At 72.3% G+C, this 57671-nt stretch carries 41 protein-coding genes and 1 pseudogene (1 of these 42 cut by a window edge); 20 read left to right on the top strand and 22 right to left on the bottom strand.

All coding sequences use genetic code 11. From position 1 onward, the window contains the following. The 4 genes from ACFVGY_RS13280 to ACFVGY_RS13265 form a co-directional block, all read left to right on the top strand. Positions 1-1029 carry the 3' portion of an AMP-binding protein gene (locus ACFVGY_RS13280; protein WP_385675520.1) on the top strand. It extends 1344 nt beyond the left edge of the window, so only the last 1029 of its 2373 coding nucleotides appear in the window; its start codon lies beyond the left edge, outside the window; the stop codon is at positions 1027-1029. Beyond that, on the top strand, positions 1026-2285 hold the full coding sequence (locus ACFVGY_RS13275) for an NAD-dependent epimerase/dehydratase family protein (RefSeq protein WP_385675517.1): 1260 nt from the start codon (positions 1026-1028) through the stop codon (positions 2283-2285). The genes ACFVGY_RS13280 and ACFVGY_RS13275 overlap by 4 nt, the downstream gene beginning before the upstream one ends. A 283-nt stretch (positions 2286-2568) precedes the next feature. Further along, the gene (locus ACFVGY_RS13270; RefSeq protein WP_385675515.1) at positions 2569-5988 is read left to right on the top strand and encodes an amino acid adenylation domain-containing protein; all 3420 of its coding nucleotides are present in this window, start codon (positions 2569-2571) and stop codon (positions 5986-5988) included. Continuing rightward, positions 5985-6701 (top strand): formyltransferase family protein, encoded by a 717-nt coding sequence (locus tag ACFVGY_RS13265; RefSeq protein WP_385675512.1) that lies wholly within the window; start codon positions 5985-5987, stop codon positions 6699-6701. Before ACFVGY_RS13270 ends, ACFVGY_RS13265 begins: the two co-directional genes overlap by 4 nt. Before the next feature lie 168 nt (positions 6702-6869). Here the strand turns inward: ACFVGY_RS13265 and ACFVGY_RS13260 are convergent, their stop codons facing one another. Further along, on the bottom strand, positions 6870-7076 hold the full coding sequence (locus ACFVGY_RS13260; RefSeq protein WP_385675509.1) for a hypothetical protein: 207 nt from the start codon (positions 7074-7076) through the stop codon (positions 6870-6872). 283 nt (positions 7077-7359) lie between these two features. Between ACFVGY_RS13260 and ACFVGY_RS13255 the strand changes: the two genes are divergently transcribed. Continuing rightward, complete coding sequence (locus ACFVGY_RS13255) at positions 7360-11808, top strand: hypothetical protein (protein ID WP_385675506.1); 4449 nt, start codon at positions 7360-7362, stop codon at positions 11806-11808. Between the two features lie 30 nt (positions 11809-11838). On the opposite strand, the gene ACFVGY_RS13250 is transcribed toward ACFVGY_RS13255, so the two are convergent. From ACFVGY_RS13250 to ACFVGY_RS13240, 3 genes are all read right to left on the bottom strand, one after another. Continuing rightward, the gene (locus ACFVGY_RS13250; RefSeq protein WP_385675503.1) at positions 11839-13227 is read right to left on the bottom strand and encodes a serine hydrolase domain-containing protein; all 1389 of its coding nucleotides are present in this window, start codon (positions 13225-13227) and stop codon (positions 11839-11841) included. A 244-nt stretch (positions 13228-13471) separates the two neighbouring features. Next, positions 13472-14050: a suppressor of fused domain protein gene (locus ACFVGY_RS13245; RefSeq protein WP_385675500.1), complete on the bottom strand. Its 579-nt coding sequence runs from the start codon at positions 14048-14050 to the stop codon at positions 13472-13474. A gap of 84 nt (positions 14051-14134) precedes the next feature. Further along, entirely contained in the window at positions 14135-14638 is a 504-nt protein-coding gene (locus ACFVGY_RS13240; protein WP_385675498.1) for a carboxymuconolactone decarboxylase family protein, read from the bottom strand. A 780-nt stretch (positions 14639-15418) separates the two neighbouring features. On the opposite strand from ACFVGY_RS13240, the gene ACFVGY_RS13235 reads away from it, so the two are divergent. The 7 genes from ACFVGY_RS13235 (at position 15419) to ACFVGY_RS13205 (ending at position 20736) form a co-directional block, all read left to right on the top strand. Then, positions 15419-16129: a twin-arginine translocation signal domain-containing protein gene (locus tag ACFVGY_RS13235; RefSeq protein ID WP_385675495.1), complete on the top strand. Its 711-nt coding sequence runs from the start codon at positions 15419-15421 to the stop codon at positions 16127-16129. Between the two features lie 180 nt (positions 16130-16309). After that, the gene (locus ACFVGY_RS13230) at positions 16310-16990 is read left to right on the top strand and encodes a DUF2975 domain-containing protein (protein WP_385675493.1); all 681 of its coding nucleotides are present in this window, start codon (positions 16310-16312) and stop codon (positions 16988-16990) included. Beyond that, positions 16990-17355: a helix-turn-helix domain-containing protein gene (locus ACFVGY_RS13225; RefSeq protein ID WP_385675490.1), complete on the top strand. Its 366-nt coding sequence runs from the start codon at positions 16990-16992 to the stop codon at positions 17353-17355. The genes ACFVGY_RS13230 and ACFVGY_RS13225 overlap by 1 nt, the downstream gene beginning before the upstream one ends. A gap of 198 nt (positions 17356-17553) precedes the next feature. After that, positions 17554-18150 (top strand): TetR/AcrR family transcriptional regulator, encoded by a 597-nt coding sequence (locus ACFVGY_RS13220; protein ID WP_385675487.1) that lies wholly within the window; start codon positions 17554-17556, stop codon positions 18148-18150. 9 nt (positions 18151-18159) lie between these two features. Continuing rightward, a complete protein-coding gene (locus tag ACFVGY_RS13215) occupies positions 18160-19116 on the top strand; it encodes an SDR family oxidoreductase (protein ID WP_385675667.1) in 957 nt (318 codons plus the stop codon). Positions 19117-19525: 409 nt separating this feature from the next. Further along, positions 19526-19900, top strand: a complete 375-nt coding sequence (locus tag ACFVGY_RS13210) for a VOC family protein (protein WP_385675484.1) — start codon at positions 19526-19528, stop codon at positions 19898-19900. Continuing rightward, entirely contained in the window at positions 19897-20736 is an 840-nt protein-coding gene (locus tag ACFVGY_RS13205; protein ID WP_385675481.1) for a thioesterase II family protein, read from the top strand. Before ACFVGY_RS13210 ends, ACFVGY_RS13205 begins: the two co-directional genes overlap by 4 nt. Positions 20737-20852: 116 nt before the next feature. Here the strand turns inward: ACFVGY_RS13205 and ACFVGY_RS13200 are convergent, their stop codons facing one another. The 5 genes from ACFVGY_RS13200 to ACFVGY_RS13180 form a co-directional block, all read right to left on the bottom strand. Further along, positions 20853-21098, bottom strand: coding sequence for a hypothetical protein (locus tag ACFVGY_RS13200; protein WP_385675478.1), 246 nt, complete (start codon positions 21096-21098; stop codon positions 20853-20855). Continuing rightward, the gene (locus tag ACFVGY_RS13195) at positions 21095-21751 is read right to left on the bottom strand and encodes a TNT domain-containing protein (RefSeq protein WP_385675665.1); all 657 of its coding nucleotides are present in this window, start codon (positions 21749-21751) and stop codon (positions 21095-21097) included. The genes ACFVGY_RS13200 and ACFVGY_RS13195 overlap by 4 nt, the downstream gene beginning before the upstream one ends. A gap of 163 nt (positions 21752-21914) precedes the next feature. Then, positions 21915-22883, bottom strand: coding sequence for a CPBP family intramembrane glutamic endopeptidase (locus ACFVGY_RS13190; RefSeq protein ID WP_385675476.1), 969 nt, complete (start codon positions 22881-22883; stop codon positions 21915-21917). Between the two features lie 357 nt (positions 22884-23240). Beyond that, the gene (locus ACFVGY_RS13185) at positions 23241-23858 is read right to left on the bottom strand and encodes a hypothetical protein (protein WP_385675473.1); all 618 of its coding nucleotides are present in this window, start codon (positions 23856-23858) and stop codon (positions 23241-23243) included. A gap of 174 nt (positions 23859-24032) precedes the next feature. Further along, a complete protein-coding gene (locus ACFVGY_RS13180; protein ID WP_385675470.1) occupies positions 24033-28130 on the bottom strand; it encodes a ricin-type beta-trefoil lectin domain protein in 4098 nt (1365 codons plus the stop codon). A 1004-nt stretch (positions 28131-29134) separates the two neighbouring features. Here ACFVGY_RS13180 and ACFVGY_RS13175 point away from each other — a divergent pair. Together ACFVGY_RS13175 and ACFVGY_RS13170 are read left to right on the top strand one after the other, a co-directional pair. Further along, positions 29135-36004, top strand: a complete 6870-nt coding sequence (locus ACFVGY_RS13175) for a polymorphic toxin-type HINT domain-containing protein (protein ID WP_385675468.1) — start codon at positions 29135-29137, stop codon at positions 36002-36004. A 928-nt stretch (positions 36005-36932) separates the two neighbouring features. Then, positions 36933-37178, top strand: a complete 246-nt coding sequence (locus ACFVGY_RS13170) for a hypothetical protein (RefSeq protein ID WP_385675466.1) — start codon at positions 36933-36935, stop codon at positions 37176-37178. A gap of 116 nt (positions 37179-37294) precedes the next feature. On the opposite strand, the pseudogene ACFVGY_RS13165 reads toward ACFVGY_RS13170, so the two are convergent. Beyond that, positions 37295-37603: pseudogene (locus ACFVGY_RS13165) on the bottom strand (tyrosine-type recombinase/integrase); the annotation flags it as partial. Between the two features lie 1400 nt (positions 37604-39003). Between ACFVGY_RS13165 and ACFVGY_RS13160 the strand changes: the two are divergent. The 3 genes from ACFVGY_RS13160 (at position 39004) to ACFVGY_RS13150 (ending at position 41886) form a co-directional block, all read left to right on the top strand. After that, entirely contained in the window at positions 39004-40197 is a 1194-nt protein-coding gene (locus ACFVGY_RS13160) for a serine hydrolase domain-containing protein (protein ID WP_385675463.1), read from the top strand. 86 nt (positions 40198-40283) lie between these two features. Beyond that, positions 40284-41069 (top strand): SDR family NAD(P)-dependent oxidoreductase, encoded by a 786-nt coding sequence (locus ACFVGY_RS13155; protein ID WP_385675460.1) that lies wholly within the window; start codon positions 40284-40286, stop codon positions 41067-41069. Between the two features lie 52 nt (positions 41070-41121). Next, on the top strand, positions 41122-41886 hold the full coding sequence (locus ACFVGY_RS13150) for a TylF/MycF family methyltransferase (protein ID WP_385675457.1): 765 nt from the start codon (positions 41122-41124) through the stop codon (positions 41884-41886). Positions 41887-42077: 191 nt separating this feature from the next. On the opposite strand, the gene ACFVGY_RS13145 is transcribed toward ACFVGY_RS13150, so the two are convergent. From ACFVGY_RS13145 to ACFVGY_RS13130, 4 genes are read right to left on the bottom strand one after another with little or no spacing between them, the layout of a single operon-like run. Beyond that, positions 42078-43019, bottom strand: coding sequence for an aromatase/cyclase (locus ACFVGY_RS13145; protein ID WP_385675454.1), 942 nt, complete (start codon positions 43017-43019; stop codon positions 42078-42080). 3 nt (positions 43020-43022) lie between these two features. Next, positions 43023-43277, bottom strand: a complete 255-nt coding sequence (locus ACFVGY_RS13140; RefSeq protein WP_385675451.1) for an acyl carrier protein — start codon at positions 43275-43277, stop codon at positions 43023-43025. Positions 43278-43300: 23 nt separating this feature from the next. Further along, positions 43301-44509 (bottom strand): ketosynthase chain-length factor, encoded by a 1209-nt coding sequence (locus tag ACFVGY_RS13135; protein WP_385675448.1) that lies wholly within the window; start codon positions 44507-44509, stop codon positions 43301-43303. Then, positions 44506-45771 (bottom strand): beta-ketoacyl-[acyl-carrier-protein] synthase family protein, encoded by a 1266-nt coding sequence (locus ACFVGY_RS13130; RefSeq protein ID WP_385675445.1) that lies wholly within the window; start codon positions 45769-45771, stop codon positions 44506-44508. The genes ACFVGY_RS13135 and ACFVGY_RS13130 overlap by 4 nt, the downstream gene beginning before the upstream one ends. Positions 45772-45964: 193 nt before the next feature. Between ACFVGY_RS13130 and ACFVGY_RS13125 the strand changes: the two genes are divergently transcribed. Then, positions 45965-47134: a nucleotide disphospho-sugar-binding domain-containing protein gene (locus ACFVGY_RS13125; RefSeq protein ID WP_385675443.1), complete on the top strand. Its 1170-nt coding sequence runs from the start codon at positions 45965-45967 to the stop codon at positions 47132-47134. A 124-nt stretch (positions 47135-47258) separates the two neighbouring features. Here ACFVGY_RS13125 and ACFVGY_RS13120 read toward each other — a convergent pair whose 3' ends face one another. Genes ACFVGY_RS13120 through ACFVGY_RS13100 form a run of 5 tightly spaced genes read right to left on the bottom strand, consistent with a single transcriptional unit; the run spans position 47259 to position 52250 of the window. Beyond that, entirely contained in the window at positions 47259-48281 is a 1023-nt protein-coding gene (locus ACFVGY_RS13120; protein WP_385675440.1) for an NAD-dependent epimerase/dehydratase, read from the bottom strand. Next, entirely contained in the window at positions 48278-48955 is a 678-nt protein-coding gene (locus ACFVGY_RS13115; RefSeq protein WP_385675438.1) for a dTDP-4-dehydrorhamnose 3,5-epimerase family protein, read from the bottom strand. Before ACFVGY_RS13115 ends, ACFVGY_RS13120 begins: the two co-directional genes overlap by 4 nt. Continuing rightward, positions 48952-49725 (bottom strand): class I SAM-dependent methyltransferase, encoded by a 774-nt coding sequence (locus ACFVGY_RS13110; RefSeq protein ID WP_385675435.1) that lies wholly within the window; start codon positions 49723-49725, stop codon positions 48952-48954. Before ACFVGY_RS13110 ends, ACFVGY_RS13115 begins: the two co-directional genes overlap by 4 nt. 24 nt (positions 49726-49749) lie before the next feature. Then, on the bottom strand, positions 49750-50889 hold the full coding sequence (locus tag ACFVGY_RS13105) for a DegT/DnrJ/EryC1/StrS family aminotransferase (protein WP_385675432.1): 1140 nt from the start codon (positions 50887-50889) through the stop codon (positions 49750-49752). After that, positions 50886-52250: an NDP-hexose 2,3-dehydratase family protein gene (locus tag ACFVGY_RS13100; protein WP_385675429.1), complete on the bottom strand. Its 1365-nt coding sequence runs from the start codon at positions 52248-52250 to the stop codon at positions 50886-50888. Before ACFVGY_RS13100 ends, ACFVGY_RS13105 begins: the two co-directional genes overlap by 4 nt. Before the next feature lie 279 nt (positions 52251-52529). Here ACFVGY_RS13100 and ACFVGY_RS13095 point away from each other — a divergent pair, with 279 nt between their 5' ends. Both ACFVGY_RS13095 and ACFVGY_RS13090 read left to right on the top strand, forming a co-directional pair. Then, on the top strand, positions 52530-53735 hold the full coding sequence (locus tag ACFVGY_RS13095; protein WP_385675427.1) for a serine hydrolase domain-containing protein: 1206 nt from the start codon (positions 52530-52532) through the stop codon (positions 53733-53735). Between the two features lie 35 nt (positions 53736-53770). Further along, positions 53771-55015 (top strand): nucleotide disphospho-sugar-binding domain-containing protein, encoded by a 1245-nt coding sequence (locus ACFVGY_RS13090; RefSeq protein ID WP_385675424.1) that lies wholly within the window; start codon positions 53771-53773, stop codon positions 55013-55015. A gap of 165 nt (positions 55016-55180) precedes the next feature. Here the strand turns inward: ACFVGY_RS13090 and ACFVGY_RS13085 are convergent, their stop codons facing one another. The 3 genes from ACFVGY_RS13085 to ACFVGY_RS13075 all read right to left on the bottom strand — a co-directional run bounded on the left by ACFVGY_RS13085 (position 55181) and on the right by ACFVGY_RS13075 (position 57550). Continuing rightward, on the bottom strand, positions 55181-56245 hold the full coding sequence (locus tag ACFVGY_RS13085; protein ID WP_385675421.1) for an LLM class flavin-dependent oxidoreductase: 1065 nt from the start codon (positions 56243-56245) through the stop codon (positions 55181-55183). An 83-nt stretch (positions 56246-56328) separates the two neighbouring features. Beyond that, positions 56329-57060 (bottom strand): SDR family NAD(P)-dependent oxidoreductase, encoded by a 732-nt coding sequence (locus tag ACFVGY_RS13080; protein WP_385675418.1) that lies wholly within the window; start codon positions 57058-57060, stop codon positions 56329-56331. 46 nt (positions 57061-57106) lie between these two features. Then, complete coding sequence (locus ACFVGY_RS13075) at positions 57107-57550, bottom strand: nuclear transport factor 2 family protein (RefSeq protein WP_385675415.1); 444 nt, start codon at positions 57548-57550, stop codon at positions 57107-57109. Positions 57551-57671: the final 121 nt, after the last annotated feature.

Genomic DNA, 57671 nt, shown 5'->3' with positions numbered 1-57671 from the left:
GCGACCGGCGCACGCCTGCCGGCGGGGCGGGTCGGCGAGATCGCGGTCCACGGCGAATCCGTCAGCCCCCGCTACCACCGCTCGCCGGACGCGGACCGCCGGCACAAGGTCCTCGACGCCACGGCCGACGTCGCCGACGTCGCCCACATCGCCGATGCCGCCGGCGCCGCAGGCACCGCGGCGGACGCTGCCGACGCGGCGGCGACGGAGGGCAGCAGCACACCGCAGCGCACCTGGCACCGCACCGGCGACCTCGGCTACCTCGACGAGGAGGGGCGGCTGTGGTTCTGCGGCCGCGCGGCCCAGCGGGTCCGCGCCGAGCACCGCGACCTGCACACCGTGCGCTGCGAAGGCGTGTTCAACGCCCACCCCCTCGTACGCCGCACCGCCCTCGTCGGCATCACGGACACCACCCCGTCCGGCACGGACACCAGGACCACCGCCGGCACCACCGCCGGCACCACCACCGGCACCACCGCCGACAGCGGCTGGGGCCGCGGTCGCGGGGGCGACGGCGTACGCCAGCGACCCCAACGCCCCGTCGTCTGCGTGGAGACCGAGGGGGACCTCGACCCGGAGACCTGGCACCGCCTCGTCGCCGAACTCCGCGCCCTCGCCTGCGCACACGCGCCCACCACGGGCCTGGAGCTGGCGGAGTTCCTCCGCCACCCCGGCTTCCCGGTCGACATCCGGCACAACGCCAAGATCGGCCGCGAGGAGCTCGCCCACTGGGCCGAGCGCCGACTCGCCCCGCCCGCCCCCCTGCTCTCCCGGGACCGCGCCGCACAGCTCGTGCCGCTCGCCGGCTGGGCGTACCTCGTCGGCGGGGCCGTGTGGGCCGCGACCGCCGGGGTCCCCGCGGCCCGCCTCCCCCGCGTGCTGTGGTGGACGGACGCCGTCCTGAGCATCGCCGGGCACGCCGCCCAGATCCCGCTCGCCCTGCCCCGCGCCCGCGCCGCCGGCATCGGCCGCCCCGCCGCGACCGGCCTCACCCTCCTCTACGGCGCGACATGGTGGCGGAAGCTGTGACCACCAGCCGCATCCTCATCACCGGCGCCACCGGCTTCCTCGGCGGCCACCTGGTCGACGCCTGCATCGCATCCGGCCACCGCGTGCGGGCCCTCGTACGGCCCGGCAGCGACACGGCCCGGCTGCGCGCCCTGCCCGGCGTCGAACTCGCCACCGGCGACCTGACGCAGCCCGCCACGCTGGAACGGGCGGCCGAGGGCTGCGAGGCCGTCGTGCACAGCGCGGCGCGCGTCGTCGACCACGGCAGCCGGGAGCAGTTCAGGGCCGCCAACATCACCGGCACGCTCCGGCTGATGGCGGCGGCCCGGGCGGCCGGGGCCCGACGGTTCGTGTTCGTGTCGAGCCCGAGCGCCCTGATGCACCTGCGCGAGGGCGACCGGCTCGGCATCGACGAGAGCACCCCGTACCCCACCCGCTGGTTCAACCACTACTGCGCGACGAAGGCCATCGCCGAGCAGCACGTCCTGGCCGCCACCGCACCGGAGTTCACCACCTGCGCGATCCGCCCGCGAGGCATCTGGGGGACGCGTGACCACGCCGGGTTCCTGCCGAAGCTGGTCGGCGCCATGCACGCCGGGCGGCTGCCCGACCTGTCGGGCGGGAAGCGCGTCCTGGTGTCGCTGTGCCACGTCGACAACGCGGTGGACGCCTGCCTGCGGGCCGCCGTCACCGCCCCGGCCGAACGCATCGGCGGCCGCGCGTACTTCGTCGCGGACCGCGAGGTGACCGACCTGTGGCCGTTCCTCGCGGAGGTCGCCGGCCTGCTCGGCTGTGCCCCGCCGGGCCCGCGCGTCCCCCTCCCGGTGGGCCGCGCCCTGGCGGCCACGGTGGAGTCCCTCTGGCGGCTCCGGCCCGACGCGGGCACGAACAGCCCGCCGCTGAGCCGCTACATGATGGCCCTGCTGACCCGCTCGACGACGTACGACACCGGCGCCGCCCGCCGCGACCTCGGCTACGACGCCCCCCGCACCCGCGCCGAAGGCCTCCGCGACCTGGCCGACTGGGTCACGACCCGGGGCGGCATCCCCGCCTGGACCGAACCGCAGGACCGTGCGGTTGCGTCGGACGCCGCCCGTGCGGCCGGACCCGCAGCCGCGCCGGATACCGCTGGGTTGGCCGCGCCGGATACCGCTGGTGCGGATGCCGCAGACCCGGCCGCGGCCGGGCCGGCTGCCACCCGGTCGGCCGCCGATCGCCCGGCGCCGGGCACCACGGATCCGGCCGGCTCGGCCGCCCGGGGGGACGCCGCGCGATGAGCACGCACCCGACGGCGCCGGCCACCGTCCCGGCCACCGCCCCGGTCAACGTTCCGGGCACCGGGTCGGCTGTCGCCGTGTCGGGTGCCCGTCGCGCAGCCGCTCCACGGCCCGGGGACCACGGACGGGGCCGGTTCGGCCGCCCGAGGGGACACGCCGCGATGAGCATGCGGTCGACCACTCCCGCCGCCGCCCGGGCGCCGGGCCGGCCGGTGCCGGCGCCGGCCCACTTCCGCGCACCACAGATCCGGCCCGGTTCGGCCGCCCGAGGGGATACTCCGCGATGACCACGCACCCGACCACACCCGCGACAGCCGGCACACCCGCCGCCACCGCGGCCGCCGCCGGTACCACCCCGGCCGCCGCCTACCGGCGCCCCGTGTCGCCCACCGAGCGGCTCTACCTCGGCGCCGGCCACGCCCGCGGGGCCATGGCCCTGCGGGTCGTCGTCGAGGGCGACGGGCTGCCCGGCCGCGAGCAGCTCCAGGCCGCCGTGGCCCGGGCCGCCGACGCCTGCCCCGGCTCCCGCCTAGTGCGCCGCGGCCCCCTGTGGGTGGCCGACGGGCCGCCGCCGCGGGTCACGTACGCCGACCCGACCGCCGCGGCCTTCGACGCCTCCGCCCCCGCCACCGCTGAGCTGCTCACCGGCCGCTCCGGCCCCGCCGACCCGCCCGGCTGCGAGGTGCTCGCCGTCCCCGGCCGGGGCGGCACGCCGACCGCGCTCGTCTTCAGCGCCTCGCACGCCCTGATGGACGGTCACGGCGCCCTGACCTGGGTCCGGGAGGTCTTCCGCGCCCTGCGCGGCGAGCCCGCGCAGCCCGCCACCGACCCGGCGACCGACCACGGCCTGCTGCGCTCACTGCCCGCCGACCGGCGACGCCGCCGTCCGGCCCCGCTGCCCGGCCTGCCCTCACCGCTCGGCCCCGCCGCGCCCGGAACCCCGCCCCGCACGCTGTGGCTCCGCCGCACCCTGCCCGGCCGGCACCCCGCGCTGACCGCGCGGCTCGCCCAGGCCGTCGCCGACGCGGCAGGGCGCGAGACCCGTGTCATGGTCCCGGTGGACCTGCGCCGTCACCGCCCGCACCTCGCGGCGGCCACCGGCAACCTCACGTTGCCGCTGTTCCTGGACCTGCGCCCCGGCGAGGACTGGGCCCGCGCCCAGTCCCGGCTGCTGGCCGCCCTCGCCGACGGCGCCGAGCTCGCCGCCGGCTTCGAGGCGGGCCTCGTCGCCCGGCTGCCCTCGGCCGCCGTCGCCGCGCTGCTGCGCGCCGCCCAGGCCGCATCCGTACGGGCCGACCGCCACCTGGCCTCGGCCGTGGTCTCCCACCTCGGCGTGCTGGACCCGGCCGAACTGTCCGGCGGCGGTTTCACCGCCACCACCGCGTACGCGCTTCCCGTGCACGCACCGCTGGTCCCGCTGTCGTTCGCCGTGGCCGAGACCGCCGCCGCGAGCGAGATCACCCTCGGTGTCCGCGCCAGTGACCCGTTCCTCCGGGAGCACGCATCGGCCTTCCTGGACACGGTCCTCGCCACCGCCGCGACGGCCACCGCCACGGCCGCCACGGCCACCGCCACCGCCGCGACGGCCACCGCCGCGACGGCCACCGCCGCGACGGCCAGCGCCACGAGCGCGCCCGCGCCGGCCGCGTCCGCCCCCGTGACCGCGGTGTCGTCCGGGCGGCCGCACGCCGCCGCCGACGGCGCCGGCGGCCCGAACCCCTCCGCCACCGTCGTGGACCTCTTCCGCGCCCAGGCCGCCCGTACGCCCGCAGCCGTCGCGCTCGACGGGCCCGACGGCGCCGTCACCTACGCCGAACTGGACCGGCGCTCCGACGCGGTCGCCGCCGACCTGGTGCGGCGCGGGGCCGGACGCGGGAGCCTGGTGGGCCTGGTCGTCGACCGGACCCCGGACGGGGTCTGCGCGCTGTGGGGGATCCTCAAGGCCGGGGCTGCCTACGTCCCGCTCGACCCGGGCCACCCCGGCCCGCGGATCCGCGAGGTCCTGGAGGCCGGCGGCGTACGTCTGACCCTGACCCGACGCCACCTCGCCGCGGACCTGGTCGACTCCGTGCCCGGGACCCTGCTCCCGGTCGAAAACGTGCTGGCGGAAGCGGAAGCGGAAGCAAACGCGGACGCGGACCCGGACCCGGACCGGGCCGGGGTGCTGCCCGTCGGTCCCGCGCCCGGGGACCTGGCGTACGTCATGCACACCTCCGGTTCGACGGGCCGCCCCAAGGGCGTGCTGATCGAACACCGAGGACTCGTCGCCTTCGTCCACTGGATGACCGCGACGTGCCGCGTCGACGCCGACACGCGCTTCGGATTCGCAGCCTCCTACGCCTTCGACATCTCCTGCTTCCCGCTCTTCCTGCCGCTCCTCGCCGGCGGCACCGCCGTCCTCGCACCCGGCGCGCCCTCCCCGGCCGTACTGCGCGCCCTCGTCGGCGAACACCGCGCCGACACCCTCGCCCTGACCCCCTCCCACCTCGCCCTCCTCGACGGCGACGGCGGCGGCCGGCTCCGCACCCTGCTGCTCGGCGGGGAGGAGCTCACCCCGGCGTCCGTGCGCTCCGCATACGCCGCCTTCGGCTCCCACTGCCGGGTGATCAACGGGTACGGGCCCACCGAGGCCACCGTCGCCTGCCTCGCCCACGTCGTCGACGGCACCGAGACGGGCCCCTCCGTACCGCTCGGCACCGCCGGCCCCGGCGCCCACGTCGACCTGGTCGGCGAGGACGGCGAGGTCATCGGTACCGGCCCGGCGGACACGGGCCGCGTGGGCGAGATCGTGGTACGCGGCCCCCAGGTGGCCCGCGGCTACCTGGGCGCGGGCGACCTCGACACCGCCGCCGACGGGAAGCCCCGTACGGCCGGTCCCGTCGCGGCGGACGGCGCTCCGAGCAGCCTTCCGGCGACGCCGTTCTCGGCAGGCCCCGACCGGGTGCGCTCGTACCGTACGGGCGACCTCGGCCGCCGGCTGCCCGGGGGCGCGATCGCGTTCGCCGGGCGGGCGGACGGCCAGTTGAAGATCTCCGGGTACCGGATCGAGCCGGCCGAGGTCATCGCGGCCCTGGAGGCCCACCCGACCGTGGCCCGCGCCGCGGTGACGGCCCGCCGCCGCCCCGGCGCCCGTTCGGCGGTCCTGTGCGCGTACGTGATCCTGACCGGGACACCGGACGATCCCGCCGACCCCGGGGCAGCGAAAGCGAAAGCGGAAGCGGGGACGGGAGTCGGGACGGCCGCCGACCTACGGGCGGAGCTCACCCGGACCCTGCCCCGGCACCTGGTCCCCGCGCACGTGATCGCCGTGCCCGCCCTGCCCACCACGATCAGCGGCAAGACCGACTTCGACGCCCTCCCCGACCCCTTCGCCCGCACCCCCCGACCGGACACCCCGGATGCGGACGCCACCGACGCCACCGACGCCAGCGACGACAGCGGCAACCTCCGGGCCCGCGTCGCCGGCCACTGGGCGGCGATCCTCGGCGTCGACGCCTCCGACCTGACACCCGACTCCGACTTCCAGGCGCTGGGCGGCGACTCCCTCGCCCTCGTCGAGATGATCACCGCGGTCAGCGCCGACCTGCTCACCCCCGACCAGGCACGCCGGTTCACCGAGGACCTGGCCTGCCTGGTCCGCGACCTGACGCTCGGACAGGTCTGCGCCCGCCTCACCACCGTTCGCGAGGAGACCCCCGCATGATCTTCGTCGGAGACGGCGCCCTGCTGCGCCGTGCCGTCGCCCACGCCGCCGCCCGGGGCCACCGCGTCGACCTGGTCTGCTCCGCCGACCCGCGCGACGCCGCGGCCGCCGGCCCGGCCACCCCGCACCTCGTCCCCGCCCCGGACATCAACGCGCACGCCGCCGCCCTCGGTGCCGCCTGCACCGACGGCATCGTCTGGTCCGTCAACAACCGGCAGATCTTCCGCACTCCGCTGCTCTCCCTCGGGCTGCGGATCGTCAACGTCCACAACGGCCTACTGCCACAGCACCGCGGACTGCCGTCCGCTGCCATCGCGTTCGCCCTGCTGCACGGAGACACCGAGTACGGTGCCACCGTCCACGAGGTCGACGCCGGCATCGACACCGGCCCGGTCCTCGCCGAACACCGCTTCCCCGTCGGCCGGGACGATCACTTCCACCAGGTGATGCTGCGCGGCGTCCGCGCCTGCCAGACCCTGTTCGAGCAGACGCTGCCCGCCGTCGCCGACGGCACCTCGTCGGCCCGTCCCCCGTCCACCCCGTCCACCCCGTCCGCCGCGCCGTCCGCGTACTACGGCAGCCGCACCCTGGCCCGCCTCGCGGACTACCGGCACGACCCGGCGTTCGCCCGCGCCACCGACCTCGGCCCGTTCGCCGCCCACGCCCCGGAGCTCGCCCGAGCCCTGGACCTCGTACACGGGACGCGGCCGTAGGCCGACCGCGGCAGTGGCCGGGGCGAGGACGCGGTGGTCCCCCGCCCGCGCCCCCCCCCCCGGGGCGGGCGGGGGCGGGGCGCGGGCGGGGGGGGGGCGCCCGCCCCCCCCCGCCCCCCCCCCCGCGGGGGCGCCCCCCCCCCCCCGGGGGCGGGGGATTTCGTGCTGTCAGCGGTTGCGGATGCGGTCCGCGAGGGCGGTGAGCCGTGTCCAGTGGAGCCGGGCGGCGGTGCTGACCCACAGGCGGGGAGCCTCGCTGCCGGCCAGGTCGCGGACCACCTGGGACAGGAACTGTGCCGTCGGGCCGGGGTGCCAGGACAGGAGCTCGCCGGTGGCGCGGAGAGCGTGGTCGAAGAGGGCAGGGACGTGACGCATCGTGGTGACCTCACCGTTTCTCGAGACGGGTGAGGTGCGGGCCCGCACCCCGGGGATGCCGGCGTGCGGGTCAAAGCTGGCCCCAGGCGGCGCGGACCCCGAACTGGTCCCGGGTTCTCCGCGCTGCATCTTCTTGCGCCGCAGGTCAGGGCCGGTGCGCGCGTAACTCCCGCGAGGTCTCGGCCGTGCGGAAGGGTGGTGGTGGGGTGAACCGGGCGCGGCCGTCGCGGTGTTGTCCTAGGCTGATGCGCCGGTCGGGCCGGGGCGGGGTGCGGGAGGTGGCATGGCGGCCGAGGACATCGTGGGGGCGGCGGCCCGGACGCCTCTGGACCGGGCGCTGTCGTTCTTGTACGACCTCGCGGAGGAGAGGGCCGTGCGCCGGCCCCGCCCCCGCCCCGGCGAGGAGCGTTCGCGGCCGGACGAGGCCCTGTGGCGGCAGGTGCACGCCCGGATCGCCGATCAGATGGAACGGGTGGGACGGGACCGGCGCGGCCGGTTCACGGCGTTCCGCTGGGAGACGTTCCAGCAGCTGCGGGCCGACATCGAGCGGCGCCGGCCGATCACGAAGGACCGGCAGCCGATCCTGGAGGCGCTCGTCAGCCTCGGCGGCCCCGACCACCGCGTCCTGCCGCTTCCCCTCGCCCTCGCCCTGGACGAGGCCGCGCGGGAACTGCACCGCGTGCCCGGCCGGCGGGTCGGCGACGGGGGCAGCCGGCACCGGAAGCTGGTCGACGAGGTCAGCGAGCGGGCCCGCCGGGACCTGCTCCTCCTGGGCCGCGGCGGCTCGGCGGACGCCCCGCCGGTGTCGCTGCGCGACGTGTACGTGCGGCGCGGGACCGAGGAGCGCCTGGCGCGCATCGTGCACCAGCAGGTGCTGGCCGGAGGGCCGGACCAGCCGGTCCAACTGGTCCTGGGCGAAGCGGGTACCGGCAAGTCGAGCCTGCTGTGGTGCCTGGCGGAGCTCGTCGAGGGCCGCAGGGCCGCCCCTGCCCGTGAGGCCGTCCGCACCCGGCCCCCGTCGGGTGAGCTCCGCGCGGGCACCGAGATCCGGCCGGTCCTCCTGCGTGCCGAGCAGCTGCTCACGCCGGGGGAGGGCGATCGGCTCCTCGATTCCGTCGAGCTCGGCCTGGCCTCCGGCCGCGTCGTGCTGCTCGACACGGCGGACCTGCTCCTGCACGCCGCGGACGGCCGCGCGAGGCTGCTCCGGGCGGTCGCCGCCTGCCAGCGGCGGGGCGTGCCGCTCGTCCTGACGTGCCGGACGCGCGACAGTGCGCCCCTCCAGCAACTGTTGGGCCGCACCCCCGCCGAGGTGGCCTGCCACGTGGGCGACTTCCAGGGCAGGGAGGAGCTGGAGCGGGCCCTGTCCACGTACTGCCTCCACTACCTCCCCGACAGGTCCCCGGCCGCCCGGGCGGAGGCGGTGGCGGCCCTGAGGGACGCCGCGGTGCGCGGTCTGCCGATCCGTGAGGTCGTCGCCAGGCCCCTGACGCTGCGGATGCTCTTCGAGGTGTACGCGCCCCAGTCGCCCACCCCCGAGATCGACGCCGCTGGTCTTTACGACCGTTACTGGGAGCGGCGGGTCCGCGAGGACGCCCGCCACGGATCCGCCGGCTACGGATCCGCCGGCTACGGATCCGCCGGTCGCGGATCCGCCGGCCCCGCCGTACCGGCGTCGGCGGACCTGTCCTGGCCGGCCCAGGGCCTCGCCCGCCTCATGCTGCACGACGGCGTGGTGGCCCTGCCCGTCGCGGACGCGGCCGGGCGGATGGCCGATGCGGACCCCGAGGCCGGCGCCGCGGATCCCCTCGACCAGCTGGCGCAGCTCGACCGGCGCAGTGTGGTCGCGGGGACGGACGGCGACCAGCGGACGGCAGCCGTCCACTTCTTCCACCAGACGCTCTTCGAGTACGCCGCCGGCCGCTGCCTGGTGCGGCTCGTCGTGGAGAAGAAGCAGTCGTACTACCGCGCCCTGGGCCGGCACCTCGCAGCCCACCCGGACGACTTCCTGCGCGCGGTGGTCGCCGAGCAGGCCCTCGTCCAGGGCATGCGCGCGCGGGGCAGGGTGCGCGAGCACGCCGCGGCGCTGCTGGGTGAACTCCTGCGCAGCGAGGACATCGACCTCCAGGTGATCGCCGTACGGTCCTGCGCCCTGCTCCCGGACGACCTGTACGGCGGCGTCCGCGAGGAGTTCCACCGGTACCTGCAGGAGTCGGCGCCCGCGGCCATGGTGCGGGAGGTGCTGGCCCTCCTGCCGACCCGCGAGCACACCAACCCCGAACGCGTGGCCGTGGACCTGGGACTCGTCCTGAAGCACCACCCGCGCATGGAGTGGCGCGTACTGGACCTGCTGTGCCGGTTCGGCCGGATCGACCGCGCCACCTCTGACGCCGTCCGCTCGCTGCTGCACGACCTCTGCACGGATCCGGAGCGCTGCGTGGAGCGCGCTCCGGACCCGCAGGACGCCGCCTTCGCCGCTTCCGCGCCGACCGGCTGCGGCGGGGCGCACTGCCTGTGGTCGTGGCTGGTGAACCGGAACGCGAACAGCGCGGGGAGCCACGGCAACCAGGCGGTGCGGCTGGTCGATGCCCTGGCCGAGCACTGGAGCGAGTGGGCGGCCGACCGCATGCGGGAGCTGCTCACCCTGGCCGAGCGGCACCGCTCGGCCCTCCAGGCCCTGCAGTGCGTGGCCGTGATCCACCGCCGTCGCCGTGCCCGCTCCGGAGACCCGGACCCGGACTGGGACGCGGACTGGGACGCGCTGTTCGCGGTCGCTGCCGGGATCGCCCAGCGCCTCGGCACCGACAGGGTGGTTCTCCCGAAGAACGCCGCCGAGGAGGAGGGCGCGCCGGGCGGAAGCGAAGCCTGGGCCGCCCGGACGCAGGCGGAGGAGTGGCAGGAGGCCCAGGCGGCGCTGGACGCACACTGGTTCGCCGCCACGCCGGGCAGGACGCCGCAGGAGGTGGTCCGGGCACTGGCCGCCGAGGGGAGGATCCCGTTCGACGTCGCGAGGCCCCGGCTGAGGGCGGTCCTGGAACAGGTCGGCACCCGGCTGCGCGAGGTCGAAGCCGGGGTGCCCGAGCTCCTGGCCGAGACGGTCGAGCTCTGCGGGGGCAGGGACACCGTCGACGACGTCGCCGCCTTCCTCCTGCCGCCCCTGCTCCGCGAGCCGGCCGACGCCCCCGGGACGCGGGCCGCCGCCGAGTGGTGTGCCGACCGGCTCGACGTCCTCGCCCCCGGCAAGAGCGGCCGCGGCCGCCCCGACGGCGGCGGTACCCGCGGGCGCGCCGGTCACGGCGCCGACCACGGCGCCGGCGGGCGTACCGGCAGTGGGCATACCGGCGGTGTGCGCACCGGCAGTGGGCGTACCGGTTCTTCGGCCGCCCTGCGGTTCGCGGTCAGCGGCCTCGCCCGACTGGAGCCGGCCCGGCTGGCCGCGATCGTGCGCTGGCCGTCCGAGGGCCGCTCGTGGGCCGCAGCCAGGACGGACGACACGTTCCTCGCGCTCGACGGCGCCACCCGCCTCCTCGTCCCGCTGGCGGCGGCCGGACACGCGAGAGCGGTCCTGGCACTGGAGCGCTGGCGGACCCTGGAGGGGCTCCGGCACGCCCAGCTGGCCCAGGGCCGCAACGCCTGGCCCGAGTTCAGGGACGGCAGGCCGTACCACGGCCCCCGGGTCCGCGACCAGATGAGCGGGCTGGTCCAGGCGGCCCTCGCCGACCACGCCCCCCACGCGCACGCCCTCCTCCCGGAGGCGCTGCGCTTCCGCGTGCCGACGGCCGACGTGCCGTGGCTCGCCGCCCTGGCCAAGCGGACGGTGGAACAGCCCGGGCCGGCCGCCGAGCCGGCCCGCGCGCTGTTCGCCCGGTACGGGCCCGAACTGGCCGAGTGGTGCGCCGAGTTGTGGTTCGAGGGCCCGTGCCCGGACGGGAACGCCAAGGCCGCGGCGCTACGCCTGTGGGGCGACCTCGCCAGGCTGGGCGCCGCCGACCGGCCGCCGCTCGCCCGGCAGGCCGGGCTGGCCGCGAAGGTCCGCAAGGGGCAGTGGACCACCGCCGCCGGAGTCCTGCGGCACTGGAACGGCCACGACGTCTCCCCGATCGCCGCCGCCGGCGGGGAGCCGGGCTGGGAGGAACTGGACGCCGCCTTGGCCACGGCCGACGTTCCGGAGGGCTCCGGCGGCGAGATCGCCCGTCTGCGCTCGTTCCTGCGATGCCGCTTCGCCCCGCTGTCGACCCCGCAGGAAGCCGCGGCGGCCGTTACGACGGCCGCGGAGCAGGTCGGGCTCTGCGCCGACACGGCCGCGATCCACGACACGGGGGCCGGTTTCCTCGCCGAGCGGCTCTGCTCGATCGATCCGGGACGGGCCGTCGGCGTGACGCTGGGCGTGGCGCGGCGCACGGCCGGATCCGGGGTGACCGACCCGCACCACGTCACCCGACTGGGCTGGAAGTGGCAGAAGCCGCTGACCCGGATGGCCGACACTGCCGCCCGTGCCGACTGGCTGAGGCTGATCGCGGGCTTGGGCGACGGCCCGCAGTCGATGCTGCAGAAGGCGCTGGACACGGCGGCCGCCCGCCGCCGCGACGAGGACGTACGCGCCGACGCCGCCCGCGAACTGGCAGCCAGCCCCTACCGGGACGCGGCCATGGCGGGCCTGCGCGATGCCGCCGTCCGGCACCGCAGGGCGCCGCTGGAAGAGCGGCTGTGGCCGGCGGTCATGAAACCGGCCTGAGCGGGCACGACTTGTGCGCACCGGCCGGGATCACGGGGCCGCAGGCGCGGCCTGCGTCCGCGTGAACAGCCGGCCGGCCAGGTCGATGCCGACCACTGCGCCGTTCTCGTCCCGGCTGAAGAAGCCGCGCTCTCCCTGGAGGCCGCCCCCGGTGATGACGTACTCGTCCCCGCCGCCGGCCAGCAGGCCCATGCCGGCCGGGGCGTAGTCCGGCGGCATCCCGGCCTCCGAGGCCGCCCGGATCTCCGGCTTGATTTCGGCCGCGAGGGTGAGCCGGGCCCCGTCGGCGGCGATGTCGATGTTCATGGCGTCGTTCTCGTAGCGTCCGGCGACCTCCCGCGCCCGCGCGTCGTCGTACGGGACCGGCTCCGGCTCCCGCTCGATCACGCCGAGGTAGTGCTCCAGCGCCCAACGGACGACCGACTGGTTGAACGGGTGGCCGTCGGGGCCGCAGTTGGCGAGGGACACGAGGGCGAAGTTCCGCTCGGGCACGATCAGCAGCTCGGAGAACTGGCCGTTGCCCGATCCGCCGAGCTTGATCACGCGGACACCGTCCACCTCGCGCAGGAACCAGCCGATCCCGAAGCCGTCGGCGAGGCTGCTGCCGCGCACCTCGACCGTCTGCTCCTGCATGCGGCGCAGTGCCTCGGCGGGCAGGACGCCGTCCCCGTCGCCGAGGTGGAACCGGGCCCAGCGCAGCAGGTCGCCCGCGGACGAGATCCCGCCGCCGCCCGGGTTGTTGCCGCGCGAGCCGCCCCGGTACGCCTTCCACGGCGTCGCCACGCGCAGCCCGCCGTCCTCGCCGCGGTTGTAGCCGAGGGCGAACTTCCGGGTGACGACGTCGTCCAGGTCGAAGAAGGTGTCCGACAGCCCCACCGGCTCCAGCACCAGCGAGGCCACGGCCTTCTCGAACGGCATTTCCGTCACCTTCTCGACGACCCGCCCGGCGAGGTTGTACGCGGCCTGGCTGTACGAGGCCCGCTCGCCCGGCGCGGCGATCAGCTCCAGCCGGGACAGCCTGGCGACGAACCCGGCCAGGGTCTCGTCCTCCCCGGCGGTGTCGATCACGTTCCAGGAGAGGCCCGAGGTGTGGTTGAGGAGGTTCATCACCGTGACCGTGGCCGCGGTCTCCTCGTCGGCGAGCTCCAGTTCGGGCACGTAGCGGCGTACCGGGGCGTCGAGGTCGACCCTTCCTTCGGCGGCCAGGCGCATCAGGGCGGTGGCGGTGAAGGTCTTGGTGGCCGAGGCGATGGGGAACAGCGTCCGCTCGTCCATGGGGAGCGGGTGCTCGAGGCTGGTCACGCCGTGCGAGGCGTAGGACTCCCGGCCGTCCACCAGTACCCCGACCGAGACGCCGGGGACGTCGAACTTCTCGGCTGCCGCCGCGACGAACTCGTTGAGCCTGCTGTCCTGCGTCATGGATTCCTCCGGGTTGCTTGCACTTAGTGCAAGTGGTGGCTGTGGGCATGACTGTAGGCTTCACTTGAACAATGTGCAAGTCTCTTCTCGCGGGGCCACGCAACCGGGGTGACGCCCCGTCATCCGCCGAAACCGCCACGCCCCCGCCCGGCTCCGGCGATGGGCCGGGACCACGTCCCGGTCGAGGGCTACGGGCGCCGCAACGCCCGTAGCCCTCGACCGTAGCCCTGCCCCTAGCCCCTGCTCAGGCGACCGAGGCCCGGAAGGGATCGGTGGGAATGACCTCCGCCTCGTCGAAGAGTCGCTCCAGTGCCTCGTGTCCGTGACGCTTGCGGAACTCGATCTCGTCGGCCGTCACGGGCAGCGTCCACAGGATGCGGGCGTGTCCCCCGGGAAGCGGACAGTGCTCGAGGTCGGGGCCGTGGAGGTAGGGCGGGCTGATCAGGAGGTGATCGCAGGTCGAACCGGGCACCCACGGTTCCCCGATCGGCATGCTGTGCTCCAGATCGAGTCGATGCCCGCCACAGTGGTAGTAGGCGATCATCGCCATGAGGTCGATGAACCGCTGGTCGCGGACGGGTCCGGTCATCACGAACTCAAGTCCGTGGCCGTCCTCCTCCACCGCGGCCCAGCACCCGGCGGTCACGTAGGCCCAGCTGTCGCTGCGGGGGCCGGGCCCCACGACGAGGATGCGCAGGCCGGGCACCACCTCCCGCCGTTCCGGCCCGAGGTCGTGGTCGACGGCCTCCACGGTGTGCCCCTCGAAGAACACCCGGACATGTGATTCAACGGCCTCCGCGGCCGACAGCCTCGCATCGCTCACCGCACGATCATCCCGGCACGGCCGGCTCCCCGAGCGGGAGGGGCGGCGCGGGCGTCTGTGCCCGCGCCGGGTCGTGGATCGCGGTCAGTTCCACTGCTCGGACGGCTTCGCGCCGGGCAGGGGCTTGCCGATGACGGCGAGCGGGATGAAGAAGTTGACCTGGCCGATCGCGAGCGCGAGCGTGGTGAGGGCTTTGTCGTCGTAGTGTTCGGCGACCCGGGCGTAGAGCTCGTCGGAGACGCGCTCGCCGTGCGGGGAGGGCTGGAGCACGGCCTCGACCAGGGTCAGTGCGGCGGTTTCGGCGTCGGTGAAGCAGGGGGCGTCCTGCCAGGAGGCCACTGCGGTGATCCGCTCCTCGGAGACGCCGTCCTTGCGGAGGCTGTCGGTGTGCATGACGGTCAGGTAGGTGTTGCCGACGATCTGGCCGGCGCGGAGCTGCACGAGGTCGATGGTGGTCTTCGGGACGGAGCCGTTGCCGGTGGCCTTGAACAGTGCTCCTGACACGGCGCCGAGCTCGGGGACGAGCCTGGCGGGGTTGGGCAGGCGCGAGCCGTTGGTCTTCGCGGCGGTGTTCGGCTGGGTGGTCATCGTGGGTTCCCTTCGTTCCGTTCCGTTGCGTGCCTTCACTGCACTGACTTCACTGCACTGACGGACCGCCGCCCGCGGATGTGACAGCCCGCCGAAGATTCTTTTCCGAGCCCCGGATCCGCATCCGGATCCGGCGCGACCTGCTCGCCCGCCCCCATCGGCCTCGGTAAGGGGAATTTGCGGCGTGCCCGACCGTGCGCGGCAGCTGAAAATCTCCCTCCCGCGCCCCCCTGGAGGAAATCCTGCCGTGGCGTCGGGGAATCGCTGCGGGATTTTGGTTGTGACGCTTTCCGTGGGAAATCACGGCTGGGACTTCTGTTGCGGGCTTTGCTGGCTTTGCGGGCATCAGGTGATGCATGAGCCGCATCGTCCCGCGGCGCCGCTTCTGTCCGGTAATGGCAATCCGGGGGCCGGTGTCGTCCGTTCGGCTGCTCGACGGGTGGAGACGCACCGCAAGCCCGCTTTGACCTGCGTACACAAGCGGTGTTGGGGGCTCCATCTTCACCCCTGCCCGCTTCCCATCTGTCCGAGATAAAGGAATTCGAGCCGTATGTGGATCAGGATGCTCAGGGAAACCTCAGAGATCGTTCTATTTCTTGCCCAGGGCTCTCCGGCTGTGTGAAAGTTTCTTCCGAAGCCGCCGCTGACCACGGAGGCCGAGACGGGGGGCGAAAAAGTCCCGGGGAGAATGGCTACCTGCCCGGGCCTCACCTCCCCCTTTCGTTCCTGCGATATCCGCGCAGGTTCAATCAGGAAAACAAATCTGGGGGAATTTTCTTCATGCGCAACATCACTCGGCGGAGCTTTGTCGGTATGGCGACGGCGGTCGGCGCCATGGCCCTCGCGGGCATGCCCAGCCAGGCCGTGGCGGCGGAGGCGCCGGTCCCGAGCACCCCGGTCGCGTACGTCGCCTGGCTGCAGCAGAAGGGCGGGGCCGGCTCGGCCGAGACGATCGCCCAGTTCAAGGCGCTGCCCAAGGACAAGCAGGAGAAGTTCCTGGGCTACCTGAACAAGCCCGAGCACTTCAAGGCCTTCATGGACGTCGCCTCCAGCACCACGGAGAAGCAGCGCGTCCTGGCCGACGGCGACATCGTCATCAGCAAGGAGGAGGAGAACTCCAACTCCGAGGCCACCACCGGGCCGACGCCCACCCCGTTCGCGGCCACCCGTGACCGCAGTGCCTGGCACAGCGTCTCGGACACCATCTTCGGCATCAAGGTCACCACCGTGAAGCTCGGAGTGAACTACCGGACCACCGGCAACCGCGTCACCAAGGTCCTCAACGGCTGGGCGGGCCACACCAACTTCGTCCCGGTCACCACCTTCGACAACTCGCCGATCAAGAACTGGATCTCCGCGAACCCGGGCAACAACGCCCACTCCGAGACCGTCTGGACCGGCAAGTTCGTGGGCTTCGGGGCCTGGTCCTGCCGCCACCGCGTGTGGGCCGACCAGGACGGCTTCAAGGGCGGCTACCTCAAGCGCGTCTGACGCCCGGTCCGAACCGGCGGTGGGTCCGACACAGGGGCCCGTCGCCGTGCCGCCGGCCCGCTCCCGTGCCACCGTGCACGGGGCGGGCCGGCGGCCGTCTTCCCCCGCGGGGGAGGGGGGGTTCCCAGGGCGGCCGGCCAGCTGTATCGTTTTTCGATAACAACGATAAACGATATGGAGGTGGCTGCTCCCGTGTCCGAGGACAAGAACCTGCTGGACCCGCTCTTCACCGTGGTCTCCACGACGCTGCGCCTGCTGGCCGGCCTCCTCCTCGCCGGCTTCGCCCTGAGCGCACTGAACGGCTCGGTCCCGCTCTGGGGCGGCGGCGCGGACGCCGGCGTCTGCGCCACCGCCGACTGGATCTCGACCAACTCCGTCAATACGGCGGGGGGCCACGTGGGGGGCGACGTGGGGGACACGGCGCTCGGTGCCCGGGACGGGGCGCGCCTCGACGCCGTCGCCCGGTACTGCGCCCAGGAGCCGACCGCCGGACAGCGGACCCTGCGCATCCTGGCCGAGGTGCCCTCGTTCGTCCTGCTCCTCGGCGGACTCGCCCTCCTCGACCGGCTGCTCCGCTCGGCCGCCAGGGACGGCGTCCACACCCGGCGCACCGCCGCCGGACTGCGTACGCTCGCCCTCTGGCTGCTCGCCGGCGGAGTGGTCTCCTGCCTCGCCGAGGCCGCCGCCCGCACCGCCCTGCTGTCCACCCTCACCACGCACGTCGCCTTCTCCGCCGGTGACGTCCTGCACGCGCTCACCCCGCCTTACCTGCTGCTCCTGACCGGGCTCGGGCTGCTGGTCTTCGCCCGGATCACCCGGGCGGGCGCGGCGATGCGCGAAGACCTCGAAGCGGTCATCTGATGCGGGGCGAGCGGGGCGAGCGCCGGGAGCGTCGTGCGCGCGGTGAGCGGGACGAGCCGGACGAGCAGCACCACATCCACGTCCACCTCGACCGGATCCTCGCCGAGCGCGGCATGACGCTGACCGAGCTCGCCGCCCGCGTCGGCGTCACCAACGTCAACCTCTCGATCCTCAAGAACGGGCGCGCGAAGGCCGTCCGCTTCACCACCCTCACCCAGCTCTGCAAGGTCCTCGAATGCCAGCCCGGCGACCTGCTCAGCTACCGGCCAGAAGACACCCAAGACAACCAAGACACTCAAGACAACCAAGACACTCAAGACGCCGAAGACACCCAAGGCGCCGACACCCCAGGGAGCGCACCATGATCGGAATGATGGACCCCGCAACCAAGATCGTCGCAGTGGTCTCCGCCCTCGCCGTGATCGCCCTCGTCGTGGCCGTCGTACGCCGCGCCACCCGCCGCTGAGCCGGCCCGGGCCGGGGCCCGGCTTGCGGCGGGCCCTCTTTCCCCGTTTAATAAATGAACAGGCATTTATTAAATCGGACGGTGGGAGGCAGACGGCATGGCACGTCCCCGTGGGGTCGAGGACGCAGTGATCCTCCGCGCGGCCGCCGAGGTCATGGGCCGGACCGGGCCCGTCGGGTTCACCCTGGCTGCCGTGGCCGAGGAGGTCGGGCTGGTCGCAGGCACCCTGGTCCAGCGCTTCGGCTCCAAGCGCGGCCTGCTGCTCGCGCTCGCCGAGCAGTCCACGCGCGACGCGGACGCCCTGCCCGCACGCGTACGGCAGGCGCACGGGACCGCGCTCGACGCCCTCGAAGCGCTGGTGGTCGAGCTGACGGACCAGGTGGCCACCCCCGAGTCCTTCGCCCACCACCTCGCCTTCCTGTGCACCGACCTGACGGACCCGGAGTTCCGCCGCCACGCCCTCGTCGTCCACGAGGCCCAGCGGCGGGCCGTCGAGGCCCTGCTCGCCGAGGCCCTGACCGAGGGCGAACTCCGCCCCGGTACGGACACCGGCGCCCTCGCCGACACGGTCCAGGCCGTCACCGCCGGCACCGGCCTCGTCTGGGCCCTCGACCGCCGGGACGCCCTCGCGGCCCGGCTGCGCCGCGAACTCGCCGCCGTACTCGCCGCCCACCGCAACCCCACGGAGGCATGAATGACGACGATGCACGCCACCGACACCACCACAACCACCACAACAACCACCGACACCACCACCCGGCCACTCCACGGGAAGGTGGCCCTCGTCGCAGGTGGCACCCGCGGCGGCGGGCGCGGCATCGCCGTCGAGCTCGGCGCCGCCGGAGCGACGGTGTACGTCACCGGCCGCAGCAGCCGCGGCGATGCCGGGCGCTCCGAGCTGGACCGCCCGGAGACCGTCGAGGAGACCGCGGAGCGCGTCACCGCGGCGGGCGGCCTCGGCATCCCGGTCCGCGTGGACCACAGCAGCCCCGACGAGGTCCGCGCACTCCTCGCCCGCATCGACGCCGAGCAGTCCGGACGGCTCGACGTGCTCGTCAACTGCGTCTGGGGCGGCGACCCGCTCACCGACTGGGACCACCCGCTGTGGGAGCAGGACCTCGACACCGGCCTGAGGCTGTTGCGGCAGGCCGTGGAGACCCACGTGGTCACCAGCCGGTTCGCGCTCCCGCTGATGGTCGCGCGGGGGAGCGGCCTGGTCGTCGAGGTCACCGACGGCAACACCGCCCGCTACCGCGGCTCCTTCTTCTACGACCTGGCCAAGTCGACGGTGATCCGCCTCGCGTTCGCGCAGGCCGCCGAGCTGCGCGAGCACGGCGTCGCCGCCGTCGCCGTCACCCCGGGCTTCCTGCGCTCGGAGGCCATGTTGGACCACTTCGGAGTGACCGAGGACACCTGGCGCGGAGCCGTCGCCGAGGACCCGCACTTCGCGCACTCCGAGAGCCCCGCCTACCTGGGCCGCGCGGTCGCAGCCCTCGCCGCCGACCCCGACGTCATGGCCAAGTCCGGCCGCGCGCTCGCGACCTGGTCCCTGTACGGGGAGTACGGCTTCACCGACGCCGACGGTACCCAGCCCGACTTCGCCGCCCACTGGGCCACCGCCCTGGAACCCACCCTGGGCCCCCTCGGAGACCCGCTGTAACCACCCACCCCTGCCGCCGCCGGGCCCGGGGCGCCGGCACCCCGTCCGGGGGCACCGGCACACTGTCCGGTGCCTCCGCACATGCCGGGGGCCCCGCCGAACGGTCCAGCCACGGCCGCGGCCACACCCGGCGCGTGGTGGCGTTGGCTGAGGATCCTCGCCCCGGAACGGCACCAACTGCCGGACGGTTCGTAACCTCGCGATGGCGCGACCGGTGGGCAGTGCTTCCTCCACCACCCCCCACCCCGGTAGCACGCGGTGGCGACGGAGGCGGTGAACGAACTCCAGTGGCGCCGGGAGCGACACGCCCGACCCGACTGCGGGGCCCGCCACTGGCCAGCGCATTCTGAGGAGTACGCGCGACGGTCTGCCGTACCGTCAAGTACCCATTGGCACAAGGAGAACCACGATGTACCCGAGCATCCCCACGATCACCTTCGACTGCACCGGCGACCCGTACGACCTCGGGCTGTTCTGGAGCCGCGTGCTGGGCCGCCCGCTGGCCGACGACGACAAACCGGGCGATCCGGAGGCGATCATCAAGGACCCGGCCGGCGGCCCCACGCTGCTGTTCGTCCGCGTCCCGGAAGGCAAGACCGCCAAGAACCGCATCCACCTCGACCTGCAGCCCGAGGGCCGCACCCGGGACGAGGAGGTGCAGCGGATCCGCGACTTCGGGGCGCAGGTGATCGCCGACCAGAGCCGTCCGGACGGCGGCGGTTGGGTCGTGCTCGCCGACCCGGAGGGCAACGAGTTCTGCGTCGAACGCGGTGACCTGGGATGACGGGCAGCGGTACGCAGCATCCCTGGCTGAAGCGATTCACCACCGGCACCGGCACCGGCACCGGCACCGGCACTGGCCCCGGCACTGGCGGCGTTGGCGATGCTTCCGCCCGCGCCCGCATCGTCTGCCTCCCGCACGCAGGTGGCGCCGCCACCGCATACCAGGGCTGGGCCCGCCACCTCCCCCCTGACACCGAGCTGCTGGCCGTGCAGTACCCGGGCCGCCAGGACCGGATGGCGGAGCCCTGCATCGAGTCGATGGCGGAACTGGCCGACGCCGTCTGCACGGTCCTCGCCGCGCTCCCCCCGCTCCCCACCGCGGTCTTCGGGCACAGCATGGGGTCGCTGGTGGCGTACGAGACCGTGGTCCGGCTGGCACGGCGCGCGCCTGCGTCCCTGCCGGTCCACCTGTTCGTCTCCGGATCCGAGGCGCCCCACCGCGCCCGCAAGGACCTGCCCGCCCTCGACGACGCATCGCTGATCGCCTACACCCGCCGGCAGAACGCCGTCGACGTCGCCGCCGATCAGGACCCCTACGCCATCCCCGAACTGCGGGAGCTGCTGCTGCCGTCCCTGCGCGCGGACTTCACCCTGCTGACCGCGTACCGGCCGGCCGCTGCGCCCGTCGCCGTGCCCGTCCCGGTCACCGCGCTCGGTGGCGACCAGGACGCCGGCTGCCCGGTAGGCGCCCTGGCCACCTGGGCGGACCTCACCACCGCGGGCTTCGCCTCCCGCGTGTTCCCCGGCGGGCACTTCTACCTCCAGGGACACGGAGGGGCCGTGGCCCCCCTCGTCGCCTCGACGCTCACCGCCGACACGGCGCAGCAGACGACCTAGCAGTACGACACGCGCGCACCGCGCCGGTTCGACGCTCAGGAGCGACCCAGTGCGGTGCGGTGCGGTGCGGTGCGGTGCGGCGCGGTGCGGGTGGCTGGGTGCGGGCGGCTCGGGCCTCAGCCGCCGAGCAGGAGGCGCCGCAGGTGCGCGCAGGCCTCGCCCTCCGTCGTATGCGAGGCGACCGGCTCGAACGCGCCGCGCTCGTACACGCCGGTCTCCCAGCCTCCCCCCTCCGGCCGTGCCCGTAGATAGAGGAAGTCGGGCGGTGTCGGTGCCGGTTCGTGCACACCCTCGATCCAGTAGTGCCCGGCGGGCACCCCGGCCTCCCGGAGTGCCCCTTCGAGCCGCCGGAGTTCGCTCACGACGCCGCCGGCACCAGGTAACCGTGGTCGAGCAGCCACTTGACGTTCAGCCGCTGACCCTCGCCGGGGTTCAGAAAGGCCGGATCCAGCTTGATCTGCCGGCCGCCGCCCGGCTGCTCGAACCAGGGGGCGATGGACCCCTCCCACACCGTGAACGGCTTGGCCACCTCGTACACGTGGTAGTCGCAGGGGAACGCCGCGTCCCGGGTGTTGAGGTTCTGCGGGGGCAGGGCGCGCTTCGCGTACGGGTCCCCGGCCGGGGCGAGGTACGAGCCGTACTCGGAGCCGAAGCGGTCCAGACGCTCGCCGGGCTCCAGCAGCTCGGGTGCCTTGTCGACGGTGCCGTTGACCTCGGCGAAGCCGTCGTTCGGCGGGTACTTCCAGCTGCCCGTGTCGGCCGGCCCCTCCCAGTACTTCTTCAGGAACTCGGCGGACGTCAGCTCCCCGGTGCGCTGGTAGTGCCCCAGCAGCGTGCCGACCGGCTGCTGCCACCGCTTCGGCAGGTACTGCGGACCGAGCCGCTTGTCACCCTTGAACTCCCCGGTGCACGGGGCCGGTGCCGCTGCGGCGGGCGCGGAGGCGGACGCGGGCGCGGGGCCGGGGAGGGCCTGGGCGGCGGTGGGTGCGGCGGCGAGGGCGATGCCGAGGCCCATCGCGGCGAGGACGGCACGGATCCTCAGCTCGGTACGGGTGCGCTCCACGCGGATCTCCTTCGGTGCGGTCGGACGTGCCCGCGATACCGTAGGGGATCTCTGACGCTCCGTTACCACCGCGCGGCGCGATCCGGCCACCGCCGCGCGGCATCCCGTACGCCTCTCAGACCGCCCGCGGGCCCGAGGCAGGCACCGGCACCGGCACCGGTGGCACCGGCCCGGCTTCCGGCGCCGAAACCGAGGCGAGACCGCGGGCTCCGGCCAGCCGGGCCACCACGAGGCAGTACACCGGCGCGCACACCAGTTCCACGACCAGCGCCTGCCACGGCGCGTCCGCGGCGGTACCCGCATCCGCCAGCTGCCCGAAGGCCAGGGCGAGCCCGAACGAGAACACGTTGTTGGCGGTGTGTAGGGCGATCACGGCCTCCAGCCCGCCCGTGCGGGCCACCAGCCACCCCCACCACAACGACGAGTAGAACAGGAGGAAGAACCCGCTCCAGCCCCCGAACCCGTGGGCGAGGGCGAACAGCACGGAGGCGACGGCAATACCCGGCCACGGATTGCGCAGGAACCCGCCGAAGAACTGCGGGAGCCAGCCCCGGAACACGAACTCCTCCGCCCCCGCCTGGAACGGAATCAACACCATGAACAGGGCCAGACCGAGCAACAGGTTGGCGGGTTCCGGGGCGTCCCCCTCGAAGACCGCGTCGCCCTTCGCGAGCCACTCCCACAGCATCAGTACGCCCAGCTGCGCGGCGATGAACGGGAAGGCGACGGCGGCGCACAGCCCGAGCCACCTCCACCGCACCCGGCCGGCCACCGACGCCAGCGTCCCCGCCGGGCGGGAGCCGCACCAGCGCACCGCCAGCATCACCACGGGTATGGCGACCGCCAGCACGAGCAGCCCGAGCACGTTGTCCACCAGCGGGTCCGCGAGCAGCGCCTCGCCGTCGTCGGGGGCGGCCTCCGCTCCCAGGGCGGTGGCGGCCACCATCCCGACACCGGTCACCACGACCACCCCGACGAACAGCAGCCCGACCACCGCGAACAGCTCACCGAGCCGCCGCCACCAGCCCTGCCGCCCGTTCCGCGCCTGCTCGTGGTACCGCGACCCCGCCGGCGCCGCGACCACCGTGGGCCCCGCCCCCGCGCCGTACGCCGCAGCCCACTCCTCCGCGGAGGGCCACGGCCGTGGCGCGGCCCAAGGCCCGGCAGGCGGGTAGGGCGAGGGAGAAGAGGAAGGCGAGGGAGAAGAGGGAGAAGGAGAAGGAGATGGTGAGGGAGACGAAGACGGGGCCGGGGATGGCGATGGCGATGGCGATGGGTACGAAGACCCCGAGCCGCCCGCCTCACCCGTCGGCCCCCGCTCGGCGGTCCCGCCCGCCTCCGGTATCTCCGCCACCCGAAACCCCTTCCCTTCCACGCACACGCCCACGGCTACGACCACGGCCCGAGGGCCGCCCCGGCACCCTAGTCGATCAGCCATGTGTCACCCGTCGAACCACACGACCAGCCGAACGCCCGCGGCCCCGTGCAGACCGGCAAGGGTGCGCATGACCGCCCAGACGGGGCCCCAGTCTCCGTCCGCCACGGCATGCTTCCGCCGGAGCCGACCGATACGGAAGAGACGCTCCCCGTCGCGCCACTCGGTGCCCTCCGGCCAAACGCGGCCGGCCCGGTACAGGGCGTGCGGGCTGGAGGGCCCGGACAGCTCGGCGAACCGGTCCAGGCTCGTGTTGCGGCCGTGGAACTCCCAGGCCCCGTCTGCACCCCGCCGGTACTCGTGCACGCACTCGTCGACCTCGGACGCGGCCTCCTCCCAGTCGGCGGCGGCGACTTCCGCCCACGTGATCCAGGACGCGCTGCGCGCGTCTCGCCCGTCCGCGAAGTCGGCGCGCACCTCCTGCGATGCGTCGGAGGGCAATCCCCGGCCCGCGGCGAGCGGTGGGAAGGCATCGCTGCGGACGCCGAAGAGGCACCCGAAGGCCACGTAGGAGCGGCCGTTGTAGAGGTGCGCGAGGTCGACCGCCGAATGCCACGAGCGGTCGTCCTCGTCCAGCCACCGGTTCCACCGGCACTCGATGAACCCGTATATGTCCGTCCCCATGCCCGGATTCTCCTCGGTCGCGGAGAAAGAACCGATCGCCTTTCCCGCAGTGGGAGCCCGATGGCCCACGTGCTCCCGCACGATGCCCACATGACAGCGGCTGCCCCCTCGATGCGCGAGGGAACAGCCGCTGCGTTCATGGGTTCATGGGTTCATGCGTTCACGCGGACGTGCTTACGGGACGGGGACGGGCAGCGGGGCCGTGCTCAGAGCGGGGACGGTCCACCGCTGGGCGGGGCTGCGGTTGCAGTCGAACAGCCACAGCTGCTTGCCGGGCGTGGTGTCGAAGTTGCCCAGGTCGAGGCAGCGTCCGGAGGCGGGGTGGTGGATGCTGCCGTCCGCCCGCGGCAGGAACCGCTGACCGGGGGCGGCGCTGTCGCAGGCCCGGAGTTCGACGGGCGTGGTGTTCGCGGTGCCCGCGTTGGTCGCGTTGAGGCACATGCCCTGGGTCCGGATGGTTCCGTCGCCCCGGATCTGGAACTTCTGGGCGTCGGTGCCGTTGCAGGAGGCGATCTGGATCTTGTTGCCGTCCTCAGCCCGGTTGAAGTCGTTGTCGACGCAGTTGCCGGCCGACGCCGTCAGGGAGATCGGGCCGGTGGCGTCCGGTGCGGTCGGGGCGGCGGCGTACGGGTAGACGGTGAAGTTGCTGATGCCTCCCTGCTTGAGGTGGTCCTGGCCGATTCCGTCCGCCTTGAACCGGCCCAGCACGAGCGGCCCGCTCGGCGCCGGGCTCGTGGCGGCCCGGTGGATGCCGCTGGCACCGAGTACACCGTTGACGTAGAGGCTCATGCGGCCGGTGCCGGCGTCGTAGACGGCGGTCAGCTGGGTCCAGGTATCGGGCGTGAACCGGGCCGCTTCGGTGTTGATGTCGGTGTAGTCGAACGGCCAGCCGTTGTCGTCGGCCGAAGCCAGGGCGAACAGCCAGCGGCCGGTACTGCGGTCGGGGTAGAGGATGAAGGCGCTGGCGCGGTTGCCGTCCTGGCTCGCGATGACACCGCCGCCGGCGTCGGCCTTGGCCCACGTGCTGAGGGTGAAGCTCTTGCGCGTGTCGAGGGCCGGGCGCGCGGCGGTGAGCGTTGCGGGCGACTGCTTGCCGTCGAAGGCCGCGTACTGGGTGGCACGGCCGCCGATGCTCTCGGCCCCGGCGGCGATCTTCACGTTGCCTGCCGCCGTCGCGTGGTTCGTGCCGACGGAGTCAGGGGTGGTGGCGCCGTTCTGGCCGGTCAGCGCCCAGCGGCCGGTGGGAAGGTTGAGACTGCCCAGGGCGACGGTGGCCGGGTCGATGCCGGTGACGGTCGGGTGGGGGACGATAGTGCCGTTGGGCGCGGTGCCCGTGCCGTTGAAGGCGACGAGCTGCTGGTTGGTGTCAACGGCCCACAGGTCCGGGATGCCGTCCCCGTTCAGGTCCCCGTCGGATCCGACTCGCGGGTAGGTCTTCGGGTCGACCTTGCCGGATATCGGGCCAGCGGCCGGGTCGGTGAAGCCGGTGAGATCGGGCGCCTGCCTGGTGCCCTTGACGGAGAAGGCGTGCAGTGTGCCATCGGCCTTGGACCGGGCCCACAGTGTGGGGAAATCCGTCCCCTGGGCGCGGCCGGGAGTGATCAGGTCGTAGCCGTCCCAGCGGGTGTCATTCGCGGAGAGGAGGATCGCGCGGGCGTCCAGCTGGTTGCCGGCTCCTGCCAGGGCCAACCACAGCCTGCCCTTCTCCACGAAGAGCAGAGAGGTGCGGGGCAGGGCGTTCGCCTTGGCGTCGGAGTCCCCTGTGACGGAACCGAGAGCAGCGATCTGGGTGACCTTGGACCAGTCCGGACCGTAGCCGTGGGCCGAGCAATCGATCGGCGCGCTTGCGGCCGTGGCACAGCCGGTCGGCTTCGTCACGGGGATGATGTCCTGGCTGTCGAAGCGGCCTTCGATGCCGTCGTTGCGGTACAGGGAGAGCAGCGGGCTCGCCGGTGCATGGGCGAACAGGTCGTCGACGAGGGCCCAGCCGGGACTGCCGCGGTGGCTGATCTGAACGGCGTTCCAGCCGTTCCCGCCGGGCGCGGACTCGATGCCGGCCTTGGGCGCGGCGGCCGGGTCGGCGCCGGCGCCGATCACCCGCAGCGCGCCCGAGCTGTCGGGCAGCAGGATGTCGGCCTTCCGGTCGCCCGTGACATCACCGAAGATCGGCGCCGGGCTGTTCGGGTTGGACGGGACGTAGAAGCTGTACGCGACGGGCTGGGACAGGTTGCCCGCGTTGTCCTGCGTCTGGAAGTAGAGGAAGTTCGTGCCCCAGCCCTGCGGGGCGTACTTGACGGTCGCCTTGCCGTCGGTGAGCTTGGCGATGCCCGTGTCGGTGTCGGTGCACTTCCAGTTGACGGCCGCAGCCTTCACGGGGTCGGTCGTCCAGCGGGCGCAGGCCAGGCCCGAGCTGCGGCCGCCGCCGGGCGGGGCGGGGTCGGTGCCGCTGAGGGTGAAGGTGCCTTCCTCGCCCACGCGCTTGGGGTGCGCGTTGATGGTGCCCGCGGCGGGGAAGTCGGTGGAGGCGACGGATGCAGTGGGCGGGGTGCGGTCGACGCGGAGGAAGCACCACGCCGTGTCGGCGCTGGTCAGCGTGCCGTCCGTGGTGCGGGCCGCCCAGCCGTACTGGTGCCCGTCGACCAGCGGGCCGACGTTGACCGTGACGTCGCCGTAGTCGCCGTTCCAGCCGGTCTCGGCGGAGTACGTCCTGCCGTTGTCGTCGTCGTCCCAGTACTGGAAGGCGGTCCACAGCTGGCGCTTCGTGGCCGAATACGTGGAGGTCGTGAGGGTGACGTCGCTGTTGGCTCCGACCCAGCCCGGGTTGTCCCAGGGGTTCGCGGCGCCGGGCGTGCGGCAGTCGGCGTACGAGGCCGAGCTCGCGAAGCCGGGGGTGGGCCGGGTGCGGGGCCACCACACGGTGGGTGTGATGTCGTACTCGACGGTGATGTGCGGGGTGTTCTCGTAGCGCTGCCGGTGGTACTTGTTGTACTCGTCGTCGGGTGCGAGGCCGACCGTGATCGTGGGCCACTGGGACCGGACGGCGGCCTTCACCAGGTCGGTGACGTTGAAGTCGATCTGACCGGTGCCCGACATGTTGGTGTGCCCGACCTTGCTGCAGCCCTGCATCGTGGACCGGGTGCCGCAGGGCTGTCGGTTCCAGCTCGTCGGGTTGCCGATGGCGTTGGTGGAGTACAGGCCCATCGGCGTGGCGGTGTGGGGGCTGGAGGAGGAGATCACGGTCGCGGAGAACGTCGCGCTGATGACCTCGGTGTTGTACAGACGCGGGTCGACGCCGATCTGGAAGTAGGCGCGGGTACGGCCGATGCCCGTGCAGGGCGGGTTGCCGACGTTGTAGCCGCAGTAGCCGGTGGCCGGCTTGTCCTGCCCGTGCTCGGTGCCGTTGAACTCGTTCGTGTCCGGGTAGGCCTCCTGGACCTGCGCCCAGGCCTGGTTGCCGTTGTCGATCGTGGGGTTCCACCCCGGGTCGATGTACCAGGGGCCGGTGCCCTTGCTCAGCAGCTCCGCGTCGGGTACCAGTTCGACGCCCCTGGCGTCGGCGGTCGCCCGGACCGGCTTCACGGCTGCGCCCGCACCCGGGCCGTCCGCACTGGACGGGGCAGGCACTTCTTCGGAGGCGCGTGAGGCCTGCGGGGCGTCGGCGCCGGCCGACTTGCTCAGGCGCTGGGCGGAGCCGGCGCCGGCCGGGGCGGACGCGGCGCCGGCGGAGTCCCACATGAAGGAGGTCGGGCTGGTGAAGCGGGTCCGACCGCTGGTGTCCTTGACCTCCAGGTTGCCGGCAGCGTCGCTGCTGACGGCCAGCCCGTCTGCCTCGACGTCGAGCCGGAGCTTGCGGACGGCCGGGTTGGCGGCGGCCTGCGCGGTACGGACGATCAGGACCTGGCTCCAGCCGCCCTGCCGGTCCGCGGTCAGCCGCAGGTCCACGTCCGGCAGCACGTCCCGATAGAGGGCGCTGTCACCGAGGAGCGTGGGCTTGGGGAGCGTGAACGGGGTCTTGAAGGCCACCTTCTTGCCGTCGCCGGTCGTCATTGCGGCCATGGGGCCCGAACCGCCGCCGGAGAAACCGAGCTTCGAGGAAACCGCGGTGGGGACGACGGTGCCGTCGGCAGCGGTGAGGAGCGTCGCGTCGAGCGTGCGCCACTTGCCGTCCTGGCCCTTGACGCGCTCCGGCACGGCACTGGTGTCGGTGCTGAGCGTGCCGCTCGGGTTGGCGAAGGTCTGCCGGTCCGCCGTCGTCAGCTCGGCGATCGCCACCCGCTTTCCGCTGCTCCTGGCCTCGGCGAGGGCTTTGGTGATGGCTGCTTCCTGCGCGCTCGGAGCGGGCTTGGATGGGGGAGCGGGCCAAGCGCTCCGCCCCGGTCCATGACCGCGGGAGCCGTCGTCGGCCGCGGCGGGCGGAGCCGCGATCAGGCCCGCGCCGAGCGAGAGAACGGCTGCCCCGGCGACGGGAAGCAGCGCGATGCGCAGGGCGCCTTGTCGGTGGCCTGGCGGACTTGGTTTCCGCGGAGTTCGCGGAGTCCGTGGTTCAAGGAATGACGGCCTCACGTGCATTGCCCCCCTTGGCTGTGAGACGGACAGAAGTCAGCCGCACTTTTCCTTCACGACTGCAACCATGTCAATGATCTTTAGGATTTGCCGGTCCGCTTTGGGTGGAGAGATGCCTGTATGGCCCATGGGTGATATGGGTCACTTGAGGGGAATGTAAAACTCCGCTGTCAAATCGAACGCATGCTCCGTAAGGTGCGTTCCCTCTGGGATACGTCTGCCCGGAGTTCACGCTCTTCTGTGTCCGTGGGGGGATTCGGTTGTCTCGTAGACGTGGGTTATTCGTGCGCTCGCGACCCGGGCGCTCTCGCGTCGCGGTCGTGGCCGCGTTCGCAGTGCTCTTCTCCGGCCTGGGGCTTCCCGTGGTCGAAGCGGCGGAGAAACCGCCTGAAGTGTGGGTTCCGCCGAATACGCCACTGCCGGATGCGAAACCGGTCAAGGGGTCTGACGCAAAACCTGCGGCCAAGTCGTCGCCGTCTGGCCGAAAATGGACACAGGATTCGAACAAGAAGCTCCCGTCCGGGGTGTCGACGGTCGCCGTTGAATCAAAGAACGGCTCCCGTGGAGTTTCGGGCGTGGGGGCGGTTCGAGCCGGTGAGCTCCCTGTCTGGATTACATCTGTAAATGGCGCGAATCGCTCGGCAGTCTTTTCTAGCCAGGCCATCGGAGGTTCGGCAGCCGATTCCGGCCAGGACACGACGCTGCGCGTCGAGGTGAAGGACCCGGACAAGGCCCGCGCGGCCGGCGTCAACGGTGCACTCGTCGCCGTCAGCAGCGCCCCGGGAGCCGCTCCGGCGGGCAAGGTCGAAGTCGGTCTCGACATCTCGGCGTGGGCCAAGGCCGCTGGAGCCAACTGGGCCGACCGCGCCGCCTTGGTGCAGCTGCCCACCTGCGCCCTGACCACTCCCGGCGCCCCCGGCTGCACCACCCGCACGCCTCTGGCTTCGCACCGGGACGCCTCGGGGCGCTTGATCGCGAAAGTCGACGTCCACGGGACTCCCGTAGCGAAGGGGCAGCCCGGCGGAGCAAAGTCGGCACCGGCGGCCCCGCAGATGCTCGCCCCGCAGGACCTGGCCATCGCCGTCGAGGCGGGCCCGCAGGGCGCCAGCGGTGACTACACGGCCACCCCGCTGCAGCCGTCCGCCTCCTGGCAGGCCGGGGCGAACGCCGCGAACTTCACCTACGGCTACACCGTCGAGGTGCCCAACGGCATCGCCGGCGCCGGGCCGGGCATCTCCCTCGGCTACGACTCGTCCTCCGTGGACGGGCGCACGGCGTCGACCAACGCCCAGGCCGGCCCGATCGGCGAGGGCTGGGACTGGAGCCCCGGCTCGATCTCGCGCTCGTACAAGGGGTGCAAGGACGCGGGCATCAAGGACTCCGGCGACGAGTGCTGGGCCGGCGACATCCTCTCCCTGAACCTCGCCGGGCACTCCGGGCAGATCGTCCGCGACGACGCCACCTGCGTCTACCGCCTGCAGAATGACGACGGCACGAAGGTCGAGCGGCTGACCGGCCAGCGCAACTCCGCCTGGAAGGGCGAGGCGTTCAAGGTCACCACCACCGACGGAACCCAGTACTACTTCGGCTCCAACCGCCTCCCCGGCGGTGACGGCACCGACCCCGAAGCCAAGTCGGTCTCCACGGTCCCCGTCTACTTCAACAGCGGCCAGGACAAGTGCCTCGGCGCGGACACCCCGGCCAACAGCACGTGGCAGCAGCTCGGCTGGCAGTGGAACCTCGACTACGTCGTGGACCCGCACCAGAACCTGACCAGCTACCGCTACGAGCAGGAGGACAACCACTACGGCCGCGGCGGCGGCCAGAACAACGGCAACGGCAGCCCGACCCGCTACCAGCGCGGCAGCTACCCGACCTGGATCGGCTACGGCCAGCGCCTGCCCGAGCAGATCGCGGCCAAGGGCGCGGCCAAGCCCGCCGCCCAGATCCTGTTCGAGACCGCGGAGCGCTGCTTCGCAGCCGGCGCCATCACCTGCGACCCTGCCCAGCGCACCAAGGCCAACGCGAAGTCCTGGCCCGACACCCCCGTCGACCAGGAGTGCGCGGCCACCGGCCAGTGCCTGAACCTTTCGCCCACCTACTTCACCACCAAGCGCCTCACGAAGATCAACACTGAGGTGCTGGCCGGCACCGGCTACCGCCGGGTCGACACCTACCTCCTCAATCAGTCCTTCCAGGACCCGGGCGACGGTTCGTCACCGACCCTCTGGCTGGACTCGGTCGAGCGCCGGGCCTCCAACGGCAAGACGGAACAGAAGCTGCCGCCGGTGACGTTCGAGCCGCTGCAGATTCCCAACCGCGTTGACGGCGTGGTAAAGCGCCCGGACGGCACCGAAGCCTCGGCGCCGCGCTACAACCGGCCACGCATCCAGAAGATCACCACCGAGACCGGCGGCCTGATCAACGTCGTCTACAAGGCCCCGGAGTGCTCCCGCGTCAAGGGCACCATGCCGTCCTCCGACGACGCCAACACGATGGCCTGCATGCCGGTCAAGTGGTACCTGCCGAAGCAGTCCTACGAGGACCCCGTCAACGACTGGTTCCACAAGGTCGTCGTCCAGTCGGTCACCCAGCAGGACATGGTCGCCGGCCAGGTGACCACCGTGACCGACTACGAGTACGGCGGCGGCATCGCCTGGCACCGCAACGACTCCGAGTTCGCCGACCCCAAGACCCGCACGTGGGACCAGTTCCGCGGCTTCGCCACGGTCACCACCCGCACGGGCAACGGCAACGCCGCCGAGGGCCCGCGCACCAAGAGCGTGGCCACGTACCTGCGCGGCATGGACGGCGACGTCCTCGCCAACGGCAGCAAGCGCAGCGTCATCCTCACCGACGCCCACGGCGGCAGCATCAAGGACGAGGAGGTCCTGTCCGGGCGGGTCCTCCAGACCGAGACGTACGACCGCGACGGCGGAACCGTCATCGCGGACGAGGTCACCACCCCCTGGCTCGGCAAGCACACCACGGCCACCCGCGCCCAGTCCGGCGGCATGCCGGCCATCACCGCCCGCGCCCAGAACACGGCCAAGGTCACGAGCCGGGCCAAGCTGGCGGATGGCACCTGGCGCACCAGCGAGCGCACCTCGGAGTACGACGACACCCTCTTCTCGCGCCCGCTCCGGGTCGACGACAAGCAGGACCTGTCCCGCCCGGCGCAGCGGCTGTGCACCGAGTTCGAGTACGCCGCCGGCCCCGGTGGCGCCCCGACCGAGCTCGTCTCCCGCACCCTCGTCCTCTCCGGGGCCTGCGGCCAGACCCCGACCACCGCGAACACGGTCGGCGACACCGTCGCCTACTTCGACAACCAGCCCGCCAAGCAGGCCGGCGCGACCGGCGACCAGACGGGCACCGCGGTCCTGGAGAAGTACGACGACGCGGGCAAGCCGGTCTACCGCCTCAACTCCACCTCCACGTACGACGCGTACGGTCGCGTCACCAGCAACACCAACAAGGTCCGCAAGGACGCCGCCCACCCCGACGGGGCGGTGACCACGACCGAGTACAAGCCGGCCACCGGCAGCCTGCCCACCGCGGTCACCCACACCAACCCGCTGGGCTGGAAGACGACCACGACCCTCGACCCCGGCCGCTCGCTGCCGCTGAAGTCCACGGACGAGAACAAGCACGTCGCCGAACGCGAGTACGACGCCTTCGGTCGTGTCACGTCCATCTGGCAGCCCGGCCAGGAGCGCGCGAAGGGCGCACTGCCCGTACGCAAGTACTCGTACGCGATGAACGGCACCAACGCGCCGTCCAGCGTCCTGAGCCAGGCGCTGATGGGCAACAAGCAGACGTACACCACGAGCTACACGATCTACGACGGCCTCGGCCGGATCCGTCAGACGCAGGCGAACACGGTGTCAGGGGCCAAGGGCCGCCTGGTCACCGACGCCCTGTTCGACTCCCACGGCCGCCAGGTCAAGACGAGCGCCCCGTACTACAACGACGAGGCTGCCCCGTCAGGGGCGCTGTTCCTCCCGAACGGCGGCGTCCAGCCCGACAGCAAGATCCCGGCGCAGACCATCTCCGTCTTCGACGGCCTGGGCCGGACCACTGCCTCCGTCTTCCAGTCGTACGGCGTGGAGCAGTGGCGCACGAGGACGGAGTACCCGGGCGCTGACGAGACCCGCACCATTCCGCCGAACGGCGGCCACGCGACGGCGACGGTCAGCAACGGCACCACGTCGCACCTGCGCCAGTACAAGTCGAACGCTCCCACCGGGGCGTACGACGAGACGACGTACGAGCGCAATGCGCAGGGCAAGGAGCTCCGGCGCAAGGACGCCGCCGGCAACGAGTGGACCTTCGCCTACGACCTCCTCGGCCGGCTGGTGAAGACCACCGACCCGGACTCCGGCACCAGCACCACCGTCTACGACGACAGCAAGAACCTCACCACCGTCACCGACGGCAGGGGCAAGAGCGCCACCACCCTCGTCGACCTCCTCGGTCGTACCGCGGCCACGTACGAGGGCAAGGCCGTCGACCCGGCCAAGCAGGTGGGCGGCTTCACCTACGACACCAAGGCGGTGGGCAAGCCCGCCACGAGCACCCGCTACGTCGGCGGGGCAGGCGGCAGCGCCTACGTCACCGAAGTCACCGGCTACGACGGCGGCTACCGCCCCCTCGGCACCAAGGTGACGATCCCTCCGGTCGAGAAGGACTTGGCCGGCGTCTACGAGACGAAGAACACCTACGACGCGTACGGGCAGCTGGTCCAGTCGGACCTGCCGGCCATTGCGAAGGCAGGGCTCGGTGTCGAGTCCCTGGCCATCGGCACGGACGGGTCCGGCAACCTCTCCACGCTCGACGGCACCATTGCGGGGGTCCGGACCCCTTACGTCGCACGCGTGCTCTTCGACGCGTACGGTCAGACCATTCGTACGACGGTCGGTGAGAGCGGCCTGCAGGTCGTCTCCACGCTCGACTACGACATCGCGACCGGCCGCCCCGTCCGCTCCACGCTCGACAAGCAGACCGCGGCCAGGGCCAGCGTCGACGTCGTCGACTACACCTACAACCAGGTCGGCCAGCTGACCTCGATCGGTAACACGCAGGACGGCGCCAAGCGCGACCTCCAGTGCTTCACCCACGACTACCTGGGCCGACTGACCCAGGCCTGGACCGACACGGGCGCCCAGACCACCGCCCCGCAGCCGAGCGTCCGGGGCATCGGAGGCTGCGCCAACGCGAACGGTCCGGCGGTCGACGCCGCGGGCAAGCCCAGCGTGGGCGGCCCGGCTCCGTACTGGCAGCAGTACGAGTACGACCTGATCGGCAACCGCAAGAAGCTGGTCCGCAAGGACGTCACGGGCGACGCGGCCAAGGACACGACGGTCACCCAGACCTTCGGCGGCCGCCAGAACTCCCCCTCCACCGACCCGAAGACGGGCGGCGGCACGGGCGGCCCGCACGCCCTGATGACCTCGACGGAAACCGGCCCGGCCGGCACCAAGGTCATCTCGTACACCTACGACGCAGGCGGCAACACCGCCTCCATCACCGATACCCCCGGTACCCGGACGCTGACCTGGAACAGCCAGGGCAAGCTCGACAAGATCACCGGAACCGGCGAGAAGGGCAACACCAGCTACCTCTACGACACGGGCGGCAACCAGCTCATCCGCCGGGACCCGGACAGCACCACCCTCAACCTCGGCACCGACCAGATCACCCTCAACACGACCACCGGCAAGGTCACCAACGTCCGCACCTACGCGGCCCCCGGCGGCCTGTCCGTCACCCGCACCACCACCGGCGGCGAGTCCGACCTCACCTACCAGAGCTCCGACCACCACGGCACGGGCGGCGTCCAGTTCAAGGCCACCGACCTCGCCCACGTCCGCCGCGCCACAGACCCCTTCGGCAACGACCGCGGCACCCCGCCGGCTCCGGACAGCTGGGCGGGCGACAAGGGCTTCGTCGGCGGCACCGAGGAGAAGTCCACTGGCTTCACCCTCCTCGGCGCTCGCGAGTACGACCCGAAGACGGGCCGCTTCATCAGCCCCGACCCGCTCATCAACGCCGGCGATCCACAGCAGTGGAACGCCTACGCCTACGCAAACAACAGCCCTGTCAATGCGTCCGACCCCAGCGGGCTCATGACGCCCTGCACCAGCGGGTGCGAGGAATCGGAAGAGTTCGTGAGTCCCCCGCTCTGGGAGGACGACGCGGTATCGAGCGCCGGCCGGGAGCTGCGGCAGGCCAACGCATCGCTCGACAAGGCCAAGAAGAGGCGCGCCCACCTCATCCACGAGGTCGTCAACCTCATCGGCGACCTGATCGGCTACAACGACGCCCGCGACTGCTTCACCAAGGGCGACGTCATGGCCTGCATCAACACGGCCCTGGGCGCCGTCCCGTGGGGCAAGATCGCCAAGGCCATCAAGGTCGGCATCAAGGCCTTCAAGATCTACAAGGAGGTCAACAAGGCCTACGACGCCATCCACGAAGCCGAACGGGGGGTTTCCCGCGCGTCCGACGCGATGACCCGGGCCAAGTCGGCGGCCAAGGAAGCGCGCGACGCCGAGGCCAAAGCAGCCCAGTCGGCATCGGAGAAAGCCGGCAAGGAAACCGCCACCGACAGCGCCGGAACGGAAGCCAAAGCCACACGCGAGACATCCGACACGGAGGTGAACTCCGGCTCCGCCGATTCCCACAGCAGCGGAGGCGGGGAGTCGAGCGCAGGAACGGGATGCAAGGTCAAGCGGAACAGCTTCCCGACCGGCACCCGCGTCCAGATGGCCGACGGCACGACCAAAGAGATCCAGGACGTCCGCGTCGGCGACACCGTCCTCGCCACGGACCCGCAGACCGGCGAAACCCGTCCGCAACAGGTGACGGCCACCATCACCACCCCCGACGACAAGGAGTTCACGGACCTCACCCTCACCGACGATTCCAACCCGAGGGCCCCGCCGACCGACCTCACCTCGACCTTCCACCACCCGCACTGGAACGAGACCCGCCGCCAGTGGGTCGACGCGGGCGAATTCAACCCCGGTGACCAGCTCCGCCGCCCCGACGGCACCACCGTCACGGTCAAGGCCAAGCGCAACTACCCCTACGCAGTTACCACCCACAACCTCACCGTCAACGACTTCCACACGTACTATGTGCTCGCAGGCGCCACCCCGGTCCTCGTTCACAACTGTGGACGGAACCAGGACGGGTATCTGTATCGCGGTCTTGCCGAGGGGCACAACCGCTACGATGCCGCTGCTGAAGGCCGTTCGGTTCCCGTCGGAGGCAACAGGACCATCGAACAGCACTCGGGTGCAAACCAGACAGACAGCAACTTCACGTCGTGGACGGATGACCCCGAAACCGCCGCGGAGTCTGCCCAAACTCTGGGCGAGAAGTGGGTTGGCAGGGGTGTGATGCTGCGCATCAGGGTGGCAGGCATCGATCCCGCCATCGGGCCGTCGAGGAATATTCAGATCCACGACACGACATATGAAAACTGGGGTGAAGACGAGCATCTCATTGTCGGTGAAATCTTGGCCGACGAGATTAGCTTCGACCTCGGGGAGACCTGGTCAACCGTCAGGCGGCGATGAGATGAACGAGGTATCCGCGAGTGAACTGCTCGCTGCGTGGGAGTCCGGATCCGAGGTCAGTATTCAGGCCAAAAATGCACTGCTTTCTGGAGCACATTTCAATGTCTGGCTCGACCCCGTTCTGGCGCCGATGCTTCGGGGCACCCTGCGTCGCAGGGTGACAGCCACGCAACGGCGCGGCAGGTCGGTCGTCGGGGCCACGGAATGCCTTGCGAGTCTTGCCGAAATGGGAGAGCGGGGCCTTCTTGTGGGCTACGTGGACGACCGTGAGCGAGCGGGATACTACTTTCAGCTCTACCTCGATCCGCATCCGCTCAAAGTGATCGGATGCGTCAGGGTCGGCATCTCCCCGGGGGATGACCCCGTCACTGGTTCCACATAAAAACCCAGCGGCCCCACCGGATCTCTTTCTGGTGGGGCCGCTGGGTTTTTTGACGGTTGACGGCGGACCCGCACCTCGCCGCCCCCGCCAGGGGGCGCCAGCACACGTACTATGTGCTGGCGGGGGCCACTCCGGTCCTCGTGCACAACTGCAATGAGTCGATGGACTTCGTGCATGGGACAAGCTCATCTCATGCCGACAACATCGAAACCAATGGGTTGAGTGGTACGGCGGCTCGGGAGAATTCTGCTGGCGGATCTGTCGGGCAGCCGGGAAACCTGTTCACTTACCGGGTAAGCCCCGGTGACGCGGATACCCTCAGTGCCGCGGCAACGTTTGGTGGGAGCCACTTCTGGCGATCGCCCAGCCATCCTTATCTTCCGCATGTGTAAGTGCACCTACGAACGACTGCGGGCGGAAGGGCATATAACCACCCGTGTCACTACGAGGTGAGCGGAAGGGTCGAGCACATCTTCGGCCCAGGGGCCATGCCGCACTTGGAGCAGATCTATCGCAGGAATTTCTGATCGCTGTAGAGTACTGAGTGTGATGGGTGGTGATGTCCGGATGGTTGATCCTGCCGACTACGATAAGGATATGCCGCGCGTTCAAGAGCACCTGGAGAAGTTTCAAAGAGCCGTTGCGAACGTACGTCAAACCCATACTGGTCACCCGCTGAATGAAGTTCGACAGGCTCTCTTGAAGGCATTCGAATCGGAGGGTTTGGCCGTATGGAGTGAGGTGGCAGATGATGCGGCTCGACGCATCGCCGAGGGGATAGGCAAGGCGTAAGGCTGTCATTTACGCCGCCGATCGCTTCATTCGATCGCGGCAGCAAACCTGAAGCCCCACCAGATGTTACTGGTGGGGGCTTCAGGGCTGTTTGACGGCAGTAGTTGACGGCAACGTCAGCGGACGAGAGCGGCGCAGGATGGCGGTTCTTCGCCGTCGCTGGCGGTTGTCTCGGTAATCGCCGGGCCGTTGAGCGCGGTGCTGAGGGTGTCGATGGCGTCGCGTTGGAGGCGGAGCCGGACGTGGGCATAGACGGTGGCGGTAACGCCGACGTGGGCGTGACCGAGGAATTCCTTGATCACGACGAGTTCGATGCCCTGTTCCAGGAGCAGGGTCGCAGTCGAGTGGCGGAAGTCGTGGAAGCGGATGCGGCGGAGGCCGGCCTTGCGGAGGAACGTGGTGAAGCAACGGCTGAGGCCGGAGGGGCCCGAGCTGAGAGCGCGGTGGTGGTTCCCTCCTTCGCCGTGCACACCACAGCCGTTTCCGCCTCACCCACGGCCTTTGCTGCGGTCGCGCCGCTCGAGCGTAGCCGGGTGATTCCGCTCCGAATGCCTGAGTGATCGTCGCTGAAGATGAGTGGGTAAGGATCCGGATCAGTACAGAACCGCTGGTTGTGGATGTCCGCCAATCGTGTGCGCGGTCCCGCGTCAGTGTGCTACTGACCCCTTCGGGAGGTGCGTACTTTGACGTAAGTACGCGCAGGGTTGGAGAGGCAAGGCGGAGCCTCCCCCTTCCTCTTCGTAGGGTTCTAGATCAGAGCCATCATGGTGGTTGTGCCGAGATCGGATGTATCGCGCAGGCGATGGAAGCCAGGGACCTAGTTCGAGGGAGCAGTAGCTTGGCGGTCCTCCGTAAACCATTCGATCACCCGCGATACAGGGACCTCCTTCCGGCTTGTGGATCGTGTCAACTCGTCATGGCCAGGCTCCGAATCGCTGACCTATACCCAGGAAATGGGGCGCCGTAGTGGGTAGAGTTCTCAAGCGGTTGGCCGCAGTGCGTTGGGCCGACCTGTCGGACGCAACTGGCTCGGCAGGTGGTATTCCCGCTTTGCTTTCGCGGGCAGCGTGGGCCGATGGGCCAGCTGCGTGTGCGGCTGTAGATGAATTGTCGGATAGGGTCTGTGCGCTAGGTTTCGTGGTGTCTGAGGTCACGCCGGTCACGGTTCCATTCCTTATGGAACTGGCAGGTCACCCTGAGGCGCAGTGTCGAGTGGAGGTGATTGACTTGATCACCTCGATTTACAAGACGACGCAATGGGAAGAGGCCTCGGCTGCGGCCGATCCAAGATATCGTTCAGCGTTCGAAGAAAAGGTCGCCTGGGAGGCGAGGGCAAAGGATGCGGTACAAGCGCACAGGCAAGTCGTCGAGGTTCTTGCGCGGGGCGCAGACCGTGGCGTGGCAGCTGCCGCCAGTCGGCTCCTTTCGCTTCTATCGAGCTGCTGACGCGGGTGTCAAGGATTCGCCTCTGGAACATCTCATTGCCGAGGCTGCGGCGGCATGACTCCGTAAGGAAATCGGGAGCCACGCCGACGGCAACACGGGCGTACGACAGGGCACTTCCGCGCACAGCCACGGACAGGCCGAGAAGTCGCTGAGGTGTGTGGTCCGCTCCGCCGGCAGCTGGGCGAACGTGCGGACGTCGCGGTTTCCGCACGTGCGGCCCCGGACTCCTTCGGCTGTGGTGTGGCTTGTGGGGGGGTGTCGGGCCAGAGGCGGGGCGCTGGAGTTTGGCTTGAGTGCGGTGCGAGTGGGGCTCGTATAGATGGGCCCGTGTCGGCCGGCTGGACGGCCGCGGTCACTCCCGCGCGAAGGATGGACGACGGTGCAGCAGTATCCCCAGGCAGGGACGGTCGAGGACGGGTTCGACGAGGTCGGGCGGGTGTTCGCGGAGAATTTCGCCGACGGGGAGGAACTGGGGGCGGCCGTCTGCGTGTACTACCGCGGGCGGGCCGTCGTGGACGTGTGGGGCGGCTGGGCCGGTCCCGAGAGGGCCGATCCCTGGCGGCGCGACACCCTGGCCGTGCTGGCCTCGCCGACCAAGGCGTTGGTCACCGCCGCCTTCCTGCACCTCGTCGAGCAGGAGGGGCTGGATCTCGACGAGCCCGTGGGCGTGGTGTGGCCCGAGTTCGGCGAGCACGGGAAGGGTTCCATCACTCCCCGCATGGTCCTTGCCCAGCGGTCCGGGGTCGTGTGTCTCGATCATGCGCCGATCACGCCCGAGGGGCTGAGAGAACATGCCCCCGTTGCCCGGGCGCTGGCCGCCGCGCGGCCCGAGTGGGAGCCCGGCACCGCGCACGGCTACCACGCCACCACCTACGGGCACCTGCTGAGCGAGCTGATCAGGCGCCGCACCGGGCTGACCGCCGGCCGGTACTTCGCCCGGCACCTCGCCGCCCCGTTGGGGTTGGACGCCCACATCGGGCTGCCCGCCGGCTCCGGTGCACACCTCGCCACCATGATGGAGTCCAAGGCCGAGGCCCTCATGGACGGCGCCGACCCCGGGACCGAGCTCGCCATGCTCCGGGCGCTCGGCGACCCCGGCTCGCTGACCCACCGGGCGATGATCGGCAGCATGCGGCTCCACGACGCCCTCGACCCGGAGGTCGAGGACCCCTCGTACGGTGCCGTGGCCAGTGCGCAGGGCCTCGCCCGGCTGTTCGCCGCCCTGGTGGGGGAGGTGGACGGCTTCAGGGCGATCGGGCCGCAGGTCACCGCCGAAGTCGCCCGCCCGTACTCCCGCGGCACCTGCCGGGTGGTGTTGCTGCCCAGCACCTGGGGGCTCGGCTTCATGCTGCCCGACAGCCCCGTCTTCCCCGCCTCCGCCGGCCTCGGCCCGCGCGCCTTCGGCTTCGACGGCGCCAACGGCACGTTCGTCTTCGCCGACCCGGACCGCGAGCTCGCCTTCGCGTACGTGCAGAACGCCGGCTCGCGCACCATCGGCCGGATGAACGACCGCGCGCACCGCCTCGTCGAGGCCGTGCACCGCTGCGTCGATCCCGCCCGCCGCCCGCTCTAGCGGTCTTCTAGAGGGCTTGGAGGGCGGTTCTAGTGCCTCCTGCGACTTTGGCGCCGCTTGAGTCAGAGTCGATCACCGGAGGAAACATGGCGGCCGACGCCGTACGTACTGCACTTGTCACCGGAGCCACCAGCGGGATCGGCCTGGAGATCGCCACCCGCCTGGCCCGCGCGGGCCACCGCGTCTTCCTCGGCGCCCGCACCGCCGACCGGGTCACCGACACCGTCAAGGCCCTGCGCGCCGAGGGCCTGGAGGTGGACGGCCGCAGCCTGGACGTCACCTCCCGCGAGGACATCACGGCCTTCGTGCACGCCGCGACCGAGCGGTTCGGGCCCGTCGGCATCCTCGTCAACAACGCCGGCCGCTCCGGCGGCGGGATCACCCGGGAGGTGTCCGACGAGCTCTGGCTCGACGTCATCAACACCAACCTGAACAGCGTCTTCCTGATGACGAAGGACGTCCTCAACCACGGCGGCATGCTGGAGCAGGGCTGGGGCCGCATCATCAACATCGCCTCCACCGGCGGCAAGCAGGGCGTCCTGCACGGTGCCCCCTACTCGGCCTCCAAGCACGGCGTGGTCGGCTTCACCAAGTCCCTCGGCCTGGAGCTGGCCAAGACCGGCGTCACGGTCAACGCCGTCTGCCCCGGCTTCGTAGAGACCCCGATGGCCGAGCGCGTCCGCGCGACGTACGCCGGCCTGTGGGACGTCACCGTCGACGAGGCCCACGCCCGGGTCAGCGCCCGCGTACCGATCGGCCGCTACGTGATGCCCGAGGAGGTCGGCGCGATGGTCGACTACCTCGTGGGCCCGGGCGCCGCCTCCGTCACCGCGCAGGCCCTCAACGTCTGCGGCGGTCTCGGCAATTACTGACATGCGCACGTACCGCCATCCCGCCTCGCATCCGAAAGGACCCCGCATCCGCATGGAGAACACCGCAGAGCCCGCAGAGCTGTACCTCGACCTCCTCGAGAAGGTCGTCACCAACCTGGTCTACAAAGACGCCCCCATCCCCAACGAGTGGTTCCCCGAGCGGGACTTCCGCCCCGAGAACCGCGAGACGGGCATGGACTGGCCCAGCGTCGCCCACACCATGGTCGGGCTGAAGCGCGTCCGCAACGTCCGCGACCTCCTCGACCGGGTCGTCGCCGACGGCGTACCGGGTGACTTCATCGAGACGGGCGTGTGGCGCGGCGGCGTCTGCATCTTCGCCCGCGGCTACCTCAAGGCGCACGGGATCACCGACCGGAACGTCTGGCTGGCCGACTCCTTCGAGGGCATCCCCGACACCGGCGAGGACGGCCACCCCATGGACCGGGAGATGGCCCTGCACCACTCCAACCACGTCCTCGGCGTCACCGCAGACACCGTGCGCGAGAACTTCGAGCGGTACGGTCTCCTCGACGAGCAGGTTCGCTTCCTGCCGGGCTGGTTCAAGGACACCCTGCCCACCGCCCCCGTCGAGCGGCTGGCGGTCCTCCGGCTCGACGGCGACCTGTACGAGTCCACCCTCGACGCCCTCGACCACCTGTACCCGAAGCTGTCAGCCGGCGGATACGTCATCATCGACGACTACTTCATCCCGGCCTGCCGCAAGGCCGTGGACGAGTTCCGGGAGCGCCACGGCATCACGGACGAGATCGAGGCCATCGACGACTACAGCGTCTACTGGCGCCGTTCCGCCGCCTGAGCCTTCCTGCGCATCTTCCCGAGCACCTTCCGTTCGAGCAACACCACGAAGTCGGCCTCCAGGACCCGGTCAGGGTCCTGGAGGCCGACTTCGTCATACGGGCTGTCGGGTCCGACGGGTCCGTCGGGTCCGACAGGGGCGACGGGGTCGACGGGTCCGACGGGTCCGACGGGGTCGGCCCGCCGGGCCCGTCAGCCCGTGTGCCTCCCCGCCAGCTCCAGCGTCGCCCGGCTGTTGCGGCCGAGCACGTCGCGCAGGTACCGGCGCGCGTCGGCCAGGGAGGCCTCCGCGCCCAGCTCCTCCCGCACCGCCGCCGGGTTCACGGCCACCGTGTGCTCGGCGGTGACCTGCGCCCCCGCCCCGGTGTCCGCGAACTCCCAGCGGCCGCTGTGGCCGAGCAGCAGCCGGGGCGGGACCAGCTGCTTGTACGCGATCCGCTCGCCCGGCACGCACACCCGCACCGAGCGGGTGGTGTGCGCCGAGCCGTCCGCGGTGACGGTGTCCATCTCCATCTCCTGCACCCCGGCCGCGTCCTCGCTCAGCTCCACGCGGCGCACGTGCGGCAGCCGCTCGGGCCACAGGTCCGCACGGTGCACGAATGCGTACGCCTCCTGCGCGGTGCGGCCGGGCAGGGTGACGGTGTCGCTGAAGGAGAACACCAGGTCGCCGGGGGCGGCGCCGAGCCCGGTGGCGAGCTCGGCGATCCGGGCCAGCGCGGCCAGCTCCACCGGGCTGTTGCGGTCCAGCGCGGCATTGATCCAGGCGGCCGTGTCCGGGTCGTCGCCGACGGCGGTGAAGTCGTGCAGCAGCACGATCTCCGTTCCGCCGCCCGGCCGCGGCTCGAAGATCCACTCGCCGCCCATCGAAGCGATCGGCGGCGCGCTCTCCTCCTGGTCGAACCGGATCCGCAGACCGGCCGGGTCCCGCTCGCGCCGCGAGACCCACGTCTTCACCTCCCCGCCCACTGACGCCCACAGCCGGAAGCGCTCCGTGCGCTCACCGCGCTCCAGGTACCGCGCGGCGACGCTGGGCGCGAACACGGCCGGCCACCGGCCGACGTCGGCGGCCAGGTCGTACAGCGCCTCCGGCGGCGCGGAGGAGACCAGGGTGTGCCGGGTGTGGTGCCGACCCATCCGTCAGCCCGCCGTCACGAGGGAGCCGTTGACCGCGTCCAGCAGCTCCCGCGGGGTGGCGAGCTTGTCCGGGATCTCCACCCCGTAGTCGCGCTGGATGACGGACGCGGTCTCGATCAGGGCCAGCGAGTCGTAGCCGAGCTCCGTGAACTCCGTGTCGAGGATGTCCCCGTCGAGCTGGCCCTCCTCGCTGCCGGCCGACTCGGACAGGATCCGGCGGAGGTCGTCGAGGGTCATCAGGGTCCGGGTGTCGTTCATCTCGTCTGCTTCCTCTTCCTCATTCAGTGGTGGTACGCCCGCACGACGGCGGCCGAGTTGAAGCCCGACCTGCCGCGCGCGAGCACGAGGGCGGTGGAGATCCTGGCCTCCCGCGGGGATCCCACGACCAGGTCGATGCCGTACTCCTGCGGCATGTCGGAGGTGCCCGCGGTCGGGGGGACGACCCCGTCGCGGAGGGACAGCAGTGCGGCGGCCACGTCCAGCGGCCCGCCGGCGGACAGCAGCCGCCCGGTCAGCGCCTTCGGCGCGGTCACCGGGACGCCACGCTCGCCGAAGACCCCGCGCAGCACCTCGGCCTCCTGCCGGTCCGGCCCGGGCAGCCCGGCCGAGTCCGCGAAGACCACGTCGACGTCGGACGCCGCCACCCCGGCCCGGGCCAGCGCCGATTCGACGGCGGCGCGCAGGGCGGGCGGCCGCGGCGAGCCCGGCGGCGGGTCGAAGGTGGAGGCCTGGCCGGCGAGCTCGCCGTACACCTTCCGCGCCCCGCGCAGGCGGGCCGCCCCGGCGTCCTCCAGGACCAGGAACGCGGCCCCTTCGCCGGGCACGTGCCCGCTCGCCGCCCGGTCGAACGGCCGGTACTCCCCGCCGGTCACCTGGCCGGACGACCACTGCGAGGCCCAGCCCCACGGGTCCAGCGCCGAGTCGGCGCCGCCGGTGACGACCAGCTTCGCGTCGCCGCGGCGCAGGGAGCGGCGGGCGTGGCCGAGTGCGTCCAGGCCGCCGGCCTGCTCGGCGACGAGCGCCTTGCCCGGCCCGCGCAGCTCGTGCCGGATGGAGATCTGGCCGGTGTTGACCGCGTAGAACCAGGCGAACGACTCGTACACGCTGACGAACTGCGGCCCCTGCGACCACAGCTTCGCGAACTCGCGGTGGGTGAACTCGAAACCGCCGCAGGCGTTCGCGGTCACCACGCCCATGTCGTAGTCGACGAGCGCGGCCGGGTCCACACCCCCGTCGGCGAGCGCCATGTCCGCCGCGGTCAGCGCGAACCGCGTCGACCGGTCGGTCTGCGGCAGCAGCCGCTTCGGCAGGTGCTCCGCCGGGTCGAAGTCCTGGATCTCACCGGCCCGCCGGGCCGGATAGCCGGCGGCGTCGAAACCGCTGATGTCCTTGATGCCGCTGCGGCCCGCCAGCGTCGCGGACCAGAACTCCTCCGTCCCCAGGCCGTTGGGGGCCACGACCCCCAGCCCCGTGAACACAGTGGTCGTCATGACGCTCCTTCCGGCCGCCGCAGCAGCATCGCGCTCTGGAAGCCGCCGAATCCGCTGCCCACGGTCAGCACGGTGTCCACCCGCTGCTCGCGGGCGGTCAGCGGCACGTAGTCGAGGTCGCACTCGGGGTCGGCCCGGTGCAGGTTGGCGGTGGGCGGCACCACGTTGTGCTTCATGGCCAGCGCGCACGCGGCGATCTCCACAGAGCCGATCGCCCCCAGCGAGTGGCCCACCATGGACTTGATCGAGCTCACCGGCGTCCGGTACGCGTGCTCGCCCAGGGCCCGCTTGAACGCGGCCGTCTCGTGCCGGTCGTTCTGCACGGTGCCCGAGCCGTGCGCGTTGACGTAGTCGATCGCGTCGGCGTTCATCCGGGCCTGGTCCAGCGCGGCACGGATGGCCTCGGCCATCTCCCGGCCGTCGGTCTTCAGCCCGGTCATGTGGTACGCGTTGCAGCGCGTCGCGTACCCGCCGACCTCGGCGTAGACGGTGGCCCCGCGGGCCCGCGCCCGCTCCAGCTCCTCCAGGACGAACACCGCCGCGCCCTCCGCCAGCACGAAGCCGTTGCGGGTGGCGTCGAACGGCCGGGAGGCCTGCGCAGGCGTGTCGTTGCGGTCGGACGTGGCCCTGATCGCGTCGAAGCTGGCCACCACGATCGGGGTGATCGGGGTGTCGGTCGCCCCGGCGAGCATCACGTCCGCGGTGCCGTCGGCGATCAGCTCGACGGCGTTGCCGACGGCGTCCAGGCCCGAGGTGCAGCCGTTGGACACCAGGGACACCGGGCCCTCGGCACCCACCGTCCACGCCACCTCGGCGGGCAGGGCACCGGGGGTCAGGTAGTCGTACATGTGCGGGGACAGGTAGCCGGGGTCGACCTCCCACTGGCGTCCTGCGTCGGAGAGCACCAGGTACTCGTTCTCCAGGCTGGTGGCGGCGGCGACGGCACTGCCCAGGCTCACACCCACCCGGGACGGGTCGAGCGCGCCGAAGTCGAGGCGGCTGTCCGAGACCGCGTCCCGGGCACAGACCACCGCGAACTGGGCCGCCCGGTCCATCCGGCGGATCTCCCGGGGGGTGAGGCCTTCGGCCGCCGCATCGAAATCGCATTCGCCGGCGATCTGGGAGCGGAAGGGCGTCGGGTCGAAGAAGCTGATCCGGCGGGTCGCAGTACGGCCCGCGGCCAGCAGCGACCAGAACGCCTCCGTGCCGCTGCCTCCTGGTGCGCGCACCCCCATACCGGTTATCACGACACGACGGGACATCGGATCGGTTTCCTTATCGACGAGGTGACACGGTCGGGCCGGGGTGGTGGACCCCGGCTGCGCACTTTGGTAAGCCGGGCCGGTCGACGTCCGCTCAAGAGCGGCTCGACACGCGCTCAGGGCGGGCGGCCGCGGCGGCAGCCGGAGCCGGCGGTCCAGCGGTTCTCGAGCACCGTGCGGCAGCGTCCGTGCGATGAGGATCCTTTTCATCACCGGGGGGAGCCCGGCGACGGTCTTCGCGCTGGCCCCGCTCGCGTCGGCGGCCCGCCTCGCCGGCCACCGCGTGCTCGTCGCCTCCCCCGAGGACATGACCCCGTACGTCACCGGCACCGGGCTGCCCGTCGTGTCCGTCACCGACGCAACCATGCGCCGGTTCATGTTCGAGGACCGGGCCGGGCGGCCGCTCGGCATCCCCGCGGACCCGCAGGAGCGGATCCGCTTCAACGGCGAGGGCTTCGGCAGGCTCGCCGCCGCCACCCTGCCCGCGTTGCGCGCCCTCTGCGCCGATTGGGGTCCGGAGCTCGTCGTCGGCGGATCCCTGTGCTATGCGGCCCCACTGATCGCCCACGAGCTGGGCGTGCCGTGGGTACGGCACACCTGGGACCTCGGCGAGCCGCCGGAGATGGACGCCGGGGCCGCCGGAGAGCTGGCGGCCGAACTGTCCGCCGCCGGCCTGGACGCACTGCCCGTACCCCGGCTCTGGGTCGACATCTGCCCGCCCGGCCTGCGCGCCCCGGAGCTCGCCCCCGGCCCGCGGCAGTCGATGCGCTTCGTCCCGTACAACCTCCGGCGGCCGATGGAGCCGTGGATGCTGCGCCCGGCGGGACGCCCCCGGGTGTGCGTCACCGCGGGCAGCCGGGTCGCCGGGCAGGACGAACTGGCCGAGCTGACGGAGCTCGCCCGGACCGTCGAGGGCCTGGACGGGGAGCTGGTGGTCGCCGCCCCGCAGGAGCTGGCCGCGGAGCTGGCGCGGGCGGTGCCGGGGGTGCGGGCGGGCTGGTTCGCGCTGGACAGCCTGCTGGCCACCTGCGACCTGATCGTGCACCACGGCGGGGGCCAGACCGCGATGACCGCCCTGCACGCGGGCGTCCCGCAGCTGCTGGTCCCCACGATCCCGAAGATGCTCCCGCCGTGCCGGCGGATCGCGGACCGTGGCGCGGGCCTGGTCCTCCCGGAGGGCGACCAGTCCACCACCGCGATCGCGGCTGCGGCCGCCGAACTCCTGGCCGACCCGGCCTACCGGGCCCGGGCCGCCGAGGTCGCGGCGGACATCGCCGCCCAGCCGGGCCCGGCGCGGGTGGTGGCCGAACTGGAGGCGCTGGTGGGGGAGACGAACGGGCAGCCGGCGCCACAGCCGGCCTGACCACAGCCGGCCTGACCACGGCGGGCCGCCGGCGCCGCAGCGGGCCACGGCGGGCGGCGCCGGTCTGCGGAGCCAAGGGCCCTGCGTCCCATGCCCCTCCCCCCTCCCCCCGTACGGCCGGCCCTCAGGCCCGTCCCGCGGGAGCGGGACTCCCGGGCGGTGTCGCTGCGACGGCGGTCACCGTCCGGTGCAGCGCCTCGTCCAGCGGGGTCAGGGCCCGCCAGCCGGTGGCCGTCTCGAACACGGACGGGTCCACCTCCAGGCTGCGGAAGTCGGTGGCGTCCGCGTGCGCCGGGGGATCCACCGACACCACCGGCACCGGATCGGCTCCCGTGCAGCGGGAGACGGCCCGCGCCACCGCCCGGAACACCTCGCCCAGCGGTCGGGCCCGCCCGGTGCCGATGAGGCAGTGCCGGCCGTTGAGGGCGTCGGCGTGCGCCAGGGCCGCGGTGAACGCCCGGGCGGCGTCGTCCACGTACAGCAGGTCGCGGCGGATCGTGCCGTCGTGCCACATGGTGAGCGGCTCCCCGGCCAGCGCCCGCCGGATCATGGTGGACACCACGCCGCGGTCCTCGGCGGTCGGCGCGGGCGGCCCGTACACGGGCGGCAGCCGGAGGCTGACCGCCCGGACCAGTCCTGCCGCCGCGGCCTCCTTCAGCAGTGATTCCGCAGCGTGCTTGTGGCGGTCGTAGACACCCTCGGGGCGGTCCGGCTCCGATCCGTCGATGCGCTCGACGGCGACCCGGCCCACCTGGGTGTTGCTGCCCGGGAAGACGACCACGGGCGGGCGGTGCACGGAGCGGGACGGCCGGTCGGCGAGCGCGGCCACCAGGTCCCGGATCAGGCCCACGTTGACCCGTTCCGCCTCCGTGTCGTCCTCGGACAGGCGCCAGCCGGACGCCCCGCGGATCCGCGCGGTGAACGGCAGTACCGCGTCGGCGCCGGCCACGGCCCGGGCCAGGGCCCCCGGTTCGGTCAGGTCGGCGGTGACCACCTCCACCCGCACGGCGAGCCGGTCCGGCAGCGGGACCGGCCGCCGGGACACCGCGCGCACCCGGACGCCGGGGGTGTCGGCCAGCGCCCGGACCACGGCGGAGCCGATGAACCCGGACGCCCCGAGGACGACGACCTGCTGTGGCTCGCTCACCGCCCACCCCCAACTGCTCCACCAACGGCCCCGGCCCCAGCCGCCCCGACCGTCCCATCCGCCCCGGCTACCCCAGTCGCCCCAGTCGCCCCGGCCGCCCCGCAGTCGGCGTACTGCGGCAGCAGCCCGCCCGCACGGGCGGCGGCCAGCGACGGCGCCGACCGGTCGCGTTCGGACAGTACCCACTCCACCCCCGCCGGCAGGTTCAGGCCGAGTTCCGGGTCGAGCGGGTGTACGGCGCGTTCCCGGTCCGCCCGGTAGGCCGCGGACAGCAGGTAGACCATCACGGTGTCGTCCTCCAGTGCGGCGAACAGGTGCCCCACGCCGGGCGGCAGGTACAGCGCGGTGCCCGCCTCCGGGTCCAGTTCCACCTGCCGGCTCTGCCCGTACGTGGGCGAGCCGATCCGGACGTCGACGACGACGTCGAGCGCCCGCCCGCCCGCGCACACCACGTACTTGGCCATGGACCCGGGGGTGGCCGTGAAGTGCACCCCGCGCACGACCCCGCGCCGCGACGCGCTCGTGCTGACCTGGGCGACCGGGAACAGCGGCCGGCCGAGCGCCCTGCCGAACGCGGCCTCCTGGTGCGGGGAGCGGAACGAGCCGCGCGCGTCGTGGAAGACCTCGGGCTCGAAGACGTACGCGCCGTCGATGCCCAGTTCGCGGACCTTCACGCGGCACCGCCGGGGCGGGTGGCGACGAACAGGCCGGGGCCGAACAGCTCGTGCCGGACGTACTCGGGCTCCAGCCCGGCCCGGCGGAACGCCGCCTCGTACTCGGCCTGCTCGAACAGGGTCATCACATGGGTGTCGGTGAAGTGCTCGACGCCCGTGTCGGGGGCCGCGACGGTGTAGTGCACCTCCATGCGGCTGCAGCGGCCCTCACGGACGGTGTGGGAGACGCGGGCGACGGTCCGCCCGTCCACCCTGACCACGTCGGCGCCGACCCAGCCGGGCCGGAAGTCCTGCGGGAACCACCAAGGTTCGACGACGAGCACGCCGCCGGGCGCGAGGTGGTCGGCCAGGTTGTGCACGGCTGCGTCCAGGTCGTCGGCGGTGGCGAGGTACCCGACCGAGCTGAACATGCAGGTGACAGCGGAGAAGGTGCGGCCGAGCCGGAAGTCGCGCATGTCGCCCTGGACCAGCGGGGTGCCGGGGCTGTTCCGGGCGGCGACGGCGAGCATCTCGGGGGACAGGTCGACGCCGACGGCGTCGGCGAAGGAGCCGGTCAGCTCGGCCAGGTGCGCGCCGGTGCCGCAGGCGACGTCCAGCAGCGACCCCGCTGCCGACCCGGCCGTGGCGCGCTGTGCGACGAGAGCGCGCACGGCGCCCGCCTCGGCCCGGTAGTCCTTGCCGCGGCCGCGGTAGAAGTCGTGGTAGACGTCGGCGCGGTGGTAGATGAGGGTGGTGGGGTCCGTTGCGGTGTCCGTGGTGGTGCCGGGCATGGTGAACCTCCTTCGGTGGGACGGCTAGAGGGCGCGGGCGGCCGTGGTCGTGAGGACGTCGCGCAGCGCGTCGATGATCTTGTCCTGGAGGGACTCGGACAGCGACGGGTACATCGGCAGCGAGAAGATCTCCCCGGCCAGCTTCTCGGTGACGGGCAGGGAGCCCGCCGGCACGTCCAGGTGGGCGAAGCCGCGCATGGTGTGGACCGGCCACGGATAGCTGATGTTCAGCGCGATGTCGTGGCGTTCCTTCAGCACCCGGATGATCTCGTCGCGGCGCGGGTGGCGGACCACGTACACGTAGTAGACGTGCTCGTTGCCGGGTGTGACGGCCGGCAGGGTCAGCCCGTCCGGCCCGCACAGGTCCGAGAGGCCCTCGGCGTAGCGGCGGGCGACCCTGCGGCGGCCGGCGACGTAGGCGTCGAGCCGGGTCAGTTTGCGGCGCAGGATCTCGGCTTGGACCTCGTCGAGGCGGCTGTTGTGCCCGGGGGTCTGCTCGACGTAGTAGACCTCCTCCATGCCGTAGTAGCGGAGCCTGCGCAGGGCGCGGTCGGTGTCGACGGATCCGGTCAGGACGGCGCCGCCGTCGCCGTACGCACCGAGGACCTTGGTGGGGTAGAAGGAGAAGGCGGCGGCGTCGCCGGTCGTGCCGGCGAGCCGGCCGTCCCGGCGGGCGCCGTGGGCCTGCGCGCAGTCCTCGACGAGGGCCAGGCCGTGCTCGCGGGCGAGGCGCTGCAGCGGTTCCATGTCGACGCACTGGCCGTAGAGGTGGACGGGCAGGAGCGCCTTCGTCCGCGGGGTGATCGCGGCCTCCACCTGGTCGGTGTCCATGAGGTGGTCCTCGGCGCGGACGTCCACGAACACCGGGACGGCGCCGGCCCCGGCGATGGCGACGACGGTGGGGGCGGCGGTGTTGGAGACGGTGATGACCTCGTCGCCGTGCCCGATGCCGAGGGATTCCAGGGCCAGCTTCACCGCGTTGGTGCCGTTGTCGACGCCGACGCAGTGCGCGAGGCCGTGGTAGGCGGCGAACTCGTCCTCGAAGCCGCGCACGCTCTCGCCCAGCACCAGCCTGCCGCTGGAGAAGACCTGCTGCACGGCGTCGAGGATGTCCTCCCGTTCCGCCGCGTACTCGGGGAGGTAGTCCCAGACGTGGGTGGTCACTCGTCGTCCTCCTTGTGGAAGCCCGCGAACGTCAGCAGGCTCCTGGCCTCGACGTTCAGGTGGTTGCCATATCTGACGAAGTCGGTGAGCTGGCGCAGGGTGACCCAGGCGTAGTCGTCGGGGACCTCCAGCGGGAAGCCGTCCTCGACCTCGACGAGGAGGTAGCGGTTCTGCGCGTGGTAGAAGCGGCCGCCCTCCTCGGAGTGCACGCGGTCGAAGCGGATCCGTTCCGGTGGCGCGTCCAGTACCTCGGACAGGAACGCCGGCCTGCGGTCCGCGGGCAGTCCGCGGTAGTTGTCGGGCTGGCACTGCACGGTGGGCGCCATCTCCACGGCGTCGAAGGCGCCCGTCTCGACCCGGGCCTGCACGAGCGCGTGCAGTACGCCGCCGATGCGGCGGACCAGGAACGCGATGACGCCCTGGCTGCGCGGCTCGAACATGGGCTGCTGCCAGCGCGCGACCTCGCGGCTGTCGGCCTCGACGGACACCCCGATGACGGCGAAGTGCTGGTCCTGGTCGTGGACGAGGGCCCCGTCGCGCAGGCCCCAGCCGTCGACCTTGGTCAGCGGGATCTGCTGCCGGGCGAGGGTGCAGCGGTTCTTGGCCTCGGTGAACCAGCTGAGCAGGTGGGTGGTGTCGTGCAGGGCGATGCCGGCCGACTCCCAGGAGCGGGCCAGTGCGCCGCGGAAGGTGTCCGCGACGAGGTCGGCGCTGCGGTCCCGCCAGGAGGCGGCGCCGGCCAGCACCGTGCGGGCGTCCATGTTGACCAGGTTGGGTTCGTGCAGCAGCTGGGCGATCTGCTCGAAGTCCAGCCAGCAGAAGTCGTCCAGCAGCGGGACGTCCACGTCCCCGTCCACCTGGACGATCATGTTGCGGTTGCGCTTGGCCAGGAACCAGGACGCCTGCTCCGACTGGAGCACGTCGGACAGGATCCGGCCGGAGCGCGGTGCGGTGAAGTACTCCAGGTAGGGCACGGACCTGCCGCCGTGCGCACCGGTGAAGTTGCTGCGGGTGGCCTGCACCGTCGGTGACAGCTGTAGGCCGTTGACGTTGCCCGGCTCCATCTTGACCTGGAGCAGGAAGTGCAGGACGCCGGCGAACTCCTTGACCAGGATGCCGAGGACGCCCTGTTCGGGCTGGACGATGATCGGTTGCTGCCAGGAGTCCACCTCCCGGCCGGAGTTCCTGATGTCCAGGCCCTCGACGGTGAAGAACCGCCCGGTGCGGTGGACGATGTTGCCGGTGTCCGGATCGGTGCGCCAGCCGTCGAGCGCTTCGAGGGGGACGCGGTCCACCCGGTACCCGTGGGCACGGCAGCGCCGGGCGTACCACGTGTGGAATTCGGCTATGTCGGAGAACAAGCTGCCACCTCCCGTACAGAAAGGCCCCTCCCGTTCCGATTTGGGGAACATGACTTTCTGAGGAGAACATCCTTTGTGCGGAATCGCATGGCGACGATACTGCCAGACAATTTCCGGCGCGGTCACCCCGCTGCGGACGCCGCAACGGACGCTGTATTTCGGCGCGAGCGGAAAACGACCCGTATTCGAGCCGGGCCCGAGCGGTGGCCGCATCATCACAGGTCGAAGCCGGCGGCCTGCCGGGTGGCCGCTCTCCCCGTACGCGAAGGACGGAAGACAGTGCAGCAAATTCACCGGGCAGGGACGGCCGGGACCGTCGGGGACGCGTTCGCCGAGGACGCGTTCGTCGAAGACGCGTTCGCCGAGGTCGCCCGCGCCTTCGAGGAGAACTTCGCCGCCGGCGAGGAGGTCGGCGCGGCCGTCTGCGTCTACCACCGCGGGCGGCCGGTGGTGGACCTGTGGGCCGGCTGGGCCGACCCCGACCGCACGGACCCCTGGCGGGCCGACACCCTGGGCGTCCTCGCCTCACCCACGAAGGCGCTGGTCACGGCAGCCTTCCTGCACCTGGCGGAACGGGAGGGCCTGGACCTGGACGAGCCCGTCGCCGCGGTCTGGCCCGAGTTCGCCGCGCACGGCAAGGCCGGCATCACCCCCCGCATGATCCTCGCCCACCGCTCCGGGGTGGTCTGCCTCGACCACGCGCCGCTGACGCTCGCGGGGCTGCGCGCCCACACGCCGGTGGCCGAGGCGCTCGCGGCGGCCCGGCCCGAGTGGGAGCCCGGTACCGCGCACGGCTACCACGCCACCACCTACGGGCACCTGCTGAGCGAGCTGATCAGGCGCCGCACCGGGCTGACCGCGGGCCGCTACTTCGCCCGCCACCTCGCCGGCCCGCTCGGCCTGGACGCCCACATCGGCCTGCCCGACGGCTCCGGGGCGCACCTCGCCACCATGCTGGAGTCCAAGGCCGAGGCCCTCATGGCCGGCGCCGACCCCGGTGAGGTCGAGGAGCTGCGCGAGCCCAGCACCCTCACGTACCGGGCGACCATCGGCAGCATGTCCCAGGACCCGGCCGACCCGGCCGTCGAGGACCCGTCGTACGGCGGGCTGGCCAGTGCGCACGCCCTCGCCCGGCTGTTCGCCGCCCTGGTCGGCGAGGTCGACGGCATCCGGCTGATCGGCCCCGGGCGCACCGCCGAACTCGCCCGCCCGCACGCGGACGGCCCGTGCAAGGTCATGCTGACCCCGCTCACCTGGGGCCTGGGCGTGCAGCTGGCGGACAGCGCGGTGTTCCCGGCCGACGCCGGACTGAAGAATTCCTTCGGACTGAGCGGCGCGAACGGCGTCTTCACTTTCGCCGATCCCGAACGTGAGCTCGCATTCGGATACGTACCCAATATGGGGTCCCCCGTCATGGGCAGCATGGACGGCCGTGTCCGCCGGCTCGTGGAGGCGGTTTTCCGCAGCGCTGACCGCATTCTGTGAACGGGCCCGTTTCCCGTCGAAAAAAGGAGTCGTAGATGCGGATCCTGTTCCCGGCCGCGCCGGGATACGGGCTGATGCTGCCGCTCGTGCCGCTCGTCTGGGCGGCGCGGGCGGCGGGCCATGAAGTGCTCGTCGCCACCACGGCCCACATGGCGAAGGTGGCGGCCCGGGCCGGCGCGCCGGTCGTCGACGTGTTCCCCGGACGGGACGTCGGCGAGGACCTGGTGGGCGGCCCGCCCGACCCCGACCCCGGGTCCGGCTCCGGGGCGGGCGCGGATGACGCGGTGCCCGAGGGGTACTGGGAACTGGCCCGCGCCATGCGGCCGTTCGACCTGTTCACCCTGGCCATGACCAGGGGCACGATCGACGCCGGGCGGGACTTCGGCGCGGACCTCGTCGTGCACTGCTCCGACCACCAGGCGGGCCGACTGGCCGCGCTGGCCCTGGGCGTGCCCGCCCTGGAGGTCGGCAACCGGGTGTCCTGGTCGATGCGCGACCCGGACGTGCGCGAGACCGCGCAGCACAACCACCGCATGGGCATCGTCCCGGACGACAACCCGGTGGTGCTCCGGCTGCGCGGGGAACTGGGCCTCGGCGACCGGGAGCCCGTCCTCCTCGGCCGGGTCGACCCGCGCGCCCCCAGCCTCGGCGGCCTGGAGCACGAGGAGCCCGACCCGCACGACGGCGTCCCCTGGCTGCCGATGCGATACGTGCCGTACAACGGGGGCGCGGTGCTCCCGGACTGGGCCCTGCGGGCGCCGGGGGGCAGGCCCCGGATCTGCCTCACGCTGGGCACGGTCGCGCCCCTGTTGCCGGGCGGCGCCGATGCGCTGCGGCTGCTCGTGGAGGCCCTCGCCGGGCTGGACGCGGAGGTGGTCCTCGCCGACGACGAGACCGACCTGAGCGCCCTCGGACCGCTGCCCGACAACCTGATCCCGGCCGGCTTCGTCCCGCTCTCCGGCATCCTGCGGGACTGCGCGCTGGTGGTCCACCACGGCGGATCGGGCACCACCGCGGCAGCCCTGCACTACGGGGTGCCGCAGTTGGTGGTTCCCAGCGGCGCGGACAACGAGCTGTGCGCCCGCCGCGTGGTGGACCGCGGGGTGGGGCTGGCCGTGGCGCCGCGTGAGCTCGACGCCGCCGGGATCGCCGAGGCCGCCGGACGGCTGCTCGCGGACGCGTCCTTCCGGCAGGCCGCCGATGAGGTCCGGCGCGAGATGGCCGGCCAGCCGACGCCGGCCGAGGTGATCGACCGGATCACCGCGGCGATGGCCGTCTGACGGCACGTACGCACCGCGCGCACGGAAGCGGGCGGGACACCCCCACCGGGAGTCCCGCCCGCTTCCGTGTGCCGTTCCGGCTCCGGCTCCGGCTCCGGCTTCCGGCACCGGCTCCGGCTTCCGGCACCGGCTTCCCGCTTCCGGCACCGGCTTCCGTACGCCGTGTCAGTCCTCGCGTACGCCCGACAGGTCCAGGGCGGTCATCGCCCGCTCCAGGACGGCGATGCGCTCGTCGAGCCCGACGGCCACCGCGGAGATCATGACGCCGAGCGTGGTGACGCCCGCCTCCGCGTACTCCCGCATCCGCTCGGCGACCCGTTCCACCGGCCCGACCAGCGCCGTGCGGTTCACGAACCCGGCCGGCACCGCCCGCGCCGCCCCGGCCCGGTCCCCCTCGGCCGCCAGCCGGCCCACCTCGGCGGCCGCGGCGCCGAAGCCCATGCGCGTGGCGAGCGCGATGTAGAAGTTCCGCTCCGGGGCGCCGATGCCCATCAGGTACGCGTAGTGCGCCCGCAGCAGGTCCACGCAGGCATCGGTGTCCTCGCCGATCGCGGTGGCCAGGCACGGCATCACGTCGAAGCCCGCCGGCGACCGCCCGGTCTGCCCGGCCCGTCCGGCCCGTCCGGCGCGCTCGCGGCCCGCCGCGATGTGCCCCACGGACTCGGCGACCTGCTCGGGGGTGGCGAACACGCCGATCCACCCGTCGGCGATCTCGCCCGCCAGCGCGAGGTTCCGCGGCCCGACCGCGCCCAGGTAGACGGGTACGGGAGCCCCGGCCGGCTCGGTGATCACGTGCAGCGGGGCCGCGCCGGAGCCGGAGGACGGGAGCCGGTAGTGCCGGCCCTCGTAGCGCACCGGGTCGCCCGTCAGGGCCTGCCGGACGATCTCCACGTACTCCCGGGTCCGGCCCAGCGGCTCCGCGAAGGGAACGCCGTACCAGCCCTCGGACACGTCGGGGTTGGACACCCCGAGCCCCAGCCGGAACCTGCCGCCGGACAGCGACTGCAGGGTCGCGGCGGTCAGGGCGGCCAGTGCCGGGCTGCGCGCGGGTATCTGCATCACGCCGGACCCCAGGGCGATCCGCTCGGTCCGCCCGGCCACCAGGCCGAGCACGCTGGCGGCGTCCGAGCGGTAACCCTCGGGCGCGAGCGCCACGTCGTAGCCCAGCCGCTCGGCCGCCACGGCGAGCTCCGCGGCGCCCTGGTAGCTCAGGTTCACGCCGAGTTTCACGGTGTCGTCGTCCTCATCTGGCTCATCTGTCTCATCCGACTCATCTGTCTCCTCCTCCGGTACGGATGCGCGTACGGATCCGCTCAGATCAGCAGGTGGGCGCCGCCGTCGGCGAGGACGACCTCGCCGGTGGTGTACGCGGACCGGTGCAGGCCCACCACGAGTTCGGCGATGTCCTCCGGGGTGCCGGTGCGGCGCAGCGGTACGGCCTGCCGCACCCGCTCGCGGATCTCGGTGAAGGTTTCCGTCCACGGGGTGTCCACGAGCCCGGGCGCGATGGCGTTGACCCGGACGTCGGGGCCGACGGCACCGGCCAGCAGCCGGGTCATGTGGTTGACGGCGGCCTTGCTGACCGCGTACGGGATGGAACTGCCGGCCGGCCTGACCCCGGCGACGGAGGAGATGTTGACGATGTGGCCGGCTCCCGACGCACGCAGCAGCGGCATGGCGGCGACGGACGTCTGCCAGGTGCCGACCACGTTGACGCCGAGGATGTCCTGCCACACCTCCGCGGTGGCCGCGTCGAGGTCGGCGTGGGGGATGGCGCGGGTCGTGCCGGCGTTGTTGACGAGCAGGTCGAGCACGCCGAACTCCTCGGCGACCTCGTCCAGCAGCTGCCGTACCCGGCCGGCGTCGGAGACGTCCGCCTGTACGAACCGGGCGTCGGGCAGCGACTCGGCGAGCCGGCGGCCCGCGTCGGCGCTGCGCGCCGCGTTGACCACCACCGTCATTCCCTCGGCGGAGAGTCTGCGGGCGATGGCGGCGCCGATCCCGGACGACGATCCGGTCACCAGGGCGACGGGCTTGCGGGGCATGACGGGGGTTCTCCCTTCGAGGGCGGGCACGGTGCGGGGCGGCGGCTCAGGACGCCACGTGCTGGTCGTGCTCGACGCGGCGGGAGCGGTTGCGCACCACGCCGTCCTCGATCACCAGCACGTCGCGGACCAGGCAGCTGGGGCCGACGACCGGCTCCTTGACCCCCGGCCGGACGGTCAGCACCAGCGCGTAGAAGACGGCGTCGAAGGAGCCGTCCTCGCGCGGGCTGAGGTCGATCATGTTGAACCAGTGCCGCCGCTGCACCGGGTCGTCGGCGAACCGCGCGTGGAAGGCGTGCAGTTCGGCGACGATGCCGGCCGGGGTGCGGGCCGGCGGCACCCCGGGGGTGTGCTGGAACTCGCCGTCCTCGGTGAAGGTCGCGGCGTACTCCTCGAACTTGCCGCTGTCGAGGAACTGGACCTGGCGGGCGTAGTGCTGCCCGACCGCGGCGTAGAGGTCGGCGAAGGTGCTGCCGGCGGATGGCGTCATGGGGCACTCCAGACGGGCTCGGGTACGTGGTACGTACGGCGGACCGGGCGGCCGGGCCCACACGGGGCTGTCTCTTATACACAAAACACACCCCACAAAACCAAGCATAAAATCGGATTAC

The sequence above is a fragment of the Streptomyces sp. NPDC127106 genome (genome assembly GCF_042677605.1).
Lineage (GTDB): Bacteria > Actinomycetota > Actinomycetes > Streptomycetales > Streptomycetaceae > Streptomyces.
Note: the sequence above shows the minus strand (reverse complement) of the source record. Positions and strands in the feature narration are given on the sequence as shown.

Bases quoted from the DNA above. Each gene is read 5' to 3' on its own strand.
- ACFVGY_RS13210 (WP_385675484.1), top strand. From the start codon at position 19,526: ATGTACCCGAGCATCCCCACGATCACCTTCGACTGCACCGGCGACCCG.
- ACFVGY_RS13255 (WP_385675506.1), top strand. From the start codon at position 7,360: ATGGCGGCCGAGGACATCGTGGGGGCGGCGGCCCGGACGCCTCTGGAC.
- ACFVGY_RS13240 (WP_385675498.1), bottom strand. From the start codon at position 14,638: ATGACCACCCAGCCGAACACCGCCGCGAAGACCAACGGCTCGCGCCTG.
- ACFVGY_RS13270 (WP_385675515.1), top strand. From the start codon at position 2,569: ATGACCACGCACCCGACCACACCCGCGACAGCCGGCACACCCGCCGCC.
- ACFVGY_RS13110 (WP_385675435.1), bottom strand. From the start codon at position 49,725: ATGCCCGGCACCACCACGGACACCGCAACGGACCCCACCACCCTCATC.
- ACFVGY_RS13135 (WP_385675448.1), bottom strand. From the start codon at position 44,509: ATGACGACCACTGTGTTCACGGGGCTGGGGGTCGTGGCCCCCAACGGC.
- ACFVGY_RS13235 (WP_385675495.1), top strand. From the start codon at position 15,419: ATGCGCAACATCACTCGGCGGAGCTTTGTCGGTATGGCGACGGCGGTC.
- ACFVGY_RS13185 (WP_385675473.1), bottom strand. From the start codon at position 23,858: ATGGGGACGGACATATACGGGTTCATCGAGTGCCGGTGGAACCGGTGG.
- ACFVGY_RS13125 (WP_385675443.1), top strand. From the start codon at position 45,965: ATGAGGATCCTTTTCATCACCGGGGGGAGCCCGGCGACGGTCTTCGCG.
- ACFVGY_RS13265 (WP_385675512.1), top strand. From the start codon at position 5,985: ATGATCTTCGTCGGAGACGGCGCCCTGCTGCGCCGTGCCGTCGCCCAC.
- ACFVGY_RS13145 (WP_385675454.1), bottom strand. From the start codon at position 43,019: ATGGGTCGGCACCACACCCGGCACACCCTGGTCTCCTCCGCGCCGCCG.
- ACFVGY_RS13140 (WP_385675451.1), bottom strand. From the start codon at position 43,277: ATGAACGACACCCGGACCCTGATGACCCTCGACGACCTCCGCCGGATC.
- ACFVGY_RS13195 (WP_385675665.1), bottom strand. From the start codon at position 21,751: ATGGGCCTCGGCATCGCCCTCGCCGCCGCACCCACCGCCGCCCAGGCC.
- ACFVGY_RS13090 (WP_385675424.1), top strand. From the start codon at position 53,771: ATGCGGATCCTGTTCCCGGCCGCGCCGGGATACGGGCTGATGCTGCCG.
- ACFVGY_RS13130 (WP_385675445.1), bottom strand. From the start codon at position 45,771: ATGTCCCGTCGTGTCGTGATAACCGGTATGGGGGTGCGCGCACCAGGA.
- ACFVGY_RS13225 (WP_385675490.1), top strand. From the start codon at position 16,990: ATGCGGGGCGAGCGGGGCGAGCGCCGGGAGCGTCGTGCGCGCGGTGAG.
- ACFVGY_RS13075 (WP_385675415.1), bottom strand. From the start codon at position 57,550: ATGACGCCATCCGCCGGCAGCACCTTCGCCGACCTCTACGCCGCGGTC.
- ACFVGY_RS13215 (WP_385675667.1), top strand. From the start codon at position 18,160: ATGCACGCCACCGACACCACCACAACCACCACAACAACCACCGACACC.
- ACFVGY_RS13260 (WP_385675509.1), bottom strand. From the start codon at position 7,076: ATGCGTCACGTCCCTGCCCTCTTCGACCACGCTCTCCGCGCCACCGGC.
- ACFVGY_RS13080 (WP_385675418.1), bottom strand. From the start codon at position 57,060: ATGCCCCGCAAGCCCGTCGCCCTGGTGACCGGATCGTCGTCCGGGATC.
- ACFVGY_RS13155 (WP_385675460.1), top strand. From the start codon at position 40,284: ATGGCGGCCGACGCCGTACGTACTGCACTTGTCACCGGAGCCACCAGC.
- ACFVGY_RS13250 (WP_385675503.1), bottom strand. From the start codon at position 13,227: ATGACGCAGGACAGCAGGCTCAACGAGTTCGTCGCGGCGGCAGCCGAG.
- ACFVGY_RS13220 (WP_385675487.1), top strand. From the start codon at position 17,554: ATGGCACGTCCCCGTGGGGTCGAGGACGCAGTGATCCTCCGCGCGGCC.
- ACFVGY_RS13205 (WP_385675481.1), top strand. From the start codon at position 19,897: ATGACGGGCAGCGGTACGCAGCATCCCTGGCTGAAGCGATTCACCACC.
- ACFVGY_RS13150 (WP_385675457.1), top strand. From the start codon at position 41,122: ATGGAGAACACCGCAGAGCCCGCAGAGCTGTACCTCGACCTCCTCGAG.